General features: G+C 67.1%; 56 protein-coding genes and 1 riboswitch (1 of these 57 only partly in view). Of the genes, 22 read left to right on the forward strand and 34 right to left on the reverse strand.

The genetic code is table 11. From position 1 onward, the window contains the following. The first annotated feature begins 16 nt into the window (after window positions 1-16). The gene (locus ACFXNW_RS27910; protein ID WP_379420767.1) at window positions 17-802 is read left to right on the forward strand and encodes a thioesterase family protein; all 786 of its coding nucleotides are present in this window, start codon (window positions 17-19) and stop codon (window positions 800-802) included. A 9-nt stretch (window positions 803-811) separates the two neighbouring features. Here the strand turns inward: ACFXNW_RS27910 and ACFXNW_RS27915 are convergent, their stop codons facing one another. The 5 genes from ACFXNW_RS27915 to ACFXNW_RS27935 form a co-directional block, all read right to left on the reverse strand. Next, window positions 812-1,273, reverse strand: coding sequence for a MarR family winged helix-turn-helix transcriptional regulator (locus ACFXNW_RS27915; protein WP_379420768.1), 462 nt, complete (start codon window positions 1,271-1,273; stop codon window positions 812-814). Next, the gene (locus ACFXNW_RS27920) at window positions 1,270-1,902 is read right to left on the reverse strand and encodes a DJ-1/PfpI family protein (RefSeq protein WP_379420769.1); all 633 of its coding nucleotides are present in this window, start codon (window positions 1,900-1,902) and stop codon (window positions 1,270-1,272) included. The genes ACFXNW_RS27915 and ACFXNW_RS27920 overlap by 4 nt, the downstream gene beginning before the upstream one ends. Before the next feature lie 104 nt (window positions 1,903-2,006). Further along, window positions 2,007-3,221: an O-succinylhomoserine sulfhydrylase gene (locus ACFXNW_RS27925; RefSeq protein WP_379420847.1), complete on the reverse strand. Its 1,215-nt coding sequence runs from the start codon at window positions 3,219-3,221 to the stop codon at window positions 2,007-2,009. Beyond that, the gene (locus tag ACFXNW_RS27930) at window positions 3,218-3,634 is read right to left on the reverse strand and encodes a rhodanese-like domain-containing protein (protein WP_379420770.1); all 417 of its coding nucleotides are present in this window, start codon (window positions 3,632-3,634) and stop codon (window positions 3,218-3,220) included. The genes ACFXNW_RS27925 and ACFXNW_RS27930 overlap by 4 nt, the downstream gene beginning before the upstream one ends. A 19-nt stretch (window positions 3,635-3,653) precedes the next feature. Next, a riboswitch (SAM riboswitch) is annotated at window positions 3,654-3,768 on the reverse strand. 65 nt (window positions 3,769-3,833) lie between these two features. Further along, window positions 3,834-4,313 (reverse strand): hypothetical protein, encoded by a 480-nt coding sequence (locus ACFXNW_RS27935; protein ID WP_379420771.1) that lies wholly within the window; start codon window positions 4,311-4,313, stop codon window positions 3,834-3,836. Window positions 4,314-4,477: 164 nt separating this feature from the next. Between ACFXNW_RS27935 and ACFXNW_RS27940 the strand changes: the two genes are divergently transcribed. Continuing rightward, entirely contained in the window at window positions 4,478-5,866 is a 1,389-nt protein-coding gene (locus ACFXNW_RS27940) for an FAD-dependent oxidoreductase (protein ID WP_379420772.1), read from the forward strand. Between the two features lie 53 nt (window positions 5,867-5,919). Continuing rightward, window positions 5,920-6,789, forward strand: coding sequence for an amidohydrolase family protein (locus ACFXNW_RS27945; protein ID WP_379420773.1), 870 nt, complete (start codon window positions 5,920-5,922; stop codon window positions 6,787-6,789). Between the two features lie 73 nt (window positions 6,790-6,862). On the opposite strand, the gene ACFXNW_RS27950 is transcribed toward ACFXNW_RS27945, so the two are convergent. The 4 genes from ACFXNW_RS27950 to ACFXNW_RS27965 form a co-directional block, all read right to left on the reverse strand. Continuing rightward, a complete protein-coding gene (locus ACFXNW_RS27950; RefSeq protein ID WP_379420774.1) occupies window positions 6,863-7,267 on the reverse strand; it encodes a spore-associated protein A in 405 nt (134 codons plus the stop codon). Window positions 7,268-7,468: 201 nt separating this feature from the next. Beyond that, window positions 7,469-8,215: a C40 family peptidase gene (locus ACFXNW_RS27955; RefSeq protein WP_379420775.1), complete on the reverse strand. Its 747-nt coding sequence runs from the start codon at window positions 8,213-8,215 to the stop codon at window positions 7,469-7,471. Between the two features lie 238 nt (window positions 8,216-8,453). Beyond that, entirely contained in the window at window positions 8,454-8,777 is a 324-nt protein-coding gene (locus tag ACFXNW_RS27960; RefSeq protein ID WP_379420776.1) for a hypothetical protein, read from the reverse strand. 649 nt (window positions 8,778-9,426) lie between these two features. After that, window positions 9,427-9,627 (reverse strand): hypothetical protein, encoded by a 201-nt coding sequence (locus ACFXNW_RS27965; protein ID WP_379420777.1) that lies wholly within the window; start codon window positions 9,625-9,627, stop codon window positions 9,427-9,429. Window positions 9,628-10,213: 586 nt separating this feature from the next. Here ACFXNW_RS27965 and ACFXNW_RS27970 point away from each other — a divergent pair. Beyond that, window positions 10,214-11,044 (forward strand): DUF5753 domain-containing protein, encoded by an 831-nt coding sequence (locus ACFXNW_RS27970; protein ID WP_379420778.1) that lies wholly within the window; start codon window positions 10,214-10,216, stop codon window positions 11,042-11,044. 5 nt (window positions 11,045-11,049) lie between these two features. Continuing rightward, the gene (locus ACFXNW_RS27975) at window positions 11,050-11,436 is read left to right on the forward strand and encodes a DUF397 domain-containing protein (RefSeq protein ID WP_379420779.1); all 387 of its coding nucleotides are present in this window, start codon (window positions 11,050-11,052) and stop codon (window positions 11,434-11,436) included. A gap of 91 nt (window positions 11,437-11,527) precedes the next feature. On the opposite strand, the gene ACFXNW_RS27980 is transcribed toward ACFXNW_RS27975, so the two are convergent. Continuing rightward, entirely contained in the window at window positions 11,528-13,072 is a 1,545-nt protein-coding gene (locus tag ACFXNW_RS27980; protein WP_379420780.1) for a DUF222 domain-containing protein, read from the reverse strand. A gap of 153 nt (window positions 13,073-13,225) precedes the next feature. Next, on the reverse strand, window positions 13,226-13,966 hold the full coding sequence (locus ACFXNW_RS27985) for an FHA domain-containing protein (RefSeq protein ID WP_379420781.1): 741 nt from the start codon (window positions 13,964-13,966) through the stop codon (window positions 13,226-13,228). A gap of 266 nt (window positions 13,967-14,232) precedes the next feature. Between ACFXNW_RS27985 and ACFXNW_RS27990 the strand changes: the two genes are divergently transcribed. Continuing rightward, on the forward strand, window positions 14,233-14,469 hold the full coding sequence (locus tag ACFXNW_RS27990) for a hypothetical protein (RefSeq protein ID WP_379420782.1): 237 nt from the start codon (window positions 14,233-14,235) through the stop codon (window positions 14,467-14,469). Window positions 14,470-14,517: 48 nt separating this feature from the next. Here ACFXNW_RS27990 and ACFXNW_RS27995 read toward each other — a convergent pair whose 3' ends face one another. After that, complete coding sequence (locus ACFXNW_RS27995; RefSeq protein WP_379420783.1) at window positions 14,518-15,000, reverse strand: DUF456 domain-containing protein; 483 nt, start codon at window positions 14,998-15,000, stop codon at window positions 14,518-14,520. Between the two features lie 292 nt (window positions 15,001-15,292). Between ACFXNW_RS27995 and ACFXNW_RS28000 the strand changes: the two genes are divergently transcribed. Then, window positions 15,293-16,387 (forward strand): CaiB/BaiF CoA transferase family protein, encoded by a 1,095-nt coding sequence (locus tag ACFXNW_RS28000; protein WP_379420784.1) that lies wholly within the window; start codon window positions 15,293-15,295, stop codon window positions 16,385-16,387. A 60-nt stretch (window positions 16,388-16,447) separates the two neighbouring features. On the opposite strand, the gene ACFXNW_RS28005 is transcribed toward ACFXNW_RS28000, so the two are convergent. Next, window positions 16,448-17,935, reverse strand: a complete 1,488-nt coding sequence (locus ACFXNW_RS28005; protein ID WP_379420785.1) for a PLP-dependent aminotransferase family protein — start codon at window positions 17,933-17,935, stop codon at window positions 16,448-16,450. A 125-nt stretch (window positions 17,936-18,060) separates the two neighbouring features. Here ACFXNW_RS28005 and ACFXNW_RS28010 point away from each other — a divergent pair, with 125 nt between their 5' ends. Then, window positions 18,061-18,624, forward strand: a complete 564-nt coding sequence (locus ACFXNW_RS28010) for a methylated-DNA--[protein]-cysteine S-methyltransferase (RefSeq protein ID WP_379420786.1) — start codon at window positions 18,061-18,063, stop codon at window positions 18,622-18,624. A gap of 25 nt (window positions 18,625-18,649) precedes the next feature. Here the strand turns inward: ACFXNW_RS28010 and ACFXNW_RS28015 are convergent, their stop codons facing one another. From ACFXNW_RS28015 to ACFXNW_RS28035, 5 genes are all read right to left on the reverse strand, one after another. Continuing rightward, a complete protein-coding gene (locus ACFXNW_RS28015) occupies window positions 18,650-20,101 on the reverse strand; it encodes an amidase (RefSeq protein ID WP_379420787.1) in 1,452 nt (483 codons plus the stop codon). Window positions 20,102-20,448: 347 nt separating this feature from the next. Beyond that, window positions 20,449-20,742 (reverse strand): hypothetical protein, encoded by a 294-nt coding sequence (locus tag ACFXNW_RS28020; RefSeq protein ID WP_379420788.1) that lies wholly within the window; start codon window positions 20,740-20,742, stop codon window positions 20,449-20,451. Window positions 20,743-20,974: 232 nt separating this feature from the next. Further along, window positions 20,975-21,883: a hypothetical protein gene (locus ACFXNW_RS28025; protein ID WP_379420789.1), complete on the reverse strand. Its 909-nt coding sequence runs from the start codon at window positions 21,881-21,883 to the stop codon at window positions 20,975-20,977. A 260-nt stretch (window positions 21,884-22,143) separates the two neighbouring features. Then, window positions 22,144-24,744, reverse strand: coding sequence for a LuxR C-terminal-related transcriptional regulator (locus tag ACFXNW_RS28030; RefSeq protein WP_379420790.1), 2,601 nt, complete (start codon window positions 24,742-24,744; stop codon window positions 22,144-22,146). A 200-nt stretch (window positions 24,745-24,944) separates the two neighbouring features. Next, complete coding sequence (locus tag ACFXNW_RS28035) at window positions 24,945-26,234, reverse strand: adenylosuccinate synthase (protein WP_379420791.1); 1,290 nt, start codon at window positions 26,232-26,234, stop codon at window positions 24,945-24,947. 445 nt (window positions 26,235-26,679) lie between these two features. Here ACFXNW_RS28035 and ACFXNW_RS28040 point away from each other — a divergent pair, with 445 nt between their 5' ends. After that, window positions 26,680-27,339, forward strand: coding sequence for a hypothetical protein (locus ACFXNW_RS28040; protein ID WP_379420792.1), 660 nt, complete (start codon window positions 26,680-26,682; stop codon window positions 27,337-27,339). Beyond that, the gene (locus tag ACFXNW_RS28045) at window positions 27,336-28,115 is read left to right on the forward strand and encodes a site-2 protease family protein (RefSeq protein ID WP_379420793.1); all 780 of its coding nucleotides are present in this window, start codon (window positions 27,336-27,338) and stop codon (window positions 28,113-28,115) included. Before ACFXNW_RS28040 ends, ACFXNW_RS28045 begins: the two co-directional genes overlap by 4 nt. Before the next feature lie 397 nt (window positions 28,116-28,512). Here the strand turns inward: ACFXNW_RS28045 and ACFXNW_RS28050 are convergent, their stop codons facing one another. Next, window positions 28,513-29,616, reverse strand: a complete 1,104-nt coding sequence (locus ACFXNW_RS28050; protein WP_379420848.1) for an aromatic acid exporter family protein — start codon at window positions 29,614-29,616, stop codon at window positions 28,513-28,515. Window positions 29,617-29,695: 79 nt separating this feature from the next. Then, window positions 29,696-30,139 (reverse strand): DUF3151 domain-containing protein, encoded by a 444-nt coding sequence (locus tag ACFXNW_RS28055; protein WP_379420794.1) that lies wholly within the window; start codon window positions 30,137-30,139, stop codon window positions 29,696-29,698. A 205-nt stretch (window positions 30,140-30,344) separates the two neighbouring features. On the opposite strand from ACFXNW_RS28055, the gene ACFXNW_RS28060 reads away from it, so the two are divergent. Both ACFXNW_RS28060 and ACFXNW_RS28065 read left to right on the forward strand, forming a co-directional pair. Then, on the forward strand, window positions 30,345-32,693 hold the full coding sequence (locus ACFXNW_RS28060) for a hypothetical protein (protein WP_379420795.1): 2,349 nt from the start codon (window positions 30,345-30,347) through the stop codon (window positions 32,691-32,693). A gap of 98 nt (window positions 32,694-32,791) precedes the next feature. After that, entirely contained in the window at window positions 32,792-33,853 is a 1,062-nt protein-coding gene (locus ACFXNW_RS28065; protein ID WP_379420796.1) for a fused (3R)-hydroxyacyl-ACP dehydratase subunits HadA/HadB, read from the forward strand. Window positions 33,854-33,861: 8 nt separating this feature from the next. Here ACFXNW_RS28065 and ACFXNW_RS28070 read toward each other — a convergent pair whose 3' ends face one another. Continuing rightward, a complete protein-coding gene (locus ACFXNW_RS28070; RefSeq protein ID WP_379420797.1) occupies window positions 33,862-35,328 on the reverse strand; it encodes a DUF4185 domain-containing protein in 1,467 nt (488 codons plus the stop codon). 189 nt (window positions 35,329-35,517) lie between these two features. On the opposite strand from ACFXNW_RS28070, the gene ACFXNW_RS28075 reads away from it, so the two are divergent. Continuing rightward, window positions 35,518-35,850 (forward strand): excalibur calcium-binding domain-containing protein, encoded by a 333-nt coding sequence (locus ACFXNW_RS28075; RefSeq protein ID WP_379420798.1) that lies wholly within the window; start codon window positions 35,518-35,520, stop codon window positions 35,848-35,850. 3 nt (window positions 35,851-35,853) lie between these two features. Here ACFXNW_RS28075 and ACFXNW_RS28080 read toward each other — a convergent pair whose 3' ends face one another. Both ACFXNW_RS28080 and fbaA read right to left on the reverse strand, forming a co-directional pair. Then, on the reverse strand, window positions 35,854-36,972 hold the full coding sequence (locus tag ACFXNW_RS28080; RefSeq protein ID WP_379420799.1) for a BTAD domain-containing putative transcriptional regulator: 1,119 nt from the start codon (window positions 36,970-36,972) through the stop codon (window positions 35,854-35,856). Between the two features lie 28 nt (window positions 36,973-37,000). After that, window positions 37,001-38,035 (reverse strand): class II fructose-bisphosphate aldolase, encoded by a 1,035-nt coding sequence (gene fbaA / locus ACFXNW_RS28085; RefSeq protein WP_379420800.1) that lies wholly within the window; start codon window positions 38,033-38,035, stop codon window positions 37,001-37,003. A gap of 289 nt (window positions 38,036-38,324) precedes the next feature. Between fbaA and ACFXNW_RS28090 the strand changes: the two genes are divergently transcribed. Both ACFXNW_RS28090 and ACFXNW_RS28095 read left to right on the forward strand, forming a co-directional pair. Next, window positions 38,325-38,996: a DedA family protein gene (locus ACFXNW_RS28090; protein ID WP_379420849.1), complete on the forward strand. Its 672-nt coding sequence runs from the start codon at window positions 38,325-38,327 to the stop codon at window positions 38,994-38,996. Between the two features lie 50 nt (window positions 38,997-39,046). Further along, window positions 39,047-39,688, forward strand: coding sequence for a DedA family protein (locus ACFXNW_RS28095; protein ID WP_379420850.1), 642 nt, complete (start codon window positions 39,047-39,049; stop codon window positions 39,686-39,688). A 92-nt stretch (window positions 39,689-39,780) separates the two neighbouring features. Here the strand turns inward: ACFXNW_RS28095 and ACFXNW_RS28100 are convergent, their stop codons facing one another. The 3 genes from ACFXNW_RS28100 to ACFXNW_RS28110 all read right to left on the reverse strand — a co-directional run bounded on the left by ACFXNW_RS28100 (window position 39,781) and on the right by ACFXNW_RS28110 (window position 42,166). After that, window positions 39,781-40,869: a glycoside hydrolase family 76 protein gene (locus ACFXNW_RS28100; RefSeq protein WP_379420851.1), complete on the reverse strand. Its 1,089-nt coding sequence runs from the start codon at window positions 40,867-40,869 to the stop codon at window positions 39,781-39,783. Window positions 40,870-40,992: 123 nt separating this feature from the next. After that, complete coding sequence (locus ACFXNW_RS28105; protein ID WP_379420801.1) at window positions 40,993-41,676, reverse strand: TrmH family RNA methyltransferase; 684 nt, start codon at window positions 41,674-41,676, stop codon at window positions 40,993-40,995. A gap of 55 nt (window positions 41,677-41,731) precedes the next feature. After that, window positions 41,732-42,166, reverse strand: a complete 435-nt coding sequence (locus ACFXNW_RS28110) for a DUF4190 domain-containing protein (RefSeq protein ID WP_379420802.1) — start codon at window positions 42,164-42,166, stop codon at window positions 41,732-41,734. A 107-nt stretch (window positions 42,167-42,273) separates the two neighbouring features. Here ACFXNW_RS28110 and ACFXNW_RS28115 point away from each other — a divergent pair, with 107 nt between their 5' ends. Further along, on the forward strand, window positions 42,274-43,647 hold the full coding sequence (locus ACFXNW_RS28115) for a sensor histidine kinase (protein ID WP_379420803.1): 1,374 nt from the start codon (window positions 42,274-42,276) through the stop codon (window positions 43,645-43,647). Next, the gene (locus ACFXNW_RS28120; protein WP_379420804.1) at window positions 43,644-44,315 is read left to right on the forward strand and encodes a LuxR C-terminal-related transcriptional regulator; all 672 of its coding nucleotides are present in this window, start codon (window positions 43,644-43,646) and stop codon (window positions 44,313-44,315) included. Before ACFXNW_RS28115 ends, ACFXNW_RS28120 begins: the two co-directional genes overlap by 4 nt. A gap of 48 nt (window positions 44,316-44,363) precedes the next feature. Here ACFXNW_RS28120 and ACFXNW_RS28125 read toward each other — a convergent pair whose 3' ends face one another. Beyond that, complete coding sequence (locus ACFXNW_RS28125; protein ID WP_379420805.1) at window positions 44,364-44,906, reverse strand: dihydrofolate reductase family protein; 543 nt, start codon at window positions 44,904-44,906, stop codon at window positions 44,364-44,366. A gap of 134 nt (window positions 44,907-45,040) precedes the next feature. Between ACFXNW_RS28125 and ACFXNW_RS28130 the strand changes: the two genes are divergently transcribed. Together ACFXNW_RS28130 and ACFXNW_RS28135 are read left to right on the forward strand one after the other, a co-directional pair. Next, window positions 45,041-45,265: a type II toxin-antitoxin system VapB family antitoxin gene (locus ACFXNW_RS28130; RefSeq protein WP_379420806.1), complete on the forward strand. Its 225-nt coding sequence runs from the start codon at window positions 45,041-45,043 to the stop codon at window positions 45,263-45,265. Further along, window positions 45,262-45,684 (forward strand): PIN domain-containing protein, encoded by a 423-nt coding sequence (locus tag ACFXNW_RS28135; protein WP_379420807.1) that lies wholly within the window; start codon window positions 45,262-45,264, stop codon window positions 45,682-45,684. Before ACFXNW_RS28130 ends, ACFXNW_RS28135 begins: the two co-directional genes overlap by 4 nt. Before the next feature lie 16 nt (window positions 45,685-45,700). Here ACFXNW_RS28135 and ACFXNW_RS28140 read toward each other — a convergent pair whose 3' ends face one another. Continuing rightward, window positions 45,701-46,153 (reverse strand): nuclear transport factor 2 family protein, encoded by a 453-nt coding sequence (locus tag ACFXNW_RS28140; RefSeq protein ID WP_379420808.1) that lies wholly within the window; start codon window positions 46,151-46,153, stop codon window positions 45,701-45,703. Window positions 46,154-46,274: 121 nt separating this feature from the next. On the opposite strand from ACFXNW_RS28140, the gene ACFXNW_RS28145 reads away from it, so the two are divergent. After that, window positions 46,275-46,721 (forward strand): DUF3592 domain-containing protein, encoded by a 447-nt coding sequence (locus ACFXNW_RS28145; protein ID WP_379420809.1) that lies wholly within the window; start codon window positions 46,275-46,277, stop codon window positions 46,719-46,721. 4 nt (window positions 46,722-46,725) lie between these two features. Here the strand turns inward: ACFXNW_RS28145 and ACFXNW_RS28150 are convergent, their stop codons facing one another. From ACFXNW_RS28150 to clpB, 6 genes are all read right to left on the reverse strand, one after another. Then, window positions 46,726-47,418, reverse strand: coding sequence for a lysoplasmalogenase (locus ACFXNW_RS28150; RefSeq protein WP_379420810.1), 693 nt, complete (start codon window positions 47,416-47,418; stop codon window positions 46,726-46,728). Window positions 47,419-47,421: 3 nt separating this feature from the next. Next, entirely contained in the window at window positions 47,422-48,480 is a 1,059-nt protein-coding gene (locus tag ACFXNW_RS28155) for a beta-ketoacyl-ACP synthase 3 (protein ID WP_379420811.1), read from the reverse strand. Between the two features lie 63 nt (window positions 48,481-48,543). Continuing rightward, complete coding sequence (pyrE, locus tag ACFXNW_RS28160) at window positions 48,544-49,092, reverse strand: orotate phosphoribosyltransferase (RefSeq protein WP_379420812.1); 549 nt, start codon at window positions 49,090-49,092, stop codon at window positions 48,544-48,546. A 116-nt stretch (window positions 49,093-49,208) separates the two neighbouring features. Beyond that, window positions 49,209-50,396, reverse strand: a complete 1,188-nt coding sequence (locus ACFXNW_RS28165; protein WP_379420813.1) for a hypothetical protein — start codon at window positions 50,394-50,396, stop codon at window positions 49,209-49,211. 87 nt (window positions 50,397-50,483) lie between these two features. Then, the gene (locus tag ACFXNW_RS28170) at window positions 50,484-51,281 is read right to left on the reverse strand and encodes a DUF5666 domain-containing protein (protein WP_379420814.1); all 798 of its coding nucleotides are present in this window, start codon (window positions 51,279-51,281) and stop codon (window positions 50,484-50,486) included. 212 nt (window positions 51,282-51,493) lie between these two features. After that, on the reverse strand, window positions 51,494-54,049 hold the full coding sequence (clpB, locus tag ACFXNW_RS28175; protein ID WP_379420815.1) for an ATP-dependent chaperone ClpB: 2,556 nt from the start codon (window positions 54,047-54,049) through the stop codon (window positions 51,494-51,496). Window positions 54,050-54,386: 337 nt separating this feature from the next. Here clpB and ACFXNW_RS28180 point away from each other — a divergent pair, with 337 nt between their 5' ends. Then, on the forward strand, window positions 54,387-55,544 hold the full coding sequence (locus ACFXNW_RS28180) for an FAD-binding oxidoreductase (protein WP_379420816.1): 1,158 nt from the start codon (window positions 54,387-54,389) through the stop codon (window positions 55,542-55,544). 56 nt (window positions 55,545-55,600) lie between these two features. Continuing rightward, window positions 55,601-55,772 carry the start of an FAD-binding oxidoreductase gene (locus ACFXNW_RS28185; protein WP_379420817.1) on the forward strand. It continues 614 nt past the right edge of the window, so only the first 172 of its 786 coding nucleotides appear in the window; the start codon lies at window positions 55,601-55,603; its stop codon lies beyond the right edge, outside the window.

Raw genomic sequence — 55,772 nt, forward strand, 5'->3', positions numbered from 1 at the left:
AAGGGTGCCGACGGCGATGGTCAGTTTCTTCACCACAGACGGGGATCTGCTCGTACCGGAGAAGCATGCGGTGAGCCGATGGGCGCCGACGCAGCTGGGCGGCACCGGTGTCTGCGGCCTGCTGGCCCGGCAATTGGAGACGCATTGCCCGGCCGGGTTCGTCCCGGCACGGATGACGGCCGACCTCTTTCGCCCCGTCCTGAACGCGCCGATCGAGGTGCGCAGCGAAATCGTCCGTGAGGGCAAGCGGATCACCGTCGCCGACGCCACCATCGTGCAGGAAGGCGAGGTCCGCACCCGCGCGACCGCGGTGTTCCTGACCACCGGCTCCGAACCGCCGGGCCAGGTGTGGAGCGCGCCCTCCGATCTGCCGGTACCGGAGCAAATCCTCTCCCCGGACGGCGCACCCGGATTATTCAAGAGCGGCGACCGCGACTGGTCCCATGACGTCGCCGCGAACCAGAACGCCGACCGCAAGATCTCCTGGCACAGCCTGCCGCCGCTCGTCGCAGGCGAACCCATCTCCCCCTTCCAGCGCGCCGCATTCCTCGGCGACACCACCAACCATGTGTGCCACTGGGGTTCCGACGGCGCGGGCTACATCAACACCGATATGACCCTCACCCTCTCGCGCCTGCCGATCGGCCACGAAATCGGCCTGCGCGCCGACAACACCATCGCCGCCGCAGGCATCTCCATCGGTACCGCCACCCTCTACGACCGCACCGGACCAGTCGGCACCTGCGTAGTCACCGCGCTCTCCAACGCCCACCGGCAGATAGATTTCACGGCACGCCGCTGACCTCGGCGACTACGCCGCCGTGACCCGGTCGAGCGCTTCGGTCAGGCGGGTCAGCGCGGCAACTGTCGGCGCGAAGTCGTCACCGAGCTCGTCGGCCAGGCGCTGCGCCATCACCGCATGCTGGGGGTTGATACGAGCAACGGCTTCACGGCCGGATTCGGTGACCGCGACGAGTTTGGCGCGACGATGGGCGGGGTTGGGGCGATATTCGGCCAGCCCCTTGCCGACCAGCAGATCCGCGATCCGCTGCACGCTCTGGCGGGTGATGCCCATCTCGCGGGCGATGCCTGCCACCGGCAGCGGTTCACGCAGAACAGCGCCGAGCACCTGCCACCAGGCGGCGGTCAGCCCCGCCGGAGCGGCCAATTCCTCGGCAATGGAAAGGAATTGGCCGTTCAGTCGGAACACGGTGATCGCGGCGGTGCTGAAAAGACTCTGATCGGCGCGCGATGCGGTGGGCTCGACGGTCACGAAGCTGCCGCCTTGGCCTCCTGCTCGACCAGCACCGGGAATGCCGACGCGTCGCTCTTGGCGAACAGTCGGTACCAGGCGTCGAGGATGTGCGGTTCGTACAGGTCGAGCTTGGCGAAGATCTCTCGGGCGAACTCCCACGGCGCGGTCGGGCCCGCGGTGATCAGATCACCGCCGGTCACCGCGGCCTCCTCGACATAGCTGTCCCCACCGGCGTATCCGCTGTAGGCGAGGTATTCGGCCGCCCCGCTGGTGTGCTTGCGGTCGTCGAGCAGCCCTTCCCGAGCCAAGCCTGCGGTCGCGCCACAGATGGCCGCTACAGGAACGCCCGCATCGAGGAATCGTCGTGCGGCGGCAGCGAACTCGCCGAGTCCACCCTCGTCCCAAAGCGCCGAGCCGGGCAGGATCAGCAGCGCACTGTCGGCCGGGTCGAGATCGGCCAGTGCCATCTCCGGCACGACGCGCATCCCACCCATGGTGGTGACCGCTTCGGCCGACGGGCCGACCGTGCGGACCTGGAAACTACCGGGCTCACGCTGGAGATTCACATTGTGGTTGATGTGCGCGATCGCCGCGCCGACCTCCCAATCGGCCAGCAGATCGTAGGCGGCTACGTGAACTGTTTTCATGGTCATGACAGTATGCTGTCATATTTGACAGCATACTGTCAATACTGGAAGCCGAAAAAGGCCGGTGCCATCACCGGGCACCGGCCTTTCCGCAGCATATGAACTCAGCTCAGCGCATGCTCCAGATCGCCGAGCAGATCCTCCACATCCTCGAGCCCCACCGAAATACGCACGACACCGTCGGTCAGGCCGATGGTGGCGCGCCCCTCCGGACCCATCGCGCGATGGGTGGTGGTAGCCGGATGAGTGATCAGGGTCTTGGCGTCGCCGAGATTGTTGGACAGGTCGACGATGCGCAGCCGGTTCAGCACCTCGAAGGCACGCTTCTTCGCCTCGTGCTCGGGCGCCTTCAGCTCGAAGGTGACCACGGTGCCGCCGCCGCTCATCTGACTCGCCGCCAGGTCGTATTGCGGATGCGAATCCAGGAACGGGTACTTCACCCAGCTCACCGAATCATTGCCCTCCAGGAAACGTGCGATCCGCAGGGCCGATTCGGTCGAATGGCGCACCCGCAACGGCATGGTCTCCAGGCCCTTGAGCAACGTCCACGCGTTGAACGGACTCAGCGCCGGACCGGTGTGGCGCATCAGGTTCTTGACCGGACCGCCGATGTAGTCCTCGGCGCCGAGGATCGCACCGCCGAGTACCCGGCCTTGTCCGTCGATGTGCTTGGTACCGGAGTACACCACCACATCGGCACCGAGTTCGAAGCCGCGCTGCAACAGCGGCGTCGCGAAGACGTTGTCCAGCACCACCTTCGCGCCCGCGGCATGCGCCATCTCGCTCACCCGGCGCACGTCCACCAGAGTCTGCATCGGGTTGGCGGGCGTCTCGAAGAACACGGCCGTGGTCGGCACCGACAGCGCCTGCTCCCACTGGTCGAGGTCTTCACCGTCGACAAAGACCGTCTCCACACCCCAGCGCGGCAGGATCTCGTTGCACACCACGAAACAGGAGCCGAACAGGCTGCGCGCGGCGACCAGCCGGTCACCCGCGCCGAGCAGCGCACCCAGCGCGGTGAACACCGCGGCCATACCACTCGCGGTGGCGAAACACGCTTCCGCGCCGTCGAGCAGCCGCATCCGCTCCTCGAACATGGCGACCGTGGGGTTGCCGTAGCGGGAGTAGACGAAATGCTCGACCTCGCCAGTGAACGCGGCCTCGGCCGCTTCAGCGCTCTCGTACACGAAACCCGACGTCAGATACAGCGCTTCGGAGGTCTCCTCGAATCCCGAACGCCGCACTCCGCCGCGCACACCGAGTGTGGCGGGCCCGACGCCCTCCGGCAGCGGCCGGTTGAACGCGCCGCCGGTGATCACGACTGCCGCCAGGGCAGGCCGTCGGCGCGCCAACCGGCGACACCTCGGTGACCGAACTCGTCGAGCGGGCCTTCGAAGCCCTCGCTGACGTTGTATGCGGGCTCGATACCCGTGCTGGTCGCGACAGTCGCGGCATGGGCCGAACGCTGGCCGGAGCGGCACAGGAACACCACGGGGGCATCCGGATCGCGACCATCGAGGACGGTGCTCAGTTGCTGGGCGAACTCGGTATTACGCGCACCGGTGCCGTCGACCCATTCGATCAGCACGGTCTGCCGATCAATGGCGCTGGTATCCGGGATGCCGACGAATCTCCATTCGGCCTCGGTCCGCACGTCCACCAGGACCGCCCGTGGATCGTCGCGCAATATCTCCCACGCCTGTTTCGGGGTGATGTCGCCGGCATAAGTCATGTGTGGCACCTTCCTCGAGAATCCGCACTTGCCGCATCTGGCTTCGATGCGTGCCAGGTCGTCACCCGGAGCACCCCACCGCGGAGGAGGGTTGCCGGCCAGCGAGCCGGGGCTTGGCGCTGGCACTCATGACCTGAAACGAGATTGCCTGGCCAGGGGTTGTCGTGTCAAACCCCCGATCAGGGGCCTGCGCAGGGGCTCAGTGACAGACCAGCCACTCGTTATCGACGCGCCGCAGCTGCCAGGTTCCGGTCGCCTCGTCTCCGTCGACCTTGCTGGTGACCGTCGCCGTCGCGCTGTCGCCCTCGACCTTCATATCTTCGAGTTTCGTGATTTCTATGGCTTTTCCGGTCTCGCCCTCGTCCAGCCTGCCCGCCATCGGTGAGCGCTTCGGGTCGAAGTCCGGGCAGGCCGCTTCCTTCGGCGGCACCAAGCCGTAGCGCGAACTCGCATCGCCGAAATCACGCACCGCGGCGGCGACCCGGTCGGCCTCTGTGACATTTTTCTCAACCGGCGACACCAGCTCGGAGATCACGATGACGGCGAGCACGATCGCCGCGATCGCCGCCGCGACGATGAACGGCACCATCGAGCGGGTCGAATCGTCGGATTCCTGCCCGTCGGCCGGCGTTTCCCCGCCCTTGTCCGCACTCGAATCGGCCGGCTGCTGATCGCTCATGAATGACGATGATCCCTGGTCCCCGAAGTAGGCCGGACATGCCCCCGATAGAATCGGCGGGATCGCGGCCGGTGCCGTACAGGTGAAATCCAGCCGTGCATCAACTTAGCCTAAGCTAAACAGGACGCCATTTACTGTCTCAACCATAAAGGTGCGCGTAAACGATGACCGAACAGACCGCAGCTGCACGCCCGCTCCGCATCGCAATCGTGGGTGCCGGACCGGCCGGTATCTACGCCGCCGATGCGTTGATGAAGTCGGATGCGGACGTGTCCATCGACCTCTACGAGCGGATGCCCGCGCCGTTCGGCCTGATCCGCTACGGCGTCGCGCCGGACCACCCGCGCATCAAGGGCATCATCACCGCGCTGCACAAGGTGCTGGACAAGCCGCAGGTGCGCCTGCTCGGCAATATCGACTACGGCTCCGACATCACCCTCGATGACCTGAAGGTCTTCTACGACGCGGTGATCTTCTCCACCGGCGCCAACGCCGACCGCGCGCTGCCGATCCCCGGCATCGACCTGGACGGCTCCTACGGCGCCGCCGACTTCGTCTCCTGGTACGACGGGCACCCGGATGTGCCGCGCACCTGGCCGCTGGAGGCCGAGAAGGTCGCGGTGCTCGGCGTCGGCAACGTCGCGCTGGATATCGCGCGCGTGCTGGCCAAGACCGGCGATGAACTGCTGCCGACCGAGATCCCGCCGAACGTCTACAAGGGCCTGAAGGAGAACAAGGCCGTCGAGGTGCACGTCTTCGGACGTCGCGGCCCGGCGCAGGCCAAGTTCACCCCGCTGGAACTGCGCGAGCTGGATCATTCGCCGACCATCGAGGTCATCGTCGACCCCGAGGACATCGACTACGACGAGGGCTCCGAGGCCACCCGCCGCCACTCCAAGCAGGTCGACATGGTCGCCAACACCCTCGAGCAGTGGGCCATCCGCGATCAGGGCGACCGCCCGCACAAGCTGTACCTGCACTTCTTCGAGTCGCCCGCCGAGGTGCTCGGTGAGGACGGCAAGGTCGTCGGCCTCAAGACCGAGCGCACCCAGCTCGACGGCACCGGCAACGTCAAGGGCACCGGCGAATACAAGACCTGGGACGTGCAGGCCGTCTACCGCGCGGTCGGCTACCTGTCGCAGAACATCACCAACCTGCCGTTCGACGATCAGGCGGGCGTTGTCCCCAACGAGGCCGGTCGCGTCCTTGCCGACGAGAACGCCGACGACGCGAGCCGCTACATGCCGGGCACCTACGTCACCGGCTGGATCAAGCGCGGCCCGGTCGGCCTGATCGGCCACACCAAGGGCGACGCCAACGAGACGGTGGCCTGCCTGCTCGACGACAGCAAGAACTTCGTCCCCGCCGAGCGGCCCGAGCTCGAAGCGGTGCTCGAGTTCCTCGAGAGCAAGGGCATCCCGTTCACCACCTGGGACGGCTGGTACCGCCTCGACGCCCATGAGCGCGCGCTCGGTGAGCCGGAAGGCCGTGAGCGGGTCAAGGTCGTCGAGCGTGAGGACATGCTGCGCGCCAGCGAGCCGCACAAGGTCTGAGCGCTACCCGCTCGGGGGAAGCGCGAAACACGACGCTGAGGCATGCTGTACAGGTGTTCGATGCCCATGTCCACATCATCGATCCGCGGTTTCCGCTGATCGAAAACGAGGGCTACCTGCCGGAGCCCTACACCATCGACGATTACCGAAAGCGTATGTCGCGCTTCGATGTCGCCGGTGGCGCGGTGGTCAGCGCTTCCTTCCAAGGCAGCGATCAAAGCTATCTGCGGGCGGCGCTGGCCGAGCTCGGTGAGGGCTGGGTCGGCGTCACCAGGCTGCCCCTGGATACCAGCGACGACGAGATCGTCGAGCTGGACCGTGTCGGGGTGCGCGCGCTGCGGTTCAACCTCAAGCGTGCAGCCGCCGATATCGCCGCGATGACGTTGCAGGCGATCCGGGCTTACGAGCTGGCGGGCTGGCATGTCGAGGTCTACATCGACGGCCAGATGCTCGCCTCCCTGCAACCGGTCATCCTGAAGCTGCCTGCCCTGTCGATCGACCATCTCGGCATGTCCGAGGACGGCCTGCCCTACCTGCTGGATCTGGTCGATCGCGGCGCCAGGGTCAAGGCCACCGGCTTCGGCCGCGTCGATATGGACGTCGCCACCGCCCTGCGCCGCATCCACGCGGTCAGCCCCGAGGCGCTCATGTTCGGCACCGATCTCCCCGGCACCCGAGCCGGGCGCCCCTTCGAAGACTCCGACGTCGACCTGCTCTGCGACGTCGTCGGCACCGATATGTACAAGGTCCTCGAGAACAACGCCCGCGCCTTTTATCGGCTTCCGCCCGTGGAACGTGCGGTCCCTGACCCCGATCCGACGCTTCCTCTGCACGCACCGCCCGAACCGACTCTGCCGCTGCGGCGTTCGGATCTACCGAAACCCGAAATGCTGGATACGGTTCCGCTGCCGATCGTGGAGTGATCCTGGCCGGGCTGTCCGAACAGCTCGGGAGAGTGGTTCGCGGGCGCGCCCCGCGAACCACTCGACCCACCGTTCAGCGGCAGTGAACCTTGAAGGTCTGCCACTTGTCGTCAGCGATGAGGCCGCCCCAGTCGATGCACTGGCCCTTCGCCTCGACCGTCACCGGACCCGCGTACTCCTTGTACTGGTCGTCGTCGATGACCTCTTTGTCGTGGTCGGACGACAGCCGCAATCCGGCACCCATCCGGATCGGATCGCCCGGCTTATCACGCACAGTGACAACGCAGTTCTTCGATCCGTTGTAGGTGAGGAATACCGTGCCGCCCTTCAGCTCATGCGAGTCGATGACCTTGAATCCGGCGCCACACTGACCTCCGTAGGTCGCCGCGGACGCGGTGGCGGGGAGCAAAACCGCGGTTCCCGCCGCGATTCCGATGGCGCCCGCACATACGGCGATCGCCTTCCTGGTGTTGAGCATGTCGAAATTTTTCCTCTCGATGTGGTTCTTCGATTCAGCTACCCCCGCCGTAAAGAGCCAAAACGCGAATTTTTCCAATACAGCCGAGGAAAATCCGGATTGGATCGCCGCAATTCCCCTAGCGCACGGAATGTTCTGAGAAGCGCACAGAATCCGAGAGATCGGCCGTAATCTCCGGTCGCGGCGCCTATGGCGAGTCCCTCAGTATCGACGTGCGCCGGCGAAGGGCATTGTCGCCATATCGGATTCGACGACACCCGCACCGGAAGTCGAGGCGTGGATGACCTTCCCGCCGCCGGAGTACAGCGCGGAGTGGCCGCCGCCGTAGAACGACACCAGATCGCCGGGGCGAAGTTCGTTCCGCGAGACCGGGGTTCCGGTGGCGAGCTGCTGATGACTGGTCCGCGGTAGGTCTACGCCCGCTCGGCCGTAGGACCATTGCACCAGGCCGGAGCAGTCGAACGCATCGGGGCCGGTCCCGCCCGCGGAATAGTTCGCACCCAACTTGCTGCGGGCGGCCGTTATCGCGGCATCACCTCGGGTCTGCTCGGGGATGACGGCAGGCGCGGGCGGCAGGAGGTCTGGCAGGAAGGGCAGGTCCACAGGCAGGGGTGGGACGGTGAACTCAATGGGCCGAGCCCCGGCTGGTTCCTGGGCGGCAAAATCCGCGTTTACAGGCTCGATTGCGGGCTCGCCGATGCCGAATTTCGCGGGTGGAATGTCACCTATTGGAATGTCCGCCAACTCTGGAGCGTCGAAACTCTGCGTAACGGCAATGTTCACCGGAATGTCGAAGGTACCGACTCCGGGAACTTCCGCTGGCTGCGCGGTCGCCGATCCGGTGGCCGGTAGAAGCACTCCCGCAGCTCCAGCCGCAGAGCCGATGACCAGCAGAAATACGCGGCGCAGCCGGCGCGAATATCGCACGTCGTCGTCAGATGATGCCATGTTGCGGTCCTCCGATGCTCACATCGAGGCCGATGGCGGACGATCGTTGTTCACCACGGCCTTCGAATTGATTCGAAAAACGTCACGGTGATCTGTTCGGCCCAGTCGATCCGAGCGTCGATCTTTCATTCATCGACATTTTTAGAACAGCGGAACACGCCAACTTTATATAACAAACCAATAACGACCAATTGTGGGTCGGTAATCCGCGGACGTTGAGTGAGGCGGTAGAGACTCCTCAGCTCCTAGCGAGGCGCTCCTGCTCCTTCTGGTAGGCGCGCCACGCCTGCTGCGTCGGCGTCGGCCGTGTGGTGAGGGCCTTCCAGTCGGTCGAACGGACGAAGTTCACGACCATCAGCACCGGCAGGATGAACGCCTGGAAGAAGATCAGGTAGCTGCCACCTTCGAAGACGAACGCCAGATACCCCGCGTAGGCGAGGAATCCCGCACCGAAGGCGCCGTTGAGCCAGCGGGAAATCTCGCTCTGCCCACCCTTGACCGCAGCCATCACGAGCATGAGCGTGCCGCTGAGCACGAGCATCCAGACGTACCAATCGAACACGCGCGTTCCTCCCGAGTCGTCGTGCTGCCTAATGACAGCACCGGATGCCGAGAAGAAAACCGCTTCCCGCTTACCGAACTCTTTCGGAACCCTTGCGCCGAGGATTCGCTCGGATTCGGATCGGCACGCTGCGCCGGTTCGCACGCGGTCGGCGTGATTGCGGCTGAACGACGCGATCAGGGGAGTCCGGCGGATCCGCATTCAGTGTCTTCGAACCCGCGCCAGGTCCGCGGCAGCTCGACGCGCCTGGCCAATACCTGAGGCACCAAATCATCGTAACCATCGCGCAGTTCGGCCAGCTGTACCCACGCTTGGTGCACCCGTTCGTCGGCCGCGGGTCGGCGGGACAACTCCCAGCACGCCAACACTTGCGCCTCAGCTAGCCGCGATACGACGGATCCGAGCGACTCGGTCCCCTTCGCCGGCCCGCATCGTCCGGCCGGTAGCTGAACAGCCACCCAGGTGTCGATTGCCGCCACCACCGCCCTGATCCTCGCGCGAATTGTTGCCCGCTCCGGCGTATCCACGGTCAGATCTCGGTACAAACTCGCCAGCTCCCAAGCCCACGCCAGCAGCGGAGAACTGGTCCCACGCCCGCACCGAACCGCCGACAATAGATCGTCCGCCGAGGGAAGCGACACGCGATCCGTCACGCCGTTCGCCTGTCTCGCAACGGAATCGGCTTGGGCCCATTCGTGCGGCGCGACGTCTGCTCGTATTCGAGCCGCGCCTGAATGCTTCGCACCGACCATCCCGGATCCACGTGACGAGGTCGCAGCAGCAGCGATCCGAACCACACCACGATTGCACCGACGCCGATCCCGAGCGCGAACATGAACAGATCAACCATGGTCTGCCTCACCTCCTGACCGACCGGAGGCCGAATCGTCGCGAAGGCATGGGGACGAGATCAGGAGCCGAACACTCCGCCCCGAGCAAGGCCACGAACTCACGAGCGGTGTAGCCGAGCAAACTCACATCCGAATGCACGCGCGGCCACGCCGGATCATCAAGTCCCGGAAGCCCATCCAGGACTTCTGCTGCGCGAATCGCCGCCACCGCACACTCGGTCGGCATTGTGCGCCCCGGCAGCCACAACATCGACCACCGGTTCTGCCCCACGTACCACGCCGACCGCCGAACCGGGCCACTCTCCGGCCCGTCCCCCGACACGAGCTGCATCATCCACACCCCTCCGCTAGATGGGCCGCCGTGGTCGTGACCATCGCGGCCCGGTCATTGACTTCAATCGGCGTCTCCGTTCACTTCCCGACTCGCTGCGATACGCCGAGTGTTGATTGCCGTCACGTCTGACGTTATCCCTGACAAGTTGTCAGCGCAACCGTCAGTTTGCTGTTCTGCAAGGCGGTACGATCGGCGTGCCCCACGAAAGGAGTTGGTGCGTGCCGAAGTCACCTACGGTTGCGCGTTGGGAGTTGCTGCTCCGGATCAACCAGTGGAAGGCCGAGCAGCAAATCGATGTCAAGACCGCAGCCAAGGCGCTCAACATCACGACCAACTATTGGCACCAGCTGATGAGTGATCGGCGCGCGCTGACCGACGAGAACTTCCACGCGCTTCTGAAGCTGCTCGGTATAGCCGCGGCCGACAACGACGAGCGGCGCCTGCTCGAGTCCCTCCGCTCCGACGCACGCGCACGTGGCTGGTGGATGGACTTCTCCGCGCTCTTCGACGCCGAGACCCTTCGTCTGTTCGGCCTGGAGCACGGCGCCAAGAGTGTCCAGAGTTATGAAGGGCTGATCATCCCCGGCCTTTTACAGACGGTGGACTACATGCGCGCGATCATGGAGTCGGACCTCGCCCGAATCCGACCTGTCGATGCGGACCTCTACATCGAGGCTCGACTGAATCGGCAGAAACGATTGGTCGGCGACGGCCCGCTGGACCTGACGGCGCTGATCCACGAAGCCGCGCTGCACCAGGTGACCGGCAGCCAAGAAGTAGTGCTGGGTCAGCTGCGACACCTGAGCGCAATCGCGCAGACCGAAACAGTCGAGGTCAGGATCGTCCCGTTCAGTGCGAAAGTCCGGCCGATCCTGTCGGGTTCACCGTTCCACATCATCCATTTCGCAAGCCCAGTACTTCCATCACTGGCTTGGCATGAATCTGTGGCGACGCGCGGGATCATCGACGACAGCGTGCGAGTGCGCGAGCTGCGCATTCTCTTCGGCCGACAGCTCGACCTGGCGTTGAGCCCGGACGATTCTTTGGCCCTCATCGACCACATGGCAGATGCGATAGCCTGACTGACATGAGTGCAGCAAAACCCGTCACCAGCAAGAACGGCGGTTTCTTCAAGTCGTCGCACTCCAACGACGGCCCCGCGTGTGTTGAGGTGAAATTCGACGGCGATCGGGTGCTCATTCGGGACAGCAAGCAAACCACCGATTACGCCGATGCCCCCGCGCTGCAACCGACCATCATTCTCCCTGCGGCACATTGGGCCGCATTCCTCGACGCCGCCGCACTGCGCGCTCCGGCTGCCGTCGATGAGGTTGTTGCCATCGAACCCGTGCGCGACAACGGTGTCACCCTCCGCGCCAACGACGGCACCGCCCTCACCTACACGGCCCGCGAATGGGACGCGTTCACCTCCGGTATCGAAGCAGGCGAATTCACGCTTCTCGCCGCTGCCTGATGGACTAACTGCTGGCTGACAGGTCGCGGCTGGTCGCGATCAGGCGCGCCGACGTTGCCGACGTCCGATGCGGGCCCGGCGTCGATCGGGGTCAGGCCGCGCTTGGGCGTGGCTGCGCCTGTTGATGTCTCCATCGCCGATGTTGTTCGCGGACAAGTTCGTTGCGAATGTGGATGCGGGCCAGGGCTTCGGCCAGCAGTTCGCTTGCGCGGTGGCGGTGGTTGACCCGCGGGGTTCGGGAAGGGTCGATATGCGGTGGAGCGATCCACGCCGTGCGCCCGGCGTGGGGTGATCGCGGCCCTTCGGTGCGGGTTTTCCAGCCGCCGGGGCCGTCGTGGATGAGTGCGTGGCAGGCGTCGCACGCCAGGGTGAGGTTCTCGATGTCGGTGGCGCCCTGCTTGCGGTAGTCGAGGACGTGGTGGACCGCGCACAGGCTGGCCGGAGCATCGCAGCCAGGACGAGAGCAACCTTTCAACGCGGCGATCAGTGCCAGCCGTTGCTCTTTCGAGGCAAGGCGTTTCGTCCGGCCCAGGTGTATCGGCAGTCCGGAGTGATCGAATACGGCCAGCCAGGGCTGTGACCGTTCCGCGATGGCGAGTGCGTCGCGGATCGGTACGGTGCCGCCGGTCGCGGTGGTCGCCACCCCGGAGGCTGATTCCACGTCGTCGACGGCCACAGTCAAGATCGTCGCCACCGGCACCCCGCGATGGGCGCCGAGCCGGTCGGTGATGACACCGGATTCCAGCAGGGCCTTGATCGCGTCGTGGTTGCGCTGCGCGGCGGAGCGATGATCCCGCGAGGCTGCATCGGCCAACACTGCCGGGTCCGCGCGATCCACCTCCACCGACGGGCTGTGCTCGTCCTCCGGATTGCAGACGCCGGGCCGCGCGTATTTCGCCAGCAATGGATCCAGCAGCGCCCGCAGTACCGGGTCGATATCACCGCGGAGGTGGCTCATGCCGTCGGGGCGTTGCCGGCCGATAGTGATGCCGCGCATGCGGGCACGGTCACCGTCGGTGGTCAGCCGCCCGTCGGGGTCGAGATGAGCAAGTATCCGGTCGCCGACCTTGCCGATATCGTCCGGAGAGCCCGTGCATGCGAACTCGGCCAGGACTTCTTCGGCCGCGGCACGATCGTCGGCGGAGGCGCCGCGGGGGACTCGGTTCATGACCGCGGCGATCCCACGGGCGTGGTCACTGGAAATATCCCCGGCAGCCAAGGCTTGCGCGGTGCGTGGCAGCATCGGCTCGACAGCTTCCCCGGCCATATCGTGAAAGGTTGCGACGACTCGGGCCTGGTGTACGCGGGCACCTGCGTCGGCGCTCGCCATCCGCAGCGTGTCCATAAGGAACCGTTTCAGCGACCTCGACCCGTATCGCGCGGGCAGGGACCGTTCCCCGGCCTCCACCAGCAGCCGATGCTGAACAGCGACCAGCATCCGCGCGCACCGCTCCACCTCCCGCATCACCGCGAGCACATCGTCATCGGCCAGCGGGGCCAACGGAAACTCGAGTAGATCGGCTACCGCTGCATGCAGGGCGCCGACGGCGGGCGGTTCGGCGTTGTCCGCGCCGAACTCGCCACGCGCATCGCGCCGGACTCCGACGCCTTCTGCGATCCCCCCGCTCGAATGCATGTTCGAATCCTACCGCAGAAGGCCTTCCACAACAGAGGAAACCGGCATCTGATACGCACGTCTTCAACCTGGACGAACGACTGAAAAGAGTTGTCGTGCACGCACTACCGCACGCATCGTTCAGGTGTCGAGACGATGGAGCCCCGCCGATGATCAATTCGTCGCGGGACCCCACGGACCGGCACCTGTCGGCCGGGAACCGGAACCCTGCAGCTTGCTGTCGACGATCACGCCGCTCGCGAAGGCGCGTTCGACCAGACACAGGCGTTTCTGGTTCGGCGGCAGCTCTTCGATCCCGAAGATCCGGAACAGCGCCCGCATGTGGGTCTTGACCGTGGCGATACTCAGACTCAACTCCTCGGCAATCTGGCAGTTCGACGCGGGGAATGCGTAGGGATGCTGTGCGTCGCGGGGGCGGCACAGGGCCTCCAGGACCAGATACTGCGCGCCGGTCAGCGAATTCGTGGTCGGTGCGCCGACCAATCCGCCGGTTGGTTCATATCCGGATTCCTCGTCGCGGAGAACGAATATCGACTGCCCCATCCGAATGACATCGCCGGTATTCAACCTCCGGCATCCGCAGACTCGCTCGCCGTTGACAAATGTCCCATTCTTCGACAGTCCATTGTCGACAACGACCCAGCAGTCGCACACCCACTCGATGATGGCGTGCAGACGCGATACGGTCGAGTCGGCGGACACGCTGATATCGGCCGTTTCCGACCGCCCGACCGTCACGCTGGATGCATGACGTTTCAGCGGAAATCCACGCCACATGCCGGGCGCGATCTGGTGACACAGAGTTGGTCGAATGACTCGCAGCGGCCACGCTACCTCGCCGGCCGATGGGATCAATGATTGATCATGGCGCTCGGATCCGTTTGACCTCGACATGATTACCGGGTTCCGTTCGGGTACGTCATGATCTACCGGCTCGAGCTCAATTGCTCGGCGTGCACCCCTGCTACCACCGCGTTCTCAGCAGCTTACCTCAATCGGGGGTCTGTTCGGCGAGCGTTTCACTCCTGTTTCACACCGCCGGGCTGAAGAGATTCAGCCCCGGGGATGATGGCCCCTCGACCCGTCCGCGAGCACAGTTGATGGTGTTCATCCTTCAACAAAACGAAGGCATCTGAATGCACCAACTTTGAGGAACCATCATGAGTAAGAATACATTCCGTGCCGCGGTGGCGGCCGCGGCAATCGCGCCGATGATCGCCCTCGGGTCGGGTATCGGCACTGCGGCCCCGGTCGAGGCGCCATCGCCGGTTCAGGCACCGGTGGTTCAGGTAGAACCCGCCGTGTTGTTCTCCACGATCCCGCCCTTCTTGTGGCCGCTCATCCCGGTCTGCTTTATTCCATTCCCCCACCCCGGTTCATTCATCTGCTGGGCATAAACGGCCGATGCCGCGCGAGGGATAGTCGGGGATCCCCGCGGGGCGCTGTCACGCCACGAACGCACCGATCAACCACACGCCCGACGCCAGTAGCGCGCCGAACAGCTCGACCAGGATCGACAATCCCACGCCCTTGACCGCATGCCAGGTCGACTGCCAGGCCAGACGTTGGCCGCGGACACGCTGAAGCTCGGAAACGTACACGCCTACAACAAATCCCACGAACAATCCGACAACCGGGATAACGAAGAATCCGACGATGCCGAGGATCGCGCCGAGGTAAAGGGAGCGGTTGGGCACGCCTGCGTCGCGCAGTTTGGCGCCGGGCCAGGTGTACTTGACGACGCCCGAGATCACCAGCAGCACAGTGCTTATCGCGAAAACCGCCCATGCCGTGGCGCCGCCGGTGAGGAAGGCCCACACGGCGATCGCGCCGAAGATCAGCACAACGCCGGGCAGGATCGGGATGACGATCCCGAGCAGGCCGACCAGAATCACCAGGCCGACCAGGACCTCGCCCCACACACTCACGTATTCATCCCTCCGTTGTCGGCGCGGCAGCTCTGAGTCGGCCCGGCCGGCATTGATGCGGTCGCTCGGCTCGACGGGGATCCTGCGGGCGGCCACGTCGCCGACGCTCTCCCCGATCGCCGGGCGACCCTTATGCCCGAATTCTGTCCTATCGGGCGAGGTCGCGCAGCATGGAGGTCGGCGTCACAGTGGTCCGGGTTATTGTCGTACTGTCAATACAGTCCCCGGGCGGCTCCCGGAGACGAGCACCGGCACGCGGTGCGCAGGATTCGACGACGAACCGAGGTAGGGCGTGAGCACTCCATCCACCACGCAGGGCCCGCTCGCGGGCATCCGGGTTATCGAACTGGCCGGTATCGGCCCTGGTCCGCACGCCGCGCTGCTGCTGGCAGACCTCGGCGCCGAGGTGGTGCGCGTCCAGCGGGCCGGTCAGCTGCCCGGCGGCTTCGATCGGCCACAGCTGCGCGGCCGCACCATCGTGGAGGCCAACCTGAAGGACCCGGCCGACGTGCAGAAGGTGCTCGGCCTGCTCGACAAGGCCGACGTCCTGATCGAGGGCTTCCGGCCCGGCGTCACCGAGCGGATGGGCCTGGGCCCCGACGACGTACTGGCTCGCAACCCGCGCCTGGTGTACGGCCGGATGACCGGCTGGGGCCAGTTCGGCCCGATGGCCGACCGCGCAGGCCACGACATCAACTACATCAGCCTCACCGGCGTCCTGCACGCCATCGGCCGCAAGGGCGAGCGCCCGGTGCCGCCGCTGAACATGGTCGGTGACTTCGGCGGCGGCTCGATGTTCCTGGTCTTCGGCATTCTCGCCGCGCTGGTGGAACGACAGAGCTCCGGTAAGGGGCAGGTCATCGATGCGGCGATGGTCGATGGCGCCCTTGCCCTTTCGCACATGATCTGGGGGATGCGCGGCTCCGGCGCCTGGTCCGACGAACGCGGCGTGAACCTGCTCGACACGGGTATGTCGTTCTACGACACCTACGAAACCGCCGACGGCAAGCACATGGCCGTCGGCGCCATCGAACCGCAGTTCTACGCCCAGCTGCTGGCCGGACTCGGCATCGACCCCGAAGGCCTCCCCTTCCAGATCGACCCCGCGGGCCAGGACACCCTGAAAAAGCTGTTCGCCGAACGCTTCCGCACCAAGACCCGCGACGAGTGGGCCGAGGTCTTCATCGGCACCGACGCCTGCGTCACCCCGGTGCTGACCTTCGAAGAAGCCACCGAGAACGACCACATCGTGGCTCGCGAGTCCCTGCTGGATCTGGAGAACATCACCCAGCACGCACCGGCCCCCCGCTTCTCCCGCACTCCCAACCCCAACCCCACCCCGCCGCCTACCGCAGCGACGCCGATCGAATCGGTCTGGGCGGACTGAGCTTTCAGCACACGACGGCCGGGTCACCTTCTGGTGGTCCGGCCGTTGTCGGCTATCCGCTCAATAGCAGGTGAGCGGCTGGAGGGGCTCGGCTGCTCGTGGACTGAGGGCTGCGTACGCACCGGCCATCGACTCGACCGCGCGGTGCAGGTCGGCGCTCGGATGGGTGAAGGGCAGGCGCACGAAACGTTCGAAGGCGCCCTGGACGCCGAACCTCGGGCCCGCAGCAAGCAGGACACCGTGATTCGGTGCGGTGGCCGCGAGGGCCGTGGAGACCGGGGCAGGTAGCTGCGCCCAGACCGACATGCCGCCCGCGCTCGCCGCCACCTGCCAATCCGGGAGGTGCTCGGACAGGGCGGCCAACAGGGCGGCGCGCTGGTCGCGGAGTTGGGTGCGGCGGTGGGCGAGTATGGTGTCGGCGTGCTCGATGAGGTACGTCGTGGCGAGCTGGTCCATGACCGGGGTGCCGAGGTCGACGGTGGCCCGGATACTGAGCAGGCGCGTGATGAGCGACTGACCTGCGCGGATCCAGCCGACTCGCAGACCGCCCCAGAACGATTTCGACGCCGAACCGATGGTGATGATCTCGGCGCCGCGGGCGAACGATGCGGTGGGGGGCGGTGGGGTGGCATCGGTGAGGGCGAGGTCGGCCATGGATTCGTCGATGATGATGGCCATGCGGGTGTCGCGGGCGATGGCGGCGAGTTCGGCGCGGTCCTCGGCGGGCATGAGCAGGCCGGTCGGATTGTTGAAGTCGGGCACGAGGTAGGCCAGAGTCGCCGCGGTTTGCCTTGCGGCGCTGCGAATTCCGTCGAGATCCCAGCCGGACTCAGGACGCAGTGGCACCGGGACCGGGCGGGCGCCGACGTCACGGATGGCTTCGATGGCGTTCGGGTAGGTGGGGTGATCGATGAGCACGCGCGCGGCGGGTGGTGCGAGCACATTGAGCAGCAGCCTAAGTCCGTGCTGGGCGCCGAGGGTCACCAGGATCTGGTCCGGATCGGTGGGCAGCCCGCGTTCGGTGTAGCGGCGCGCGATGGCCTCGCGCAGCGCGAGCACGCCAACCGGATCCATGCCATGGGTACTCAGATACGACGGAATACCTTGCAGTGCAGTTGTATACGCCGCCTCCATTTCCGGCGGCGCGGCCATGGCGGCGTAGGTGAGGTCGACGGTCGGCTGATCGGCGGCGCCCATCATCGCCAGGATGCCCTTGGCCGGTCGACTGCCGTCGTGCTGGACCGTCGGCGGCAATGCGACGGTGCTGCGCGAACCCTGCCGGGTGATCAGATAGCCGTGCTCGCGTAGCAGCGAGTAGGTGGAGGTGATGGTGGTGCGGCTGACGCCGAGGGTGGTGGCGAGGTCGCGCTCGCTCGGCAGTGCGATGCCCAGCGGAGCACGTCCGTCGTGGATGAGCAGGCGGATACCTTCCGCCAACGCCAGGTAGGCGGGGCGCGCGGGCTTACGGGCTACCCCGTTGGCCTCCGGGTCCCGCCAGCTGCCGAGGTCGCGAGACAAGCCCGCCGCACCGATCACACGTGTCGCCATACAGTCCAGTATCGGGGCAGTGGCTCTTTTCCGGCAAGGCCAGTCGGCGGCTGCTGTACAGTCCAGTTGATCCAACTGGACTTCTCATGCCGAATCTGTCGGTGGCACCGGGCACACTGGCGACCATGAAGGCAGCAGCCGGCTCGCCGGTTACGGCGGCACTGTTCGACACCGCGATCGGAGCCTGCGCGATCGCGTGGCGCGCGGACGCGGTCGTGCGATTCCAGCTACCCGAGGCGAGCCGGCAGGCCACTCGCGCACGCATCACTCGCGACAGCCCGGAATTCGGCTCGGTCCAAGAAGCCGAACCCGGCGGCGTGATCGCCGACGCCATCGCCGCAATCCGCGCCCACCTCGACGGCGAGCTCGACGATCTGCGCTGGATCCCCCTGGACACCAGCACGATCCCGCAGTTCCATCGCTCGGTGTACGAGGTAACGCGTGACATCGACCCCGGCCACACCCTCAGCTACGGCGAGGTGGCCGAACGCGTCGGCGCCGTTGGCGCGGCACAGGCCGTCGGGCAAGCCCTCGGCCGCAATCCGATCCCGCTGATCATCCCGTGCCATCGCGTCCTCGCTTCCGACCATGGTCTGCATGGTTTTTCCGCACCGGGAGGCATCGACACCAAACAGCGACTCCTGCAGATCGAACGCACGCCCGGCATCGGCGAACCGACCCTGTTCTGAACCGAGGGCCCGGTTCGGTTACGCCCTATTGCGGTGCCTGAAAGCCGCCGATCTTCTGCTCGAGCAGTTCGGCCAGCCGCAGCGGGGTACGGTCCTCGAACATCGGACCGATGAGCTGCACGCCCACCGGCAGGCCCTCGGGGGACCGGCCGGTTGGTATCGCGGTGGCAGGTAGGCCGGGCATGGTTGCCACGCCGGCCCAGACGAGTTGGTCGAAGTACGGGTGCTCGACGCCGTCGATGTCGATGTGCCGGTTCTCCAGACCACCGTTCTGATTGTGCGGGAAGGCGGGAGTGGGCGTGATGGGGCACACCACGGCATCGAACTCGGCGAACAGCTGCCGCCAGCCGTGGCGGTGGAGTTCGCGACGGTTGTTCGCCGCGACCCAGTCGCGGTGGCTGAGCACCATGCCGCGCAGCCGCGCCGCATCGAGACTCCGGTCGTCCGCGCTCAGGGCGGCGGCGTGGGTCTGCAACTGTTCGTAGCCGTCGACGGGAATTCCCGCGGCGGCGTTCGACAGCATCAACAGCATGTAGAGCGTCGCCGCCTCTGTCAGGTCGGGCAGCAGCGGACTGCGCCATTCGACGAGGGCGCCCTCGTCGACGAGCGCCTCGGCGACCCGGTTCACGCCCGCCCGCACCGCCGATCCGGTCGGAATGAGCGGATGGTCCTCGATGATGAGGACACGGAAGTCCGACAGCCGATCGTGGCGTGCGGGCGGCAGCGCGACGTCGTAGGCGAGGCCGCGAGTCAGCGGGTCCGGTCCGGCCATGACGTCGAGCAGGAGCGTGAGGTCGCGGGCGGTGCGCGCCATCGGGCCGACGACGGCGAGATCGAGGTCGGTCGGCAAGGCCGGCGCGGGCGGCGCGACCATGCCGCGGGTCGGCGCCAGCCCGAGTGTCGGCTTGTGCGCGTAGACACCGCAGAAATGCGCGGGGGTGCGCAGCGAACCGGCGAGGTCGGAACCGATGGACAGCGCACCGAAACCGGAGGCAAGGGCCGCCGCCGATCCGCCGGAGGATCCACCCGACGTGCGGCCGTAATCCCACGGATTGTTGGTGGTGCCGTAGATCTCGTTGAAGCTCTGGATATCTCGCAGCATCACGGGCACATTGGTTTTGCCGAGCAGCACCGCGCCGGCGGCCTTCAGCCGTGACACCTGTTCCGCATCCTCGGCGGGCACATAGTTCGCGTGCTGCGGCATGCCCCAGGTAGTGGGCAGCCCGGCCATGTTGTAGGACTCCTTGACCGTCACCGGAATGCCGAGCAGCGGCCGGTCTTCGCCACGGGCACGCGCCTGGTCGGCATCGCGTGCGGCGACCCGCGCACGGTCGAAATCCGGCACACAAATCGCGTTGATCACCTCGTCGTCACGCTCGATACGAGCGATGGCCTCCTCGGTCAGCTCCACCGAGGTCACCTCACCGGCCCGCAAGGCCGTCAACAGTTCTTCTGCCGACTGAAGATTCCGTTCCATGAATCCGACGGTATCGACGCGCCACAGAAGCCATAAAATGCCGATTCACACAACGGGAAGTCGGACAGGCTGCCGCAGTCACGCACTCTTTCTGCGTTCGTACACGGCTTGCCCCAGGTCGCAGTGTTGACAGTGGGTCAGATCCATCGGCCTGAGCCATGAAATACCGCTTCGCGCAACGGGATGGATGTCTCAGTACATGTCACTCACGAACTAAGTCTCGGCCTGTTGCGCCACGCACCCATCGGGTCCCATGAACCACATCTCGCGCGACCGATTGCGCCGTTGGTAGCCCTCGACCGCCTGGGAGTCACCTCTCCCGTGCTGTCGCTTCCACTGGCTTTGCCTCACAGCGGGTGCTGACGATAGAAGTCGCAGTCCGGTCCGGTGATGTAGCCGTCGCGGCAGCCGAAGTAGATCTGGATGCAGGCGTTGGTGGAGCAGCCGATTTCGAGGAGTTGTTCCCGGATGCGGCGGTCACGTTCCTGCGGTGATTCGGTGCGGGCGGCGGTTGTTGTCGTCGTGGTGGCGGGCGCGGGTTCGGAGGTTTCAGCGCAGGCGGACACCAGTCCGATCGCGGCGACCAGCAGGGCAGCCTGGATCGTGATCCGACGGGCGCGTCTCGGCTCGTCTGCGGTCATCGCATACACCTCCTGGCAACGTCAACGGTCCTACGCCAGGCGGCCAGGGTAACGGACAGGGGCCAATCCGGCCTGCTGCCGGGTCGATGGTCGCGACGAAGGTGCTCGCATACCCGCGCCGGCCGTGTCCGGCGTGAGGCGCTATCGGGTGCCGCACGCCGCGATGGCAGCGCGGCCGCGTCCGTGCACCACGCTCAGCGCCTGCGTGGCCGAATCAATGCCGCCCAGGCTCCTATAGCGTCGCGCCGAGGCTCGCTCCGCCCATACCGCCGAGCACACCACCGACTGCACCACCAGCAACCGCAGCCGGGATGCCGAGTGCGGCGGCGCCCGCGGCGGCACCGATGGCCGCGCCGGCGCCGGTGGTCGCGGCTGCGATCGGCCATGCCGCAACGAAGGCTGCGCCGAGGGCGGGCAGCGCGGCTGCGCCAGCGGTCGGCACGGCCGTCGCGGCGGCGATGATCGCACCGGCGGCAGCGGTACCGGCCACACCGACCACGAATCCGGCGCCTGCGCCGATCGCCGCGCCACCGAGGCCACCGACGACCGCGGCGGGCACACCGGCGATCGCTGCACCTGTGACTGCGCCGCCGACGGCGCCCGCCGCCGTCGCGGCCGCGATCTTGTCGGAACGGCTCGGGTTGATGCCGATGGAACGTCCACCGGTCGCGATGGCGGCTTCGGCATCGGCCGCAGCGCCGTTCACGCCGTCGAGGACATCGTTGGGCACCTCGTCCGGGACGGGGCTGGTGAAATCACCGACGCGCAAGGTCCGCGGGGGCGGCGCGATGGGCGCGACCGGTTCGACGGGCTGCGGCGCGTGCAGTTCCTGCGGCTGGATGGGTGGGGCAGGCTCGGTGCGGTCCGGGATGGGGCGTGTCTGCGGTGCGGGCTGCACCGTGCGCAGCTCCGGTTCGACGTCGATATCGGGCGCGAGCCGGTCGGAGCCGCGATTCTCGGGTGCGACGACGCCGGGCTGACGCGGCGCCGGATGCGCGGGCGTCGGCGCGCCGGGCGTGACGATCCCCGGCTGGCTCGGCTGCGGATCGGCCATCGCGGTTCCCGCCGCGGCGACCGCGAGCGCCAGCGGTAGCGCCCCGATCATCGGCCGCAGTGCCCGCCGCGCCGCCGGATTCTTCATGTCTGCATACCGACGACCCACGCCGAACACCACCATCAAACTCGTGCGATTCTTCCCCCGCCGTTCGGCGCGATCGCAGGAACGATATCCGTAGCCATCGGGATGCTGTCAAATCGATTCTCGTCCTTGAACGACCCATCTCGACGCCCTTATCAGGCCATATGCCTGACGGGTATCAACAACCCACCATTTGCCTACTGGCTGGCGATGTGTCCGGAAATCCCGTCGGCCCTCATCGCGCATGCACCGAGGGCACAGGATCAGGCCGGCGTCTCTCCACGCAGCAGCGCCGCCAGCGATTCCCGATCTGTCACATCCATCTTGATGCACGCGCGGTACAGATGCCCCTCCACCGTGCGAACGGAAACCGTGAGCCGGTCCGCGATTTGGCGATTCGACAACCCGGCGGCGACCAGGTTCGCGATCTCGCGTTCACGCGCGGTGAGCGGAAGTGGTTGCGCCGCTTGCCGAAGCGCGGGCGTGCTCGCGCCGCCGCAGGCCGCGGCGAGCCGATTGGCGGCGGCGGCCGATTCCAGCAGCCGACGGCGATCTCCGGCGCGTTCGTGAGCCGAGGCGGCTTGTGCGGCGGCGTCGGCGGCCGACAGCATCGCGCCGATGCGCTCGAATTCCGCTGCGGCGGCGTCGAGCCCGGGGCCATCGTGCGCGGCGAGGGCGACGGCGTGGCGGGCTTGCACCTGCACCAGTTCCCCGTCGACCTTGGCCGCCAGATCAGCGAGCCTGCCCGCGACCGAATGCTCACCGAAGCGTGCCGCGGTGTGCAATGCCATGGCTTCGATGGCGTGCTGATGCGAGCGGGCGGCGGCGTCGGCGGCGCCCATGGCCAACCGGATCGCGGGCGTCATCGTCCCTTCGGCACCGGCCAGCCATGCCTTGGCGATCTCGAGCTGCGGTTCGTACACGGCACTGTGCCTGCCACCCCGTTCGGTCGCGCCCGCGATGGCCTCGGCGGCGTCGGTGGACCGGCCCAGCGCCGAATACGCCTCGGCCAGCCGCAATCGCGCCGGAAACATCCAGGCCGCCGCACCTTCGGTGCTCAACGCGGCCAGCGCCTGCTCCAAATTGTCGACACCGTCCGGGAACCGGCCCTGCGCAACGTCGACGGTGCCCTGCAAGATCTTCGACATCCCCCAGGCCAGGTACTGACCGGGCGCCGAGTAGCCGAAATAAGCGGTGGCGCACCGGCGCGCACTTTCCAGATCGCCGGTGAAGGTCAGGGCGAGCACTTCGGCGTGGGTGGACATGAAACGGTTCAGCCCGTCGATATGCGATTCGACCTCGTGCCCGCGCGCCGCGTATTGACGCGCGGCCTCACCGCGGCCCATCAGCGCCAGTGCCAAACCACCGCCGAAGGACGCCCACCACACCGCCCACGGTGGTGCGTCTTCGGTGTTCATCACGGATTCGGCGTCGTCGAAGGCGTCATCGATGCGGTTCTCGTTGACCGCGCATGCCGAAGCCAGTCCGGTGAGGATGGCCGCGATCTTCGGATGACCCACCTTCGAGCGCACCAGCTCGAGCACGCCGTCGGCGCGATCGGCATCACCCATGGCCCACAGCAGATTCGATACCCGGGTGCTGCCCCAGCGTGCCAGTTGCACCTCGTTGAGCTGGTCGGGATCGAAGCTGGCCAGGGTGCGTTCGGCCTCGATCCGATGCCCCTGCCACAGCAGCGCCCTTGCGAGCAGGTCCGCCGACTCGACCCCGCCGCGACGTTCGACGGCCGCGCGCGCGAACCGTTCGCCGAGCGGGAGATTCGCCAGGGCAATGGCATCGGCGGCGGCGGCTTCGAACAGTTCGAGATCGGCGGATTTGTCGCTGTCGAGGGCCAGTTCGGCCAGCCGGATCCGGTCGGCGGCGGAGTTGATCCGCCGCCCGTTCAACGCCGAATACAGCTGCCCGCGTAGCCGCCGCGCCGAGGCGATGCCGAGCCTGCGCCGGATGACCTCGCCGAACAGCGGGTGGTTGTAGCGCACAACGAGTTCGTGGGAGTTCTCCACCACCCGGATGACGCCACGGTTCTCGGCCGCCTCCACCGCCTCCTCGCCTGCGAGTTCGGCCATCACCTCGAGGTCGATGGGCTCGCAGAAGGTGAGCAGCTCCAGCACCCGCAGCACCGGCTCGGGTAGCTGCTCGACCCGATCTTCCAGCAGCGCGGCCAGTTCCGAGGTGACCGCCGCCCTTCCGCGCAGCTGCCAGACACCGTTGACCTGACGCAGCGAGCCCGCCTCCAGCGCGCCCTCCACCAGGTGCCGCAGGAACAGGGCGTTTCCGCCGGAGGATTCCCACATCAGGTTCGCGGTGAATCCCTCGAGCTGCCCGCCGAGCATCGACTCCACCAGATCCACGCTCTGGCGCTGGCTGAACGGATTCAGATCGATGCGCAGCAGATGACCGTCTTTCCACAGCGAGGTCACCGCATCCGGCACCTGCACCCCACTGCGCACGGTCGCGACGATCCGGGCCGCCCGGTCGATCGCCAACTGCAGCAGCAGCGTCGCCGAGAGTTGATCGAGCAGGTGGGCGTCGTCGACACCGATGATGATCGGTCCATCGGCCAGCAGCGCTTCACGCGCGGCCGACATGAACGTCACCGGATCGTGGGCGGTGTATACCCCGACCATATGGGCGAATACGCCGAGCGGGATGCTGCGCGCGGACTCGGTACCCGCCACCCAGCGGACGTTGCCGCCCACCGCCGCCGTGGCCTGTCTGGCGAGCGTGGTCTTGCCGACGCCCGCATCGCCGGTGAGCACCGCACCGACCGGTCCGTCACCGGTGAGCGCGGAGCGAATCGCCTCGAATTCGGTCGCGCGTTCGATCATCGGCCAGTTCGGAGCCATTTACTTACTGTAGAGCCTCACCGGCGAGGTCGGCGGGCTACAGCGATCACCTCACATCGCGGCGCGGCGTGGCCCGGCACCGAACGACGTACGGGCGCACCGGCTCCGACCATGCGAATCGCGAACCACGCCGCCGCTGTCAGCGCAAGTAGACACGCCGAGAGTCGGTCCTCGAGGAGCCCACAGGCCCCAAATCGGACTCAGCCCAACACGTCGTGGCGGACGATGGTCTGGTCGCGGCCCGGACCCACGCCGATGCAGGAGATCCGCGCACCGGAGAGCTCTTCGAGCCGCCGCACGTAGGCCTGGGCATTGGCGGGCAGGTCCTCGAAGGTCCTCGCCCCGGAGATGTCCTCCCACCAGCCCGGCATTTCTTCGTAAATGGGCTTGGCGTGGTGGAACTCGGTCTGCGTCGTCGGCATCTGCTCGACCCGCTCACCGTCGACGTCGTAGGCGACGCAGATCGGCACGGTCTCCAGGCTGGACAGCACGTCGAGCTTGGTGAGGAAGTAGTCGGTGATGCCGTTGACGCGGGTGGCGTAGCGGGCGATGACGGCGTCGAACCAGCCGCACCGACGCGCGCGGCCGGTGGTCACGCCGACCTCGCCGCCGGTCTTGGCCAGGTAAGTGCCGGATTCGTCGAACAGCTCGGTCGGGAACGGGCCCGAGCCGACGCGCGTGGTGTAGCACTTGAGGATGCCGAGCACCGTGGTGATCTTGTTGGGCCCGACACCCGCGCCGACGGCCGCACCGCCCGAGGTCGGGTTGGACGAGGTCACGTACGGGTAGGTGCCGTGGTCGACGTCGAGCAGGGTGCCCTGCGAGCCTTCCAGCAGCACCGTCTCGCCGCGCTCGAGCGCCTGATTGAGCTGCAGCCGGGTGTCGCTGATGCGGTGTTTGAAGCTCTCGGCCTGTTCGAGGACCTCGTCGACGACCTGCTGCGGCTCCAGGGCGCGGCGGTTGTAGATCTTGACCAGCACCTGGTTCTTGAACTCGAGCGCCGCCTCCACCTTCTGGGTGAGGATCTTCTCGTCGAGTACATCGGCGACCCGGACACCGACGCGGGCGACCTTGTCCTGGTAGCAGGGGCCGATACCGCGGCCGGTGGTGCCGATCTTGTTGTTGCCGAGGAAGCGTTCGGTGACCTTATCGATGGCCACGTGGTACGGCATGATCAGGTGCGCGTCGGCCGAAAGCAGCAGGCCGGTGGTGTCGACGCCGCGCTGCTCCAGACCCGCGAGCTCGTCGAGCAGGACGCCAGGGTCGATCACCACACCGTTGCCGATGACGTTGGTGACGCCGGGAGTCAGGATGCCGGACGGGATCAGGTGCAGTGCGAAGTTGTCGCCGTTGGGCAGCACCACGGTATGACCGGCATTGTTGCCGCCCTGGTACCGAACCACCCATTGCACGCGCCCACCGAGTAGATCGGTAGCTTTGCCCTTGCCCTCGTCGCCCCACTGGGCGCCGATGAGGACGATTGCCGGCATGGTCGTGTCTCCTACGGTTCGACGCGCAACACCGTCTGTGTTGCAGCTACCTGCCGTATTGAGGCGGTGGCCGGAAGCACAGTCTAGTCGACCACCTGCGCAGGCCCAGTCGGGCCAGCCGCCGCACGCGAGTTCCGATCCCGCGCGAGCACCGGCGCAGGCAGTGCGCGTGCCGAGACAACAGCCGGTCACACGCCAATTTTCGAGCGAAGCGAGACCGAGCATCCGAGTTCGCGGCCCGTCTCGTGTCTCCGCTACCGCTGCGCAAGCCGAAGGGACCCAGCGGGTGGGGGGACCCCAGAAACCCCCGGGGCGCGCACCCCGGCGCCGCCGGCGCGGCCAAACAAACACCAGGAACGTTGCTGGCAGCGGACGTCGATCGTCCGAGTGAAGTGGGCAGGACGACCGACGGGAGTCGGCCGGATCGAGGAGGGTGTACGGCAGTTTGAGTACCCACGTTCTCCGTTGCGACGGCGCACCGGTACCGATTGCCCTCGCTTCCCAGCCGACCACGCAAACCGATGCCATTCCCGATACCGGCGAGATCGATGAGCTGCTTCCGGTGCTCGCGGCCGACAGCCTGCCCCGGTTGATCGTGCTCGGTGACGATGCCGCGCTGGCCGCGGTGCTCACTCACCTGATGCGCACCGAGCGGCTGAATGTGGAGATCGGTTACGTCCCGGTCGACAAGACCTATGGCTCGCGCGCCTATGAGACCGGCACCGGCAATGCCGCCGCGCGGCGCGCGCTGGAGGGGCGCGCCACCGAGGTGCCGCTGATCCGTGACGACACCGGAACGGTGCTGGTCGGCCGCGCCACACTGGTCGGCGCCGAGGGCGACAAGCTCGAGGGCGAGGCGTACGTCGACGACACCCAGTTGTTCTCCGGCAAGGTCGCGGCCATGTTCGTCTCACCGACGCTGGAAATGCCCGGCGTGCGCGCGACTGTCCAACGCGGAGTGCGTAAACGACGATGGGTCAGCGGACGCGCCGCTCAACTCGGGACACCGGGCGCGCGGGTCACCCGCGACGGCATCAACAGCGAGCGCGTCGTGCCCCGATCTACCTTCTACCGTCATCACGAGCCCTGGCTGCTGGTCCGATGAGCTTTCCCGCCCAGGCCCGCCGCACCGGTGCGGTGCGGCCGAGCCCGATCTTCCTGCTCGTCGTGGTGATCGCGGTGGCGGGCGGTGCGCTGGCCTGGGACGCCGACCTGGAATCGGTGCGGGCCAAGGCCGGAGTCTTCCTGCTGGTGGTCTTCGGCTGGATCGTCAGCCTGTGCCTGCACGAGTTCGCGCACGCGTATGTGGCGTGGCGGGCCGGAGACCGCGAGGTCGAACTGCGCGGATATCTCACGCTGAATCCGTTGAAGTACAGCCATCCGCTGCTGTCGATCGTCTTGCCGATCGTGTTCATCGCGCTCGGCGGTATCGGTCTGCCCGGTGGCGCGGTCTATGTGCACGCGCACAATTTCTCCACTCGGATCCAGCGGATCATCAGCGGGGCAGGCCCGGCGGTGAATGTGGTGTGCGCGGCGCTGTTGCTGATCATCGTGCGGCTGTTCGGCAGTGCCGAGGAGCATGCCGCATTCTGGTTCGGATTGAGCTTCTTGGCGTTCCTGCAGGTGACGGCGGCATTGCTGAACCTGCTGCCGATTCCCGGCCTGGACGGTTACGGGATTCTGGAGCCGTCGCTGAGCTATCAGACCCGCCGCGCGCTCGACCAGTTCAAGCCGTTCGGCATGCTGATCCTGTTCGCGCTGCTGTTCACCCCGATGATCAACCAGGTGTTCTTCGATGCGGTGTACGCCCTGTACGACCTGTCGGGTGTGCCGTCGATGTGGTCGCGCTGGGGCGGTTACCTCACCCGGTTCTGGACCTGACGGTAGAACTCAGGGCCGCCCGGTCGATGGACCGGACGACCCTGGTCTTCGCCCCGCAGCGCGGCCCCAGCCCGCCGGCCACCACACCAATATGGGCCCGGCAGGCGTCGCGCTGTGCGGCGAAGTGTGTGACCGCACCACCCCTCGTCGGCTCGGTCGGTTCTCACGTTAGGGATCGGTGGGGAGCAGCGCGTGAGTAGCGGACTACGCGAAGATCAGCGCCGTGCTACCGCACTCGGCGCTCAGGCACGCGGCGGGGCCGGGACATCCGCGGAGCAAGTCGAGTAGTCGCTACCGCAAGGTCGCCGTCGAGCGCGCGATGAACCGCGGACCACGGACATCGACGACACGAATCGTCAGGCCCGCGCTGTCCGCCGGAAGCGGGCGTTCTCGAAGGTCAGTCCTCGGGCCGCACATACGGATTCGGCACCGTCGGTGGCAGCAGCGCGATCGCCGAGATGCGCTGCATACCACAGACCTGCATCAGATCGACCACGGTCGAACGCACCTGAGCGAACACCACGTGGGCCGAAAGCCCCGCTCCGGCAACCAGTTCCGGGCGCGCCCCCTTGGCGACCGAGCGCAGGATCCGCGCAGCCTCGGCCCGGTCGGGCTGCTGACCGGGATCGGCGAGCATCATCCGGCGGACCACGTCGACCGCGTGACCAAGGCTCTCCACCTCCTCGATCAGGCGCGGATCGAGGATCTCGTCGTCGCGGACCAGGCTCAGGCTGCGCCGCAGCAGCACGCGGGTGTTGCGGACGGCGTTGTCGAGCGGGTCCGCGGTGGCGCGGATGCGTTCGAGACGTTTGCGCGAATTCCAATACAGCGGCGAGATCCGGCTGATCTCACGCCCGCCCTCGAGGGTCTTGCGCAGCGAATCCAGCTGCGATTGGGTCGCGCGGACCGCGGTCAGCGCCGTGTGCACCTTGTCGGCGTCCTGCTCCAGCAGGCCCTCCGCGCCGTCGATCAGGGATTTGCCCATGACGGCGAGGATTTCCCCGGCCTGCTCTCTGGCTCGGCGCACCGGATGCAACGGGATCGCGGCGACGACGACCACGCCGACCAGGCCGCCGACGAGCGCGTCGATCATGCGGGAGAACCCGCCGCCCGCGGCCGGCGGCAACAGGGTCGCGACCAGCACGGCCGAGCCGGCCGCCTGCATGGCGATGATGGTGCCGCCGTCGAGGAACACCGCGAGGCTCATGGCCACAGCGACGACCAGCGCGATCTGCCAGACACCGGTTCCGGCCTGGGAGATGAACAGATCACCGATGCCGATGCCGACGGCGACCCCGACGACGAGTTCCACCGAACGACGCAGCCTGGCGCCGAAGGAGATGCCGATCGAGACCACCGCCGCGGTCGGCGCGAAGAAGGGCTGGGTATGCCCGATGACGTAGTGCGCGATGAACCAGGCCAGCGCGGCACCGAGCGCGCATTGCAGAATCGGCAGCGCGGACAAGCGCAGGCGGGTCCATGAACTGCGCAGCCGGTCCATGCCACCGGCCCGGGCGAGGGCGACGCGGGAGGTCGGGTCGATCAACTCGGGTTCTGTCTCGTCGGGGTCGGTTTCGGGGTCAGTCCAGGCCGAGTTCCGCGGCGGCGCGCGGGTCGCAATCCTCTAGCAGATCGAGGCAGCGGGCGTATTCGTCGGTTTCACCGATGGAACGCGCGGCCTTGGCGAGCGCACCGACGCTGCGCAGGAAGCCTTGGTTGGGTTCATGGCTCCACGGCACCGGGCCGAAACCCTTCCAGCCGTTGCGGCGCAGCAGGTCGAGGCCGCGGTGGTACCCGGTGCGGGCGAAGGCATAGGCGGCGACGACGTCGTGGTTGACGGCTTCCCCGGCCGCTTCCGCACGCTCGAGCGCGGCTTCGGCCAGATGCGCCCAGGCGATCGAGGCGGCCGGATGATCGGCCGCGACCTGCACCGGATCGGCCTTGGCGAGGAGCGCGTCCTCGGCGTCGGAGATTTCCGGCAGCAGTACCGGTTGCGGGCCGAGCAGATCACCGAACGAGGTCATGGCCTTCATTGTGCACGCCGTACCGGCAGCCCGGCAGCCGCACCTGGCGTGTCCGCGGGCCGCGCCGGTGCGCGGGCAGCGGGAGCTGCCTGTACTCGTCGGCGGTAACGCTGGGATTTCGGACGCGGACATGACATACCGACGGCCATCGCGCCCATTAGGCTGGCCGTCGAGTTCACATTGTTCCGCTGAGCGAGGGGTAGTGGTGTCCGACCCGACCGACGACAAGAATCCGGTGCACAAATCCGCCGACGCCCGCAAGACGGACGGACCGGCCGCACCGCCCACCTCTGCCGCCGACGGGACAAGCCCCACCTCGCCGACCGCTTCGGACGCCGACGCCGACGCCCCCACCAAGGCTTTCGCCCAGGTCTCCGCTGCCGATGCGGCGAACTCCGGCTCCTCGACGACCCAGGTCGCCGAAAATCCAGCCCCCGCCGACGAGTCCGGCGACCCCGATGCGGAAACGGCCGAGATCTCCCGCGACCGAGTCGCGGAACGCGCCACACAAAAGTCCGCCCGCGCCGACTCCGCAGGCGCCGGTTCCGCCGGAACCGCGACCAACCCCTCCGAGTCCGGCAGCGACGCATCCGGCACCGAAACCGAGCAGACCCCGCGCAGCGGAAACGACGCCACCACCGAACCGGAGAACTCGGCCGACACCGCCGCTCCCAGCGGCACCGCGGACTCCGTCAAGAGCCCCACCGCGACTTCACCTTCCGAAGCTGAAGCGAATTCGCCGGCGCAACAGTCGAATTCGAGCGCCACCGACGACGCCGAGAACGAGGCGGTCCCCGCGCCGAGCAAGTCGACGGAGCCCCGCGCTGCCGGGGTTCCCGCTGCTGGCTCGGGCTCGCAGGGCGCCGCCGAGGCAGACGAAGCGACGCCGGACAGCAATGCGGCCGGCGGCGCCGAACAGTCGCGTGCAGGCGACGCCGACGCGGCAACGGTCGCCATGCGGCGCGTCGACCTCGCAGGCGCAGCCACAGCCGACTCCGGTGGGCGCGCCACGAACGCCGCCGCCGGGCCGAAGGACGCCGCAATCGCCGCAACAGCGGGCGCAGCAGCAGCGAAGGCCGCAGGGGCAGGTGATGCGGTCGCCGGTCAGCAGGACGACGCGCAGGCCGCAGCCACATCCGATGCCGCCGAAGCTGCGGCAGCGTCGAAGGGCGGTTCCGCCGCGGGTTCGAACACCGCTACGAGCGCCGTTGCCGCGGGCGCAGCGGGTGCCGTGGCTGCGAGCGCCGCCGGTGCGGCAGCAGCCAAGGCGACCGGAGCGGGCGACAAGGTTGCTGGGAAGCCGGGTAACGCCACGCACACGGGCAAGGGTCAGGCCGGCGAAGTCGAGCGTGCGGATGACGCGCAGAACGCCGCCGAAGGCGCACCGGAGGCCGGGACGCTCGCCGACGGCGGCGAGCCTGTCACCGCCGAGGACGACGCAACCACCACGTCCCCCGACGGCGTCGAGCCCGCCGCCGCAGCAGGCACCGACGCCCCCGCGGACCCCGCAGGCGACGCCAAGACGGTGAAGATGCGTGCCGTGCCGAATCCGGCCGACGCCCAGACCGTCGCGATTCCGGTGCAGCGGCCGGGCGGGACCGATCGGGTGGCGGGCGCGGGTGCGCGGCAGCCACTCAGTAAGCCGCCGAGCACGCCACGGCCGGCCGCCGGGCCGAAGCAGGCGGGCGCGCATGGGCCATCGGGTCCAGAGCACGGCGCCATGCCGCCCCAGGGCAAGCCGCCGCGGCCGCAGCCCGGCGCGCCTCGGCAAAGCGGACCGCAGCAAGGCGGGCCGCAGCAAGGCGGGCCGCAGCAAGGCAACCTCCAGCAGGGCGGCAAGCCGAGCGCCGCCCAACAGAAGGGTGGCGGCCTACATCCGGGTTCCGCTTCTCCGCAGGGCGGTTCGCCACAAGGCGGGGCGCCGCAGTCGGCCGCCGGTAACGGCCCCGCCGGGACACCGCGCCCCGCCAGCGCGCCCTCACCCGCGGATATGCAGCCGACGACACCCGCCCAGTCGCTGGCTGGCCCCCGCCCCCCGCAGCCGCGCGCGGTGGCTCAGCCGCAGCGCGTGCAGCCTGTACAGGCGGCCGAGCCCGAGCCGCAGGCAGGCGGCGGCCGTTCGAATCGGTGGTTGCTCACCGTCGGCGCGGCGGTGGTGCTGATCGTCGGGCTCATCGCGGTGGTGCTGGTCGCGGTGGTCGGTTCGGGCGACGATTCCCCCGAGGCGCAGATCCGCAATGCCATCGGCGGCTACACCGGGGCATTGAAGGATGGCGATCTGGAGACCCTTCGATCCACCACCTGCGGCTCGCTACACGAGTTCTACCAGGGCATTCCCGAGGATCAGTTCGCCGGTGTGCACCAGCAGTCGGTCGACCAAGGCAGCATTCCGGTGATCGAGAACATCCAGGCCATCCGTATTACCGACGACACCGCCATCGCCCAGGCCACCGTCTTCACCAAGGCGGATCCGGCACGGACCGCCCGGACCTTCGATCTGCAACACACCCCGGACGGCTGGAAGGTCTGTGACCCACCGGACAGCGCGCCGTAACGATGCGGCACCGATAACGCGCTAGCCGGTATCGAAGGTCACAGTTACCCCTTCCTAGCTGGTCGCTGGTCCGAATCGCCAGTAGCATGGCCCGGATCATGGGCAGGGAACAATCGATGGCGCGGCCGGACGACAAGGTGGTGCGGACGGCAACGCTCGCGGGGCGGCGGTTCCGGATTCGGGATCACTACGAGGTGGGCCGGGAGAAGATCCGCGAGTTCGCGCGAGCGGTGCAGAACGATCACGGTGCGCATCAGCATGAGGTCGATGCCCGCAAGCTGGGTTATGACGGTGTCGTCGCCCCGCCGACCTTCGCCTCGGTGATCGGTATGGCCGCGACCAACGTGCTGTTGGACTCGGTGCTCACCGAATACGACCTGTCCCAGATCCTGCAGACCGATCAGGTATTCCAGGTGTATCGACCGATGGTGGCCGGTGACCGGATCACCACCGAGGTCGAGGTCGAGTCGATCCGCCAGTTCAACGACAACGACTTCATCCACGTGAAGTTCCTGCTGACGAACCAGAACGACGAGATCTCCCAGGTCGGCACGACCACGATCGTCGCGCGGCGCGGGGTGGAGGTGGCCCCCGACATCACCGAAGCGGTCGAGAACATCATGATGCAAGGCCGCACCGAGGCCGAACACGCCGCGCTCGGCGACCTGGACGCGCTCGTCGAACTCGACGCCGACGCCATCGAGACCGCACCGACGCCGGCACCGGCTCCCGTGCACACCGCCCGCGAGTTCGACAAGCTGTCGGTGGGTGAGGAGATCGCGCTGGGCACGGTCTCGTTGACCCGCGGCGATCTAGCGAACTATGCGGGTGTCTCCGGCGACTCGAACCCCATTCATTTCAGCGAGCACGCCGCCAAGCTGGCGGGCCTGCCGACGACGGTGGCGCACGGCCTGCTCACGATGGGCCTGGCCGGCGGCAAGCTGACCGCGTGGCTGGGTGATCCCACCGCGATCGAATCGTTGAGCGTGCGGTTCGCCGGTTTCGTGCCGGTGGCCGCCGATGCCCGCAGCGTCGTCGAGTTCTCCGGCAAGATCAAGAAACTCGATCCCGAGCGGCGCACCGCGACCATCGTGCTGTCCGGGAAATCCCAGGGTCGCAAGCTGTTCGGGCGAGCACTCGCCGAGGTCCGGCTCGGCTGAACCCTGGTCTACTCCAGCGTCGCGTGCATCAAGTAGACGTTGTAGTCGCTCCAGGTGGTGATGTTGAAGTACAGGTCCGATCCCGATGACCACGGATGGATGAATCCGCCGTACAACTCCGGGTAGTCACGCACGGTCACGGTCGGGGTGCCGTCGGACCATACACCCTGCGGTGAATCAGCCTCGCGCACAACGATCGCGGCCTTGGTCGTGTCCAGATAACTCATCTGCCAGACCTCGCGTTCGGCGTCGTAGCGCACCGAGAGTTCACCGGCGGGCCCGTTGACGACAGGGGTCGCCGCGGCGGCACCGCCCACCGGCGTCCAGGAACCCTCGCGCCAGTACTGATAGGCGGTGGTGTTGAGGATCTGATCCTTGGGCACCCGTGCCAGTCCGACAGCGCCTAGGCGGGTATTCGGTGTGCCGAACATGTACACGTGCTCGCCGTGCGGAACCATCGCGCTCACTTGGAAATTCGCCAGCCCGAAGATGTTGTCCCAGCGGGCGTGCGGGTCCTTGGTCCAGGTCTGGCCGTGGTCGTCGGAGTAGGCGATGCCACCGTAGTTGGTGAAGAAGGTGCCGGGCAGGCTGTTCCAGGTGCGAATCGACATGTAGCTCAGGTATTGCCGGTCGCCGAGCGCGAAGCCCGAGGTGGGGATGGTGGTCACCTCGACGTTGTCGAGTTTGCGGCTGGAGAGCACTTCGGCGGCGTGGCAGCGACTGTCGGTGACCATCCGGTCGTAGGTCATGCCGTCGTCGAGCGTGCGGTCGGTACTGAAAGCGAGGACATTGCTGCGCCAGTCGCCGCCCATGCCGCCCGGTGGATGAAAGCCGCGGCCGACGGTATCGCCGAAGGCGGTGGCGATTTCGCCGGGCGCCGATTCCCACATGATGCCCAGATCGGTGCCCTGCACCTGCCAGCGCTTATCTGTGCGATTGATCGAACTGGCACCGGTCTGTTTGGCCACCTCGCGTACCGCGACGACCCTGGGTGCGGGCGGAGCCGGTGCCTGCGCGGCGGCCTCGACCGCCGGTTCGACCGCTGGAGGTGGCGGTGGCACCGGTCCCGGATCTGGCCCAGGCCCCGGAACAGCGAAGTGGAACGGCTTGGGGCTCAACAGGATTTCCGGAATACCGAGTTGCTTTGCCAGGCTCGGCGGTTGCGCGCCCTCGTCGGTCAGGTCGGGGCAGGGGTTGGTGCACGGATTCGGCGGCAGCTCCATCTCGACGCGCGTCGGCTTCGGGTCCGGCGGCTGCGGCGGCAACACCGTGATCACCGGATACGGGATCGGGACCTCGAGCGTCTCCGGGACCAGCGGTTCATGGGTGGGCGCCGGATCGCTGCGGCACGGACCGCTACCCGGCACACCCACCGCGATCTGTGGATCCGCGCCAGCCGTCACCGGTTCCGCGCACACCACCGCGCCCGCGCCGAAGACCACCGCGCCGAGCGCGGCCATCACCCGCCTCGCCATCGTCAACCCCTCGATCCATGGCTATTCGTGGAAGTTCCGCACCAGCGTGTGACCCTACCGGCCCAGCGCGTACCGGACCGGGCGAACTCGCGCGGCATCGCAGCGGTGGTGGCCGAACCCTTTCCGGCGGATAATCGGCGCAGAGTCAGAGCAAGCCCGCAGCACGTCAGCGTTCTCAGGATCCACATCATGAAGATTCCGCTCATCCCCCGCCGGGCGCTCCCCGGTGCGGCGGCCGCCTGCCTGTCCGGCATCGCCATCGCACTCGCGCCCTTGGCCATCGCCGCGCCCCAGCTCACCGCCGACCACAGCACCACCGATTGGCAGACCTCACCGAATCAGCTCGACGAACCGCATCAGCGCCCGACCGGCTCGGCCACGCCGAAGGAGTCGCCGTTCTACCTGACCTGCGGCGAAGCTCGCCGCGATGGTGACGCGCCGATCCTGCGCGGCCAGCGCGGTTACTCGATGCGCCTGGACCCAGACGGCAACGGCCGCGCCTGCGAACCCGGCGAGCTGTAAGAACTACCGTGCCGCTTGGAAGACCAGCACAGTCCCGCCGATCCGGATGGCATCACCATCGGCCAGGAGCGCGCCGGTCTCGATCGCCTGCTCGTTGACGAAGACGCCGTTTGCCGAATGCAGATCCTTGACCAGCAGTCCGGCGCGGCTCGGCATGATGTGCGCGTGATAGCGGCTGGCCTTGGGATCGTCGATCACCAGGTCGTTGTCGGTCATCCGGCCGATGCGCAATCCCGCCTGCGCGACGAGCACCGCGCGCCCGTCCGGCATCAGAATCTGCCCGCTGCGTACCGCGCTCGGCACCTCGGTGACGGTCTCGGTCATCGCCGCGGCCATGCGTTCGGCCCGTTTGAATTCGACGGTGTTGAGCGGTTCCTGGCGCAGTACCCGCTGCTCCAGTTCGATCAGCGCCGCGCCCGGGTCGATGCCGAGCTCATCCGCGAGCACCGTGCGTACCCGGCGGCACGCGTCCAGAGCGTCGGCTTGACGGCCGGACAGATAGAACGCGGTGATCAGCTGCCCCCACAGCGGTTCCCGCAGCGGATGTTCGGTGGTCATCGACACCAGCTCACCGATCACCGAAGACGCACGCCCGCACGCGATCTCGGCATCGATCCGGGCCGAGGCGGCGAGCAGGCGTTCTTCGTCCATGGCGGTGGCGAAACCATCGGCGAACTGCAACCCCGCCAGATCGGCGAGAGCCCGGCCGTCCCATTCGCGCAACGCGGTACCGAACAGGTGGGCGGCGGTGGCGTGGTCGCCCACCTCGGCAGCGCGATTCCCCGCATCTCGCGCGGCCTCGAAGCGACCGAGATCGCAGGCTTCCTCGGTGATCTCGAGCCGATAGCCGGAGGATTCGGTGCGCAGCACGACCGCTGGATCGATACCCGAATTACGCAGCGCCTTACGGATATTCGATACGAATACCTGCAGGCTGGCGGCGTAGGAATCGGGTGGATCCTCGTTCCACACCATGTCGGCCAGCGCGACCGACGACACCGCGCGCCGCCGATTCACCGCCAGCGCCGCAAGCAACGCCCGCGGCTTGGGCCCGCCGACCGCCACCGGCTCACCGCCGACCAGCAGCCGCACGGGCCCGAGCAGGCGCACCTCGAGACTCATGTGCTGTTGCCCCCGCCAGGGTTGTGGGTCAGGCGCTGATCGACCGTCCCGCGGACTTCAGATCATTGCACGCCTCGACGACACGCGCCGCCATGGAGGCTTCGGCCTTCTTCAGGTAGCTGCGCGGGTCGTAGGCCTTCTTGTTGCCGACCTCGCCGTCGATCTTGAGCACACCGTCGTAGTTGGCGAACATATGCGCCGCGACCGGGCGGGTGAACGCGTACTGAGTGTCGGTGTCGACGTTCATCTTCACCACACCGAAGCGCAGCGAATCGTCGATCTCGGACTTCAGCGAGCCCGAACCGCCATGGAAAACGAAGTCGAAGGGCTGCGCGTCAGCGCCGAGGCCGAGCTTGGCCGCGGCCACCCGCTGACCCTCGGCGAGGACCTCCGGACGCAGCACCACGTTGCCCGGCTTGTACACACCGTGCACATTGCCGAAGGTGGCGGCGAGCAGGTACTTGCCGTTCTCGCCCGCACCCAGCGCGTCGATGGTCTTCTGGAAGTCCTCCGGCGAGGTGTAGAGCTTCTCGTCGATGGCGGCCTCGACACCGTCTTCTTCACCGCCGACGACGCCGATCTCGACCTCGAGGATGATGTTGGCGGCCTTGGTGGCCTTCAACAGGTCCTTGGCGATCTCGAGGTTCTCATCGATCGGGATGGCCGAGCCGTCCCACATATGCGACTGGAACAGCGGGTTGAGGCCCGCGTTCACGCGCTCCTGGGAGATGGCGATCAGCGGCCGGACGAAGCCGTCGAGCTTGTCCTTGGGGCAGTGGTCGGTGTGCAGCGCGATGGTGATGTCGTACTTGGCCGCCACCACGTGCGCGAACTCGGCCAGCGCGACGGCACCGGTCACCATGTCCTTCACACCCTGGCCGGAACCGAACTCCGCGCCGCCGGTGGAGAACTGGATGATGCCATCGCTGCCCGCATCGGCGAAGCCCTTGATCGCCGCGTTGACCGTCTCCGACGAGGTGCAGTTGATGGCGGGGAAGGCAAAGGAGTTCGCTTTGGCCCGACCGAGCATCTCGGCGTAGACCTCCGGAGTCGCGATGGGCACTGTGAAGACCTCCGTGTCGTTCGGCAAAAGGCAATTGCCAATTCTGTCAGCCCCACCCTAAGCCAGCAGGTTTTCGGCCGACATCAGGGGATCGATGCGCCGCCACGCGGGGATCGGGCGGTAGATCGGATCGCCTTCGCCAGGATGCACCGGGCACTGGCGATGTGACCGCCGTCGCACAGCCGTGACGGGATCTGCCGCTGGAACCGGTACTGTGGGCCGGGTGATTGCGCTCGCAGCCTCCGACGCGGTGACAAGCAACCTTGCCCTGACTCAGTTGCTTGATCCGATGTACCTGCTCACCGATACGTGGCTGCAGCACGCCGTCCTCCCGGCCATCCTGGTCATCGTCTTCATCGAGACCGGTCTGCTGTTCCCGCTCCTGCCCGGCGACTCGCTGCTGTTCACCGGTGGCCTGCTGGCCGCGCAGGAGAACCCGCCGGCGGGCTTGTCGATCTGGGTGCTGGTGCCCGCCGTCACGCTTGTCGCGTTCGCGGGCGACCAATGTGCGTATTGGATAGGCAGAAAGATCGGCCCTGCGCTCTTCCAGAAGGAAGACAGCCGCTTCTTCAAGAAGCACTACATCACCGAGACGCACGCCTTCTTCGAAAAGCACGGCCCGAAGACGATCATCCTGGCCCGCTTCGTGCCGATCGTGCGCACCTTCATGCCGGTGCTGGCGGGTGTGTCCACGATGGACTACCGCAAGTTCGTCTCCTTCGACATCATCGGCGCGATCCTGTGGGGCGGCGGCGTCACGATCCTCGGCTATTTCCTCGGCAATGTCGCCTTCATCCGCGACCACGTCGAGGCGATCTTCCTGCTCATCGTGTTCGTGTCGATCCTGCCGGGGATCATGGCCGTCGCGAAGAAGCTGCGTGGCCGCGGCGCCAAGGCCGAGCAGACCGACCCCGCCCGTGATGTCGAGCTGACCGCCTCGACGAACGAGACCGCGCGCTGATCCCCGTGTCCCCAGCGTCCACCACCCTCGCACTGGGCAGCTTCGAACCGATGATCTCGGCGGGACCCGCACTCGTCTGGACGATCGTGCTGACGTTCGTCTTCCTGGAATGCGCCTTCATCATCGGCCTGTTCCTGCCCGGCGACTCGATGCTGATCACCGCCGGTGTGGTGATGGCCTCGCACGCCTCCGGCGAGGCACAGGTCTGGGGCCTGTCGCTCGGCACGATGGTCGCGGCCATCGCAGGCAACCAGGTCGGCTACGTCGTCGGCAGTCGCACCGGGCACCATTTGGTCGCCCGCAAGAACGGCCGCTACATCAACACCCGCAACCTCGCACGCGTCACGGAGATGCTGCACCGGCACGGCTTCGTCGCGGTACTCGTCGCCCGCTGGATCCCGTGGGTCCGCACCCTGTGCCCGATGGTGGCCGGCGCGGCAGGCATGGACCACCGCAAATACACCATCGCCAGCACCATCGGCGCCATCCTGTGGGCCCCGGTGCTGCTGCTCATCGGCTACTACGCGGGCGGCTTCATCCAGCGAGTGCCGTGGCTGATGCCCGCGGTCGTGGTGGTGCTCGTTGTCGGCTTGATCGTCGGCACCGTGCTCGGCGTCCGGCAGTATCGCCAGGAGATGGCGCAGCCCGCGGAGGATTTCGATCTGGATTCGGCGGGCGTCACCGAGCACTGAGGCGCGAAGCAGCGCCCGCGTGCCGACGGGTCATCGGTAATCCCGAACGGCGACCTACTTCGCCCTGCTGCTGGTCAGGGTGGCGAGATCGATCACAACCCCGCCGCGCTCACCATATGCGCGGCCTCCATCAGCATCCACCCCGACAACTGCACCGACAGATCGCGTTCGGGCACCGTCGATGACGTCACCGAACCGCCGGAAGTGAAGTGCCCGGCCCCCGAGCTGCCGCCGGGTAGCTGTGCCTGTTTGCTCCAGTCGTGGCCGAACAGCGGCTCGCCCTCCACCTCGAGTCGATTCGCCCACGCCGCCTTCGCCGAGGACAGCACGATCGAGGCCGCGCGGCGGCGGTCGGCTTCCTGCTCGGCGTCATCGCCGGGGAGCATCAGTGCCACCACCGCGAGGTAGCGGATCAGGATGCCGTTGAACAGGCCGCCGTCGCCGCCGCCACCACCTTGTACGACGCCGCGCGTTGTCATCCGGTCCTCGACCGCGGCGAGCAGACGATGGACGCGCTCGAGGTGTTTCGCTTCGCCGGTGTGCACGGCGAGCTCGGTCTCCAGACCGAGCACCACGCCTTGGCAATAGGTGAACACCGGACGCTCGATCTCGCCGGAAGGCAGATGGATGCCGTCGAGGATCAGTCCGGTCTCCGGGTCGCGCAGGGTGGCGTCGAGCCAGTCGGCCATCTCGCCCGCGCGCTCATGGCGGCCGAGCCGCAGCAATGCGATCGCCGCCGGACCGTTCGCAGGCGCATTGAAATAGTCCGCGCCCACTCGCCAGGGAATGCCGCCGCCGGTATCGGGGTCCCAGGATTCGTAGAGTTCCTTCTCCAGCGCGAGCAGCGCGCCCGGCGCCTCCTCGGTGTCCTGGGTTCGTTGCGCGCGCTCCAAAGCGATGGCCAGCCAAGCCATATCGTCGTAGTAGCGGTTGGTCCAGCCGGTGATGTTGCGCAGGCGGTGCGAACGGGCGAGCGCGCTGATCCGTTTGCGGCGGGCCGGGGTCGGCACCCGGGTGGCCGCGTCGACGGCACAGTCGATCAGATGCGCCTGCCACCAGTAATGCCATGACAGGAACAGGCGCTCACGCCGGGCGGCGGGCCAGCCGACCACGCCGAGTGTGGTGCCGGGCAGACCCCACAGTGCACGCAGATGCCGGGAGATGATCGCCGATTCCGCCATATCGGCACGTTCGGACCACAGCGCAGGCGTCGGCTCGCTGAATTCCCCCTGACGCTGTGCGTCCCTCCGCGTGGTCATAGCTCCAATGGTGCCAGGTCGGCACCGGGTTTCGCCGCCTAATTGTTACCAGGCTGTGGTCAGATCGGCATGTTGACCGATCCAGGCGTGCATGGCGATGCCTGCGGCCACACCGGCATTGATGCTGCGGGTGGATCCGAACTGGGCGATGGACACCGTCAGCGCCGCGGCTTCGCGAGCATGTTCGGTGACGCCGGGTCCCTCCTGACCGAACAGCAGCAGGCAGCGGCGCGGGAGTCGAGCGGTTTCCAGCGGCACCGAACCGGGGACATTGTCGACCGCGACCACGGTCAGCTCCTCCCGGCGCGCGAACTCCATCAGGGCGGCGATATCGGTGTGGTGCTCGATGTGCTGATAGCGGTCGGTGACCATGGCGCCGCGACGATTCCAGCGCCGTCTGCCGACGATATGCACCGCCGCCGCCGCGAACGCATTGGCGGTGCGGACCACGGTGCCGATATTCGCGTCGTGCCCGAAGTTCTCGATCGCGACATGGAACGGATGCCTGCGCCGATCGATATCGGCGACGATCGCCTCACGGGTCCAATAACGGTAGGCGTCCACCACATTGCGGCGATCGCCCTCGGCGAGCAGCACCGGATCGAGCCGTGGATCGTCCGGTGGCTGCCCGCCGAATTCGTCTACCCACGGGCCGACACCGTGCGGATGCTCGCCCCATTCGGTGGGGCCGGGTGGATGCTCCGGCACGTCCGGCGCGAGGTCGTTCACGCCGAGAATGCTAATTCCCGAGGTGGCGGCGCCGGAGTCCGGCAGGTATGAACTGCTAGGAGACGCCGATGGCGATGACGACGATGATGATGTACAGGATGAAGAAGACGATCGAGACGATCAGCAGAATCGACGAGATCATCCCGCAGATGTAGCCCGCCTTGACGTTCCCCCGACCCCCGATCATCCCCCCGGAAGCGTCGATTTCGGCCAGCGCCTTCTTGCCCATCGTCCAGGCGAACGGGCCGAGAATGCCACACATGACCAGGCTGAGGATGCCGAGAATCAGGATCGTAGTGGCCTGGGGGTGATCCTGGGGCGGACCGTATCCGTAGGCCTGCTGTGGGTAACCAGGAGCCGCACCGTATGGCTGTGCGCCGTATGGCTGCGCAGGGTACGGCTGCGCGGGATATGGCTGCGCAGCGTACGGGTCCGAGCCGTGGCTCTTGTACGGATCGGAGCCGGGCGGCTGCTGCGGTGGGTATGTCATGCGGGTGATGTTAACGGTGGGCGGGCACCATGGTGGGGCGAGCTACACCATCGACCCGGTGGTCAGCGCCCTCGATCGGGCCACTCACCTCGACGAACATGGAGCTCATGACCGATTCTTCCGTCACAGCGACGTTGGTACTCGATGCACCGGCCGGAAAACCCGAGTCGAAGGGCCCGCAGGTGCTGCGGACCATCCTGCGCGCACCCTTCACGGCGCGGACGTGGAAAGAGCTCGGCTATCTGATCGTTTCGTTCATCCTCGCCACGCTCGGCGTCGGCTACATCTACCTGGCCGGCGGCGGCGGTGTGCTGGTCTCGCTGACAATCATCGGTATCCCCGTCCTGGCCCTGGTGATCCTCGGTGGACGTCTGTGGGGGCATGTGTATCGGGCGCTGGTGCGGGATCTGCTCGGGACCCCGCTGGACGCACCACCACCGTTCGCACCGCAATCCGGGCTGTTCGGCTTCCTGAAGTCTGCGTTCACCGATATGCCGAGCTGGCGGGCGCTGGCCTTCGTGCTGGTGCAGGGCATCGTCGGCATGGTCGGTGGGTACTTCGTGCTGGTGGCGACCGCGATAGTGGTGTTCGTCGCGATCTCGCCGATCCCGTGGGTACTGTTCGATCCGGTCAATATCGACTCCAACGGGGTGGAGCGGCATTCGCTCGCCCAGTTCGGCGACTTCTACATCGACACCTGGCCACGGGTGCTCGGCTTCGCGGCGCTCGGCGTCATCGGTTGCTTCGCGCTGCCCTGGCTGAACCGGGTGGTGTGCCTGGTGCACCGGCAGCTGGCGATCTGGCTGCTGGCACCGACCGCGCGCGACCGTCGCATGGCCGACCTCCAAGAGAGCAGGCGCGTCGCGGTCGAGGATTCCGCCGCCACGCTGCGCACCCTGGAACGCGATCTGCACGACGGCACGCAGGCGCGGCTGGTCACCATCGCGATGGCGCTGGGGCGCGCCGAGGAGCGTCTCGAACACGGCGGTGACGCGCGCGACCTGATCGCCGACGCTCATGCCGGCACCAAGGAGGCGCTGGCCGAACTGCGCGAGCTGGTCCGTGGAATCCATCCGCCTGCACTGGAATTGGGCCTGGAACCGGCGCTGGAGACGCTCGCCGCGCGCTGCTCGGTGCCGGTGGAGCTGCGGGTGCATCTGCCCGCGCGGCCGAATCCGGCCATCGAGGCGATCGCCTACTTCTCCGTCGCCGAACTGCTGACGAATGTGGTGAAACACGCGGGTGCGAGCCATGCGCAGGTGTCGGTGCTGCCGTCCGGTAATGATTCCCTTGTGGTTTCCGTACGCGACAACGGCCGTGGTGGTGTCCTGCAACCGATGGCGGGTGAACCGGTGGCCGGCAGCGGTCTGGCCGGGCTGGCAGCGCGGGCGGCGAGCGTGGACGGCAGCCTCACCGTGGACAGTCCCGTCGGCGGGCCGACGGTCGTCACCATCACCCTCCCGACGGCGGGTCCGCGATGAACAACGGCGCAGGCCAACCGGATTCGCTACGCGTGGTGATCGCGGAGGACAGCGCCATCCTCCGCGACGGCCTGGCAGGGCTGCTCACCGAACGCGGGCACCAGGTGGTGGCGATGGTCGGTGACGCGACAAACCTGTCCGAGGTGGTCGCCGAGCACGCACCCGACGTCGCGGTGGTCGATGTACGGATGCCGCCGACCTACACCGACGAGGGCCTGCTCGCCGCCATCGAACTGCGCCGCAAATTCCCGCTCACCGGCGTGCTCGTCTTCTCACAATGGGTGGAAACCCGCTACGCCACCGAACTGCTCGCCGCCGGCGCGAACGGCGTCGGCTACCTGCTCAAGGATCGGGTCGCCGACGTCCGCGAGTTCATGGAAGCCCTTGACCGAGTCGCCACCGGCGGCACCGCCCTCGACCCCGAGGTGGTGAGCCAATTGATGGGCGCCTCCCGCCAGCAGCAAGCTCTCGACCGGTTGACGCCACGGGAACGCGAAGTCCTCGAGCTCATGGCCCAGGGACTCACCAACGGCGCCATCGCCCGCTCATTGACTGTCACCGAACGGGCGGTGGAGAAGCACATCGGCAACATCTTCACCAAGCTCGATCTGCCGCCGTCGGAGACTCATCACCGCAGGGTGATGGCGGTGCTGCGGTTGCGGGGATAGGCGAGTTGCGACAGGGATGCCTGCTCATGAGCACTTCCCGAGCCGCCCTCAGATCAGTCGATAGGCGAGCTTGGCGAACTGTCCCATCCGCTCGACGCCGACCAGCTGCATCCGATCCGAGAGGATCCGGCGCGGCAGCAGCGGGGCACCGCCACCGAGTGTCACCGGGGTGATGCCGACGATCACCTCGTCGAGTAGGCCCGCGTCGGCGAATTGCCCGGCCAATTCGCCGCCGCCGAGCACCCAGATATCGCGGTCGCCCGCCGCCTCGGCCATCTGCGTATGCACCGCGCTGACATCGCCCGCGACGAACCGGAGGTTCGCTCCGGGGGTCGCGGGCAGGTCGCGGTGGGTGAATACCCAGCACGGGCGGTCACCGTAGTTCTCCGGCCAGTACTCCGGCGGATTGTTGGCTGCCATCCATTCGTAGGTCGTTGCGCCCATACACATGGCTCCGACGCCGAGCAGGAACTCGTCCACATCGCTGGTCGCGGTATCGGCGTCGGCCACGGCCATCAGCCAATCCAAGGAGTTGCTCGGGTCGGCGATGTAGCCGTCGAGGCTGGTGGCGGTGTAGTAGCGGGTCGTCATGGACGTCGATCCTGACACCGAAACCTGACATCTTCGGTCAGCATTTATTGGCGAGCCGGTGAAGCCGCAAGACATGTCGCCATCTTGTACAATTTTAGTGGTGAAATACTTCATTCATGTACAGGAGGCGCGCGATGTCGCTGACTCACATCGAGATCGACGATGAGGTCCTAGAGCAAGCCAAACGCCTCGGAGGGCATCGGACCAAGACCGCAGCTGTGGCCGCTGCCCTGACCGAGTACAACGAGCGGCTCTCGCGCGCCGAGGCCTACGACCACTACTTCGAACTCGCCCGCGAGTGGGATATCGAAGGCGCCGAAGCGGCACATCGAGCAGAGAAGGAGCCTCGCACTCGGTGATCGGATACTTGCTCGATTCGTCCGCCCTGTGGCGCATACTCCGCGATAAGTCCCTCCATGATCGTTGGCGCACGCCGACGACATCCGGCGAGATCCGCTCCTGCTATCCGCAGCGGGCCGAGTTCCTGCGTTCGGCGCGCAATTTGAAGGAGTACTCCGCGTTCTGCGGAATGTACGACGGCCTCTATCGCGATGTGGCGGTGCCGAAATCCGCAGGCACGTGGATTGCGGGTCTGCAGTACCGCGCTGCCGAGATGGGCAGCCACAGCTGCCTTTCCGCCATCGACCTGCAGATCTGCGCGACCGCCGCGTACCACGGTCTGGTCGTCGTGCACGACGACAGCGATTTCGTGACAGCGGGTCGCCTTGCCACCGAGCTCCGCCAGTTGAACGTCCACGAAGGCCCGCTCGATCTCTGATCGTCATTTCCGGAAACTATGAACTTCCGGCAGATTGAGCTGCGACGAGCGTCGTCGCAACAGCGACGGCCCGGGTGTCCCAGTAGAACGGCCGGATCTCGGCGATCCGAGCGTTCTCCAGACGCAAGGTTTGCAGGATCGGGAAGTCCAGTTCACGTCCGGTGGCGCGGGCCCGGGCGTGGATCCGGGTGTGGACTACGGCGGTGGTGCCGGTGGCGAGGAACTGCTGGTCGAGGAGGTCGAAGACTTCCCAGACCGCGCTCATGGCGGTGAAGAAGCGTTCGAGGCCGGTGTGGCCGCGCCAGATGCCGCCGTATGGGAGGGCATCGGCCTGGTAGAGGACGACGTCTGGGGAAAAGTAGGGAGCGAGGGTGGCGAAGGAGGCCCGGCCGGGGCCGCCTGCGGCCAGGTAGCGGGCCTCGGCGGCGTACATGCCGGTGAGGACGTCGAGCGTGGACTGGTCGGACATGAGACCAGCATTTCGCTGGGAGTCGAGCGGTGCTGGCGGTAATCGGACGGCGCGTCTACGACGAAGAGCCGCCTCACGCCGGTGGTTACCAGGCATATCCTGGAGCTACGGGGTGATGAGCATGGACCACGTGCGAGTGCTACGGGTGGTGCTCGGGGTGACGGCCGGGTACCTGATCCTGCTTGCGCTGTGGCTGGGGTGGGTGGTGAACCATACGCCGGACGGGACGGTGCCGTTCCAGATCATGGCGCTGGTGGGGATGTTCGGGTCGTGCATCGGGATCGGGCTGATGTGGACCGGGCGGCCGTCGAAGGCGGATCGGCAGCTGGCGAGGCATGGGATCGAGGGGTGGGCGCGGGTGGAGCATGTGCGGCCGCTGGCGCGGACGGATCATCACAGTGAGATGACCGAGCTGGATCTGGAATTCACTGTGCCGGGGTCCGAAAGTTACCGGGGGACGGTGGTTTACGACGTGACGCCCGCCGACAAGGAGCGCTTGGCGATCGGGGAAACGGTCTCGATCCGCGTTGATCCGGAGAACCGGGACCGGGTCATGTTCTGCCTGTGAACGTTCAGTCGCGGTCCGCGTGTGCCTTCGGGTCGGCGAGCAAGTACTGCGCCGCACCGTAGGTCGCCAGAATGACGCCTTCGGTCACCCGCCGCGACCGCTCACTGCGCGCGAACAACCGCCGCAGCACGATCAATCCATCGGACACCGTGAACAGCAGCGCGCCCAAGCCGAGCCTGCTGCGCGGATCATCGTTCGGGATATTCAGTCCCGCAACGTTTTCGGCACCGGGTGCGAGCCCAGGATCCGATGCCAGCACCGCCGCAGTGCCCAGCGTCGCACCATAGGCCGTCAACGGCGCCGCGATGGCGGGAGCCTTGGCACGCATCAACGCACCCGCACCCAGCCACGCCACCACGCGCGGCACGGCGATCGCAGGCTGCGGCCGCGCACCATGGCGCCACCACAGCGTCGCGTACCCGGCCTGCATCACCGCGAACGACGACGCACCCGCGATCAGCCTGCGGTCGTCATCCGGGTCGATGAGCAGCACGTCACCGACGGTCGCGGCACCGAGCGCGCCGAGCAGCACGGTCCGGTCTGTCGGGTCCAGTTCGGCGTCGCTGCGCGCGACATCCGCCGCGAGCAGCGGCATCATCAACGGCTTGGCGACCCACTGGAGCTTGTGGCGACCGGTGAGCGCACCGAACACGGTGACGGCGGTGGCGGCGAGATACCCGGCGCGAAAAACCCGCATCGGTCAGAAGCTCGGCTCGGCAGGCTTGGGCGGCAGGGTGACGACCTGACCGGCATAGCTGAGCCCGGCACCGAAACCGAGCAGCAGCGCCAGCTGACCGCCCTTGGCTTTGCCGGTGACCAGCATTTCCTCCATGGCCAGCGGAATCGAGGCGGCCGAGGTGTTGCCGGTGTTCTCGATGTCGTTGGCCATCGGGATGTCCTCGGCCAGGCCGAGGTTCTTCTTCATCAACTCGTTGATGCGGGCATTGGCCTGATGCGGCACGAACACCTCGATGTCCTCCTTGGCGACCCCGGAGGCATTCAGTGCGTCCGACAGCGCGCGCGGCAACGTCACCGCGGCCCAGCGGAAAACCTTGGGACCCTCCATACGCAGCGCCATCCGCTTCAGCGGCTCGCCGTCGTAGCCTTCCGCCTGGATCGCGTCGGCCCTGTTCATGTATTCGAGGAAGTCGACGTCCTGGGCGATGGCCTCGGCGTTCTCGCCGTCACTGCCCCACACCGTCGGGGAGATACCGTTCTCCTCGCTCGGGCCGACGACGACGGCGCCCGCACCGTCACCGAAGATCATCGCGGTTCCGCGGTCGGTCGGGTCGAGACCGACGGTCATCGTCTCGGCGCCGATGACCAGCACGTATTCGGCCGAACCCGACCGAATCAGGTCGGCGGCGACACCGAGGCCGTATCCGAAGCCACCGCAGCCGGAGGTCAGGTCGAAGGCGGGGATGCCGTTGATGCCCAGGTCAGAGGCAATGGTCGGCGCACCGTGCGGGGTGAGCTTGAGCCAGCTGGAGGTACACAGGATGAGCGCGCCGATCTTGGACCGGTCGATGCCGGTGTTGTTCAGTGCGCGGTCACCGGCGGCCGCGGCCATCGAACGCAGCGTCTCGTCGCCACTGATCCAGCGACGGTTGCGCACACCGGTGCGCTCGTAGATCCACTGGTCGGTGGAGTCGAGAACCTCGCACACCTCGTCATTGCTGACCACGCGCTGCGGCCGGTAGGCACCGATACCGAGCATCGCGACATTGTCGCGGCCCTTCTTGACTGCAATGCTCACCACGGCGACTCACACGACCCTTCAACTACCGAATTAATCAGCACCAGGCTAGCCGAGGGCAACTACTCAGCCCAGAGCCAGATCCTTCAGTCCGAGAATCGAGCGATACTCGAGACCCTCGGCGGCAATGACCTGATCGGCGCCGGTCTCCCGGTCCACCACGGTCGCCACTCCGACGACGGTCGCGCCGGCTTCACGCAGCGCGCGCACGGCGGTGAGGGGCGAGTTGCCGGTGGTAGTGGTGTCCTCGACGACGAGCACTCGCTTGCCGACGATGTCGGGGCCTTCGATCTGTCGCTGCATACCGTGCGTCTTGGCGGCCTTGCGCACCACGAACGCGTCGATCGGGCGGCCGGGTGCGTGCATGACGGCCAGCGCCACCGGATCGGCGCCCATGGTGAGCCCGCCGACGGCGTCGAAGTCCCAGTCGGCTACCAGCTCGCGAAGCAGTGTGCCGATCAGCGGCCCGGCCTGATGGTGCAGGGTCGCGCGGCGCAGGTCGACGTAGTAGTCGGCCTCTTTACCCGAGGACAGCGTCACCTTGCCGTGCACAACGGCGAGTTCGCGCACCAGCGCCGCCAAACTGTCCCGGTCGGTTGTTGCCTGGTCGATCATGTGAGTCCTTCCGCGTGTGTTCAACGAGTCGCGTCACAGCGGTTTCGGCGAAGTCCGCCCGCCAGTACCTGCGGGTCAAGGGTACGGCGTGCGCTGCGGGCACCGAGCAGAGCGGGTTACTTCGGCACCGGACCCTGGTATGGACGGAATCCGGGGTGGAACGGGCCGCCGGGTAGCTGCGGCATGTCATCGTCGGCGGCGGGGGCGAGGTAGTCGGCCGGACGGCCGGCGCGATCGGCGGATTCGGGGCGATCGGCGCCGGACCAGCGGTCTTCGCGCGCGGCAGGGCGGGCGTCGGGGACGACGGCCAGACTCGGCCGGCGCGAGGGCGACGGGTCCGCCGGGGCTTCGTCGGTGCGGCCCGCCTGGTCACGATCCGAGGGGATGGCTGCGTCACCGGAAAGGTCGTCGTCCGCGTCGGCACGGACGGCGGGCCGGGCACCGATCACGCCGCGCTCGTCATGGTCCGGCTCGTCGTAATCGGAGTCGTCGTAGTCGTCATCGTCGTAGCCGTCATCGTCGTAGTCGGTGTCGAGGTCGTCGTACTCGACTTCCTCGGCCTCGGCTTCTTCCTCGCGGAACCGCGGCGGGGCGACCCGTGTGGCCGGGCGCTCATCGACTTCCTCGACCTCGGCGGCCCGGGTACGGGCACGACCGTGCACGCGTGCGCCGTCGTTGTCGAGCCCGCGCGGTTCGGCGACCGGCGGCAGCACATGCAGCAGACCGGACAAACGCAGCACGGCGTCGATCGCGGCTTCCCATTCCTTGGCGGGAGTGCCCACCGACAGCATGCCGAGGGTCCAGTTGCCCTCGCTCCACAACATCTGCACCGTCTCGGGCAGCGTCTCGATGAAGGCGACCATCCGCTGATCGACGGCGTGCCTGGCGATTTCGGGATTGGTCGCGAAGACCACGCGGTCGCCGATGGCGCCGAGCAGTTCCAGATCGTGGTCCTTGGGCGGGGACGCGGTCTTCAGGCGCATATCGACGTCGATATCGGAGCCGATCTGCCTGCGCACGGCGACCAGCGTCGCGGAATCCTCGAGGTCGAAGAGCACGAACTTCTCGCCCTTGCGGATTCCCGAGACCACGTCGACCGCGGACAGGTAGCCCAGCTTGGCCAGCGCGCCGCGCCGCCACGTCGAGGGCAGTGCCGGTTCCACCGACACATACGTATAGCCCTGGGCCTTGGCCCAGACCTGGCGTGCGTGACCGGTCCGCTGTCGCTGGAGCCGATCGAAATACAGCAGTACGACCGCACCCACGAGTGCGATCGCCGCCAACCCGAACCACATAGCCGTCATCGTCTTCTAGCCTATCGAGCCGACCGGGCGTTTGCCCGGCACCACCCGCGCGCGCCGCAGCGTTTGTGGTGGATCACGAAATTCTCCTCATCGCCCGCCGCCCGGAAGTGCCGTGCTGATGATGATTTTCGCGTGAATCGAACCGTCGGGCGCCTTGTCCCCCTGGACGACCACGAGTTCGCCGGTGGGCAGATCCGCCGCGGACCCACCCGACATCGAGATCACCTGGGTGTTCGCGTCGGTGGTGACGGTAACGCTCGACCCACCGACCGAACTGACGGTGAGCGTGCCCGCGTTGTTGGCGGTGATGGTGCCCATGGTGGCACCGATGCCGTCGATGCCCTCGATACCGGGCAGGCTGGGGATGACCAGCGGCGGAGCACTCGGGCCCGGGGTCGCGTTCGGGGTGCGGCCTGCGGTCGGCACCGATGACGTGGCGGTATCGCTCGCCGATGGCGTCGAATCGCCGCCGCCGAACAGCAGGCCGGCAACCGCACCCGCCACCGCGATCAACAAGACCACGGCCAAGCCGAGCCCGACCCACAGGCCGGTATTGCGTTTGGGTGGACGCGGCGGTTCGCCCGACGGCGGCATCGCACCGAAACCGCCCGCCGCGGCCGGATCAGGGGTGGGCTGAGTCGGCGGCTGCCACTGTTGCCCCTCGTAACCGCCCCATTGGCTCTCGTAGGTTGGCATCTCGCGGGTCGGGTTCGACGGCGGCTTCCACGACTCGTACTGATCGGAGCCCGGGTACTCCGTGGGCCCGTAGGCCTCGGTGTATTCGGTGGTGTGCAGCGGCTCGGTTCCGGATCCAGCCGGCGGACCCAGGTGTTCGGTCGGCGAATCGTCCGGCCGCTGCCCCCACGGATCGTTCGGGTTGGTCATGCACCCCAGGGTAAGCGCGAGCAAGTCGCGTGTCTTCGGCGCAAGCACCGGCCGTCACGCAACCGCTCGGTCCGGCCCGGGACGGGCGACCTCGAGGAGCCCGGTTCGCGGCCGGCTCGCGTTTCCGTGGCCGCTGCGCACGCCGAAGGCAAGCAGCGGACGCGGAAACGCGAGCCACCAAGGGCCGCGAACACGCCGCGACGAAGGAGCGGCTAATCAGACACCGTCAGCGCGTCACCGTCCGGGCTGAGGTTGACCTTCACCGTGTCGCCGTCGGTGATCTCGCCGGCGAGCAATTCCTTGGCGAGGGTGTCGCCGATGGACTGCTGGATCAGCCTGCGCAGCGGCCGCGCACCGTAGACCGGGTCATAGCCGCGCACCGCCAGCCAGAACCGCGCCGAATCGCTGACGTCCAGCTTCAGCCTGCGCTGCGACAGCCGCTTCTGCAGCTGGTCGAGCTGGATGTCGACGATGGACTCCAGCTGCTCCTCATCGAGCGGGTGGAACATCACGACGTCGTCGAGCCGGTTGAGGAACTCCGGTTTGAACGCCGCGCGCACAGCATTCATCACGAAGTCCTTGTCGCCACCCGCACCCAGGTTGGAGGTGAGGATGAGGATGGTGTTGCGGAAGTCGACCGTGCGTCCCTGCCCATCGGTGAGCCGTCCCTCGTCGAGCACGGCGAGCAGGATGTCGAACACATCCGGATGCGCCTTCTCGATCTCGTCGAACAGCACCACGGTGTAGGGCCTGCGCCGCACCGCCTCGGTGAGCTGTCCGCCCTGGTCGTAGCCGACGTATCCGGGCGGGGCGCCGACCAGCCGCGCGACGGCGTGCTTCTCGCTGTACTCGCTCATGTCGATGCGGACCATGGCGCGCTCGTCGTCGAACAGGAAGTCGGCCAGCGCCTTGGCCAGCTCGGTCTTGCCGACGCCGGTAGGACCGACGAACAGGAACGAGCCGGTCGGCCGGTTCGGATCGGCGACGCCCGCGCGGGCCCGGCGCACCGCGTCCGATACCGCCTGCACGGCCTCGGACTGCCCGACCACGCGCCTGCCGAGTTCGGACTCCATCCGCAGCAGCTTCTGGGTCTCGCCCTCGAGCATGCGGCCCACCGGAATGCCGGTCCATGCCGACACCACTTCGGCGATATCGTCCGGGCCGACCTCTTCCTTCAGCATGACCTCGCCGTCACCGGCGGTCGCGGACGCCTTCTCGGCCTCGGCGAGCTGCTTTTCCAGCGCGGGAATCTTGCCGTAGCGCAGCTCGGCCGCCTTGCCCAGATCGCCGTCGCGTTCGGCCCGGTCGGAGGCGCCGCGCAACGATTCCAGTTCCTCTTTGAGGACCCGGACCTGGTCGATCGCGTTCTTCTCGTTCTGCCAGCGGGTGGTGAGCTGGTTGAGTTTTTCCCTGTCATCGGCCAGTTCGGAGCGCAGCTTCTCCAGCCGCTGTTTGGACGCCTCGTCGGTCTCCTTGGCGAGGGCGACCTCTTCGATTTCGAGCCGCCGCACCGCGCGTTCGACTTCGTCGATCTCCACCGGGCGGGAGTCGATCTCCATGCGCAGTCGCGAGGCCGATTCGTCGACCAGGTCGATCGCTTTGTCCGGCAGGAACCGGGAGGTGATGTAGCGGTCGGACAGCGTGGCCGCCGCGACCAACGCGGAGTCGGTGATGCGCACACCGTGGTGCACCTCGTAGCGCTCCTTGATGCCGCGCAGGATGCCGACCGTGTCCTCCACCGAGGGCTCGCCGACCAGCACCTGCTGGAAGCGGCGCTCGAGCGCCGCGTCCTTTTCGATGTGCTTGCGGTACTCCTCCAGTGTGGTGGCACCGACCAAGCGCAGTTCGCCGCGGGCCAGCATCGGCTTGATCATGTTGCCCGCGTCCATCGCGGATTCGCCGGTGGCGCCCGCGCCGACGATGGTGTGCAGCTCGTCGATGAAGGTGATGATCTGGCCCGCGCTGTTCTTGATGTCCTCGAGCACGGCCTTGAGCCGCTCTTCGAACTCACCGCGGTACTTCGCGCCCGCGACCATCGCACCGAGATCGAGCGAGACCACGGACTTACCGCGCAGCGATTCGGGGACGTCACCGGCGATGATGCGCTGGGCCAGCCCCTCGACGATGGCGGTCTTACCGACGCCGGGCTCACCGATGAGCACCGGGTTGTTCTTGGTGCGCCGCGACAGCACTTGGACCACACGGCGGATCTCGGTATCGCGCCCGATCACCGGGTCGAGCTTGCCCGCGCGGGCGGCGTCGGTGAGGTCGGTGGAGTACTTCTCCAGCGCTTGGTAGCTGCCCTCCGGATCAGGGCTGGTGACCCTGGCGCTGCCACGCACGGTGGTGAACGCCTCGCGCAGCGCGTCGGCGGTGGCACCGTACTTGGTGAGCAGCATGGTGATGTCGGTGTCGCCCTCGGCCAGGCCGACCATGACGTGCTCGGTCGAGACGTATTCGTCGCCCATCTCGGTGGCGAGTCTTTGAGCAGCGGTGATCGCGGCCAGCGCTTCGCGGCCGAGCTGGGGTGTGGTGGTCGCGCCGCTCGCCCGCGGCAACCGGTCGACGATGTCTTGCGCCTCGCGTCGTACGGCTGCCGGATCCGTACCGACGGCCTTCAGCAAGGGGGCGGCGATGCCGTCGGTTTGATTCAGCAACGCCACCAGCAAGTGCGCCGGACGGATCTCCGGATTGCCCGCGGCCGAGGCCGCCTGCAGGGCAGCGGTGAGCGCCGCCTGGGTCTTGGTGGTGGGATTGAACGAGTCCACAAAGCACCTTCCTACTAGTCGATGTCTCCCCGGTGCCGATGCGTGCATGGCCTGCCACCGCAGTCGGCACGGTGTCTTATCGTTCAACGCTCGAAAGGTTGAGTCTGTTCCGCTCAACTTTGGCAATTTTCGTGGCTGATGCGGACTGGACCCGATGCGAACGCTACGCCGTGATCGTGACCCGCAGAACGATGTTGCGCATCCAACATGTGACAAATGCCGGTAACCTGCCCCTACCCACATGACCACGGCGTTTCAGGGATACTGGCCTCGACGGAGGACCGCCGGTTACGGGTAGGTCCCCGGGCAGCTATTCGAGGGAAAGGAAGCCCACGCCGTGGATGCGCGTTCGGCTGCGCTGGTCCGCGCCAACTTCCGTACGGTGATCGACTCACCGCACGGACCCGAGCGGTTGATCAGTGCGTTTTATGGTCATCTGTTCGCCGAGAATCCTCGGCTGCGAGAACTGTTCCCACCCGCCATGGATATGCAGCCGAAACGGCTGGTCACGGCCATCCAGTACATGCTCGATCACCTCGAGGACTGGGACCGGGCGCAGAAGTTCCTCGAACAGCTGGCCCGCGATCACCGCAAGTACGGTGTCGAGGCCTCCCATTACGATCTCGCGGGCCGCGCCCTGTTCGCCGCGGCCCACACCTACAACGGTCCGGCCTGGACCGCCGAGCTGGCCGACGGCTGGCGCGACATCACCCTGCTGATCGCCGCCGCCATGGCCATCGGCGCCAACTCCGACGATTCACCGCCGTACTGGGAGGCCACCGTCGTCGGCCACCGGCACGTGCTGGAGGACCTGGCCATCGTGCGGCTGCAATCCGACAGCCCGATCCCCTATCAGGCCGGCCAGTATGTGCCGATCGCGGTGCCGCAGCGGCCGAAGATGTGGCGCTACCTGTCCCCCGCGATCCCGGCCAATCCGTACGGCGAGATCGAATTCCATGTCCGCAAGGTCCGCGGCGGCTGGGTGAGCCCGGCCATCGTCAACGACACCATCGTCGGCGAGCGCTGGCTGATCGGCGGCCCACTGGGCGGTTTGCATGTCGACCCGGACAGTGGCCGCGATGTGCTGATGATCGGCTCGGGCACCGGTATCGCGCCACTGCGCGCCCAGCTGATCGAGATGGGGCAGCGCGGCATCAACCCGCGGGTGCATTTCTTCATCGGCGGTGTCTATCCGTGCGACCTGTACGACGTGGAGAACATGTGGCAGCTCTCGCAGAGCAACCCGTGGCTGACCATCGTGCCGGTCTGCGAGCAGAAGACGAATCCGTGGTGGTATCCCCATCCGGCGTCGGACGCGCCGTACGGCATGCATCGGCGTCTGGTCGGTAATCTCGGTGCGGTGGTCGCCAGCTTCGGATCGTGGTCGGACCGCCAGATCCAGATCGCCGGTTCGGCGAAAATGATCGCCGACACCCGGCGCGCGCTGCTCGCTGTGGGCACTCCGGAGTCGATCATCAGTTCCGATCCCGTCTGACCGCACGGCCGGACTTCGCCGGCACACGCCCGCACCAGAGCCCCCTGAGAGTAGGTATGGACATCGATCCGAATGCGCCGCGCAACGGCGCGGTACCGGAAGCACCCGTGTGGAAATCGACCGTCGTCGGCCATCATCGGCTGCGCCATGATCTCGCGGTGATCCGGTTGATCGGCGAGTTCGTCCCATTCACCGCCGGGCAGTCGGTCGAGGTGCGGGTGCCGCAAT

Source organism: Nocardia sp. NPDC059180 (genome assembly GCF_042754945.1).
Taxonomy (GTDB): Bacteria; Actinomycetota; Actinomycetes; order Mycobacteriales; family Mycobacteriaceae; genus Nocardia.

Bases quoted from the DNA above. Each gene is read 5' to 3' on its own strand.
- ACFXNW_RS27910 (WP_379420767.1), top strand. From the start codon at position 17: ATGGTCAGTTTCTTCACCACAGACGGGGATCTGCTCGTACCGGAGAAG.
- ACFXNW_RS27920 (WP_379420769.1), bottom strand. From the start codon at position 1,902: ATGAAAACAGTTCACGTAGCCGCCTACGATCTGCTGGCCGATTGGGAG.
- ACFXNW_RS27930 (WP_379420770.1), bottom strand. From the start codon at position 3,634: ATGACTTATGCCGGCGACATCACCCCGAAACAGGCGTGGGAGATATTG.
- ACFXNW_RS27935 (WP_379420771.1), bottom strand. From the start codon at position 4,313: ATGAGCGATCAGCAGCCGGCCGATTCGAGTGCGGACAAGGGCGGGGAA.
- ACFXNW_RS27940 (WP_379420772.1), top strand. From the start codon at position 4,478: ATGACCGAACAGACCGCAGCTGCACGCCCGCTCCGCATCGCAATCGTG.
- ACFXNW_RS27950 (WP_379420774.1), bottom strand. From the start codon at position 7,267: ATGCTCAACACCAGGAAGGCGATCGCCGTATGTGCGGGCGCCATCGGA.
- ACFXNW_RS27955 (WP_379420775.1), bottom strand. From the start codon at position 8,215: ATGGCATCATCTGACGACGACGTGCGATATTCGCGCCGGCTGCGCCGC.
- ACFXNW_RS27965 (WP_379420777.1), bottom strand. From the start codon at position 9,627: ATGGTTGATCTGTTCATGTTCGCGCTCGGGATCGGCGTCGGTGCAATC.
- ACFXNW_RS27975 (WP_379420779.1), top strand. From the start codon at position 11,050: ATGAGTGCAGCAAAACCCGTCACCAGCAAGAACGGCGGTTTCTTCAAG.
- ACFXNW_RS27980 (WP_379420780.1), bottom strand. From the start codon at position 13,072: ATGCATTCGAGCGGGGGGATCGCAGAAGGCGTCGGAGTCCGGCGCGAT.
- ACFXNW_RS27985 (WP_379420781.1), bottom strand. From the start codon at position 13,966: ATGTCGAGGTCAAACGGATCCGAGCGCCATGATCAATCATTGATCCCA.
- ACFXNW_RS27990 (WP_379420782.1), top strand. From the start codon at position 14,233: ATGAGTAAGAATACATTCCGTGCCGCGGTGGCGGCCGCGGCAATCGCG.
- ACFXNW_RS28005 (WP_379420785.1), bottom strand. From the start codon at position 17,935: ATGGCGACACGTGTGATCGGTGCGGCGGGCTTGTCTCGCGACCTCGGC.
- ACFXNW_RS28010 (WP_379420786.1), top strand. From the start codon at position 18,061: ATGAAGGCAGCAGCCGGCTCGCCGGTTACGGCGGCACTGTTCGACACC.
- ACFXNW_RS28015 (WP_379420787.1), bottom strand. From the start codon at position 20,101: ATGGAACGGAATCTTCAGTCGGCAGAAGAACTGTTGACGGCCTTGCGG.
- ACFXNW_RS28020 (WP_379420788.1), bottom strand. From the start codon at position 20,742: ATGACCGCAGACGAGCCGAGACGCGCCCGTCGGATCACGATCCAGGCT.
- ACFXNW_RS28025 (WP_379420789.1), bottom strand. From the start codon at position 21,883: ATGAAGAATCCGGCGGCGCGGCGGGCACTGCGGCCGATGATCGGGGCG.
- ACFXNW_RS28030 (WP_379420790.1), bottom strand. From the start codon at position 24,744: ATGGCTCCGAACTGGCCGATGATCGAACGCGCGACCGAATTCGAGGCG.
- ACFXNW_RS28035 (WP_379420791.1), bottom strand. From the start codon at position 26,234: ATGCCGGCAATCGTCCTCATCGGCGCCCAGTGGGGCGACGAGGGCAAG.
- ACFXNW_RS28045 (WP_379420793.1), top strand. From the start codon at position 27,336: ATGAGCTTTCCCGCCCAGGCCCGCCGCACCGGTGCGGTGCGGCCGAGC.
- ACFXNW_RS28050 (WP_379420848.1), bottom strand. From the start codon at position 29,616: ATGGACCGGCTGCGCAGTTCATGGACCCGCCTGCGCTTGTCCGCGCTG.
- ACFXNW_RS28055 (WP_379420794.1), bottom strand. From the start codon at position 30,139: ATGACCTCGTTCGGTGATCTGCTCGGCCCGCAACCGGTACTGCTGCCG.
- ACFXNW_RS28065 (WP_379420796.1), top strand. From the start codon at position 32,792: ATGGGCAGGGAACAATCGATGGCGCGGCCGGACGACAAGGTGGTGCGG.
- ACFXNW_RS28070 (WP_379420797.1), bottom strand. From the start codon at position 35,328: ATGGCGAGGCGGGTGATGGCCGCGCTCGGCGCGGTGGTCTTCGGCGCG.
- ACFXNW_RS28075 (WP_379420798.1), top strand. From the start codon at position 35,518: ATGAAGATTCCGCTCATCCCCCGCCGGGCGCTCCCCGGTGCGGCGGCC.
- ACFXNW_RS28080 (WP_379420799.1), bottom strand. From the start codon at position 36,972: ATGAGTCTCGAGGTGCGCCTGCTCGGGCCCGTGCGGCTGCTGGTCGGC.
- ACFXNW_RS28090 (WP_379420849.1), top strand. From the start codon at position 38,325: ATGTACCTGCTCACCGATACGTGGCTGCAGCACGCCGTCCTCCCGGCC.
- ACFXNW_RS28095 (WP_379420850.1), top strand. From the start codon at position 39,047: ATGATCTCGGCGGGACCCGCACTCGTCTGGACGATCGTGCTGACGTTC.
- ACFXNW_RS28100 (WP_379420851.1), bottom strand. From the start codon at position 40,869: ATGGCGGAATCGGCGATCATCTCCCGGCATCTGCGTGCACTGTGGGGT.
- ACFXNW_RS28110 (WP_379420802.1), bottom strand. From the start codon at position 42,166: ATGACATACCCACCGCAGCAGCCGCCCGGCTCCGATCCGTACAAGAGC.
- ACFXNW_RS28115 (WP_379420803.1), top strand. From the start codon at position 42,274: ATGACCGATTCTTCCGTCACAGCGACGTTGGTACTCGATGCACCGGCC.
- ACFXNW_RS28120 (WP_379420804.1), top strand. From the start codon at position 43,644: ATGAACAACGGCGCAGGCCAACCGGATTCGCTACGCGTGGTGATCGCG.
- ACFXNW_RS28125 (WP_379420805.1), bottom strand. From the start codon at position 44,906: ATGACGACCCGCTACTACACCGCCACCAGCCTCGACGGCTACATCGCC.
- ACFXNW_RS28130 (WP_379420806.1), top strand. From the start codon at position 45,041: ATGTCGCTGACTCACATCGAGATCGACGATGAGGTCCTAGAGCAAGCC.
- ACFXNW_RS28140 (WP_379420808.1), bottom strand. From the start codon at position 46,153: ATGTCCGACCAGTCCACGCTCGACGTCCTCACCGGCATGTACGCCGCC.
- ACFXNW_RS28145 (WP_379420809.1), top strand. From the start codon at position 46,275: ATGGACCACGTGCGAGTGCTACGGGTGGTGCTCGGGGTGACGGCCGGG.
- ACFXNW_RS28150 (WP_379420810.1), bottom strand. From the start codon at position 47,418: ATGCGGGTTTTTCGCGCCGGGTATCTCGCCGCCACCGCCGTCACCGTG.
- pyrE (WP_379420812.1), bottom strand. From the start codon at position 49,092: ATGATCGACCAGGCAACAACCGACCGGGACAGTTTGGCGGCGCTGGTG.
- ACFXNW_RS28165 (WP_379420813.1), bottom strand. From the start codon at position 50,396: ATGACGGCTATGTGGTTCGGGTTGGCGGCGATCGCACTCGTGGGTGCG.
- ACFXNW_RS28170 (WP_379420814.1), bottom strand. From the start codon at position 51,281: ATGACCAACCCGAACGATCCGTGGGGGCAGCGGCCGGACGATTCGCCG.